The following is a 56,171-nucleotide window of genomic DNA, read 5'->3' as shown; positions in this document are numbered from 1 at the left end:
GGCCGACCGTCTGGCCGAGGCCTTTGCCGAGCTGATGCACCGCCGCGTGCGCACCGAGTTCTGGGGCTACGCGCCGGACGAGCAGCTCGACAACGAGGCGCTGATCGCCGAACAGTATGCCGGCATCCGCCCGGCACCAGGTTACCCGGCCTGCCCGGACCATACCGTCAAGCGCGAGCTGTTCCAGCTCTTGAACGCGCCGGCCATCGGCATGACGCTGACCGAAGGCTACGCCATGCTGCCCACCGCGGCGGTATCCGGCTTCTACTTCAGCCACCCGGATTCGCGCTACTTCGGTATCGGCAAGATCAGCCGCGACCAGGTGGAAAGCTACGCCCAGCGCCGCGGCGTCAGCATGGAACAGGCGGAGCGCGATCTGGCGGCCAACCTCGGCTACAACACCTGATCATGGCGCGCTACCCGGCCCAAGGTTGGCCGCGCCGGCTGCTGACGGCGGCACTGCTGTGGCTGGCGCTGCCGGCGCAGGCGCTGGAGTCGCCGCCGCTGCCGGTGCTGAAGGTGGCGCTGGGCGAAAACAAGCCGCCGTACATCATCGCCGACGGGGCGCGCGGCATCGAGTACGAGCTGGTCGGCAGCGTGCTGCGCGCCGCCGGCTACCAGCCCAGGATCGTGCTGCTGCCCAACCAGCGCGCGCAACAGGCGCTGGCCGACGGCCGCATCGACGCCGCCATCTCCAACAATGGTCCGTTCGTGTCCGAGCCCTACATCGCCTACCGCAATATGGCGATCACGCTGTGCCAGCGCCACCTGCAGCCCAAGCACATCACCGAGCTGGGGCAGTACCGGGTGGCGGCCTTCCACAACGCGCAGCGTTTTCTCGGCGCCGAATTTGCGGCGATGGCCAGGGCCAATGCCGAGTACGTCGAGTCGTCGCCGCAGCCGATACTGAACAACCTGCTGTTCACCGGCCGCACCGATGTCGTGATCTCCGACCTGTTCATCTTCCTGCACTTCTCGATGCAGCCGGACGTGCCGCTGAACAACCGCCAGGCGCTGTGCACCCACGCACTGTTCCCGCCGACGCAGTACGCGCTGTCGTTCCGCGATGCGCGCGCGCGCGACCGCTTCAACAAGGCGCTGCAGCAGCAGGCGCAGGCCGGGCTGTACCAGACGCTGGCGCAGCGCTACCGCCTGCCGGGGGCGGAGCAGCCGCTGTTCCGCCCATAGCCGCCCGGCAGCGGCACGTTGCGGCCAACCTTGCGTACCGGCTGAGCGCCACCCGTGGCGACAAGTGACTGTTTTTGTGGAATAATCGCCGGTTTTTCCGACCTGCCAGAGCCAGACCGATGTAGCACTGCGTCCCTTCCCAGGCTGTTCCGCACTTCTCTCCGGGCGTTTCCGCCCGCTTCCGTATCGAGCTTGGCGCCGTATGCGCTGCCGCCCTGTGCGGCCGTGCGCGCTGCGCGCGCGCTGTTTTTCTGGAGAACCGTTTTGAGCAATTCAGGCCCTGCGGCATTGAAAACCGAATTTTTTAGTGGTCTTACCGTGGCGCTGGCACTGGTGCCGGAGGCGATCGCCTTCGCGCTGATCGCCCACGTCAGCCCGCTGACCGGGCTGTATGCCGCCTTTTTCCTGTGCCTGATCACGGCGCTGTTCGGCGGCCGTCCGGGCATGATCTCCGGCGCCACCGGCGCGCTGGCGGTGGTGATGGTCAGCATCGTCACCCGGCACGGCGTCGAATACCTGTTCGCCAGCGTGGTGCTGATGGGGATATTCCAGCTGCTGTTCGGCGTGCTGAAACTGGGCAAATTCATCCGCATGGTGCCGCATCCGGTGATGCTGGGCTTCGTCAACGGCCTGGCGATCGTGATCTTCCTGGCACAGTTCGGTCATTTCAGGCTGGATGGCGCGTGGATGGACGGCCGGCAGCTGCTGACCATGGGCGGGCTGATCGCGCTGACCATGGCCATCATCTACCTGTTGCCCAGGCTGACGACGGCGATTCCGTCGGCACTGGCCGCGATCCTGATCGTGGCCGCGCTGGTGGCCGGTCTCGGCATCGACACCAAGACTGTCGGCGACATGGGCTCCATTGCCGGCGGCCTGCCGCAGTTCCACCTGCCGCAGGTGCCGCTGACGCTGGACACGCTCTACATCATCCTGCCGTATTCGCTGATTCTGGCCGCCATCGGCCTGATCGAATCGCTGCTGACGCTGAACCTGATCGACGACATTACCGACAGCCGCGGCCAGCCCAACCGCGAATCGCTGGCGCAAGGTGCGGCCAACGTGGTGGCCGGCTTTTTTGCCACCATGGGCGGCTGCGCCATGATCGGCCAGAGCATGATCAACATCAACAACGGCGCCCGTCAGCGTGCATCCGGCATCGTCGCCGCGCTGTTCCTGCTCGGCTTCATCCTGTTCCTGGCACCGTGGATCGAGATGATTCCGCTGGCGGCGCTGGTGGGGCTGATGTTCGTGGTGGCCGAGAAGACCTTCGAGTGGGGCAGCCTGCAGGCGCTGCGCAAGATCCCGCGCCAGGACGCGATCATCGTCGTCGGCGTGACGGTCATTACCGTGCTGACCGATCTGGCCATCGCCGTACTGGCTGGCGTGATGTTTGCCGCGCTGGTGTTCGCCTGGCAGCACGCCAAGACCATCCGTGTCACGACCCGCACCGACGCGCAGGGCTGGAAGGTGTACGAGCTGGAAGGCAGCCTGTTCTTCGCCTCTGCGGCCAACTTCAGCGAGCTGTTCGCGCCCAGGAGCGACCCGGAGCACGTGGTGATCGAGTTCCGCCGCGCGCGGGTGGTCGACCACTCCGCCATCGAGGCCATTGATGCGCTGGCCGCGCGCTACCAGCAGGAAGGCAAGACCTTGCACCTGCGCCACCTGAGCCCGGACTGCCTGGAGCTGCTGGACAAGGCCAAGGGCATGGTGGAGGTGAACCGCTTCGAAGACCCGCACTACCACATCGCCGACAACAAGCTGGGCTGAGCCGCGCCTTTCGAGTCCAGACCGCCACGCCCCACGTGGCGGTTTTTTTGCGGCCAACGTTGGCCGCGCCGTGTTGCCGCCTTGTAACGGGACGGATACAAAACCGCAGCATGGACAAGTTGCAGTAACGCTAGGCTACAAATCGTCAGGCCGCAGGGGCGGCGACAGCACAGCAAAGGACAGCAACATGAGTCTCTCCGGCATCGCGGCAGCGGGGTCCTCCGTGGTCTATGGTCTTGGCAATATGGGTAGCGGAGCGGTGAAGATCGCCTCCGGCATCGGCGACATCGGCTCCGGCACGCTGCAGGTGGTCCGTGGCGTGGCCAGCGGCATCGAGGAGGGCAGCGACGCGCTGTATGGCGGCTTTTCCGCCACCGGTGCGGTGCTGGCCGGCGGCCTGCAGGCGGTGGGCAGCATCATCGACGCGGTGGCCTGACGCCGGCTTACGCTCGCGCGCGCACGCGAGTTCAGGCGAAAACGACGGCGGCAGGCGGGTCTATCTCCGGATAAACACTGCTGCCGCAGCCGTTTTTAATGCCGTCTCGCCCGGTTTTAGAGAGCCGGGCGCGAAGCGCCGCTCAACGGTACAGCGCCGCCAGCGTGCGCGCCGCGGCGCAGGGGTCGGCCTGTCCGAACAGGCCGCCGATCACCGCGATGGCGTCGGCGCCGGCGGCGACCACCGTGCCGGCATTGGCGGCGGTGATGCCGCCGATGGCGACGCGCGGCACGCCCAGATCGGCGCTGTCGGCGAACAGCGACAGCGGCGCCGCCACGGCGCCGGGTTTGGTGGCGGACGGGTACACCGCGCCGAAGGCGACGTAGCTGGCGCCGGCGGCCACCGCCGCGTGCGCCAGCGCCAGGCTGTCGTAGCAGCTGGCGCCGACGATGGCGTCGGGGCCGAGCGCGGCGCGGGCGGCGGCGATGCCGGCATCGTTGCGGCCAACGTGCACGCCGTCGGCGCCGATGGCGCGTGCCAGCTCGACATCGTCATTGATGATGAACAGCGCGTTGCGGCTGCGTGCCAGGCTGGCCAGGATATTGGCCTGCCACAGCCGGCGCACGGTGTCGCTGCCCTTGTTGCGGTACTGCAGGATACGCGCGCCGCCGTCGAGCACGGCGCCGACCTGTTCGATCAGGCGCTCGCTGTCGTCGGTGTCCGGGGTGATGGCGTACAGGCCGTTAAACGTTTGCATCTTGTTCCTTGTCGCTATCGTCGTCGCCGGCGTCGTCGTTGGCCCAGAACAGGCGGTCGGGAATGTACTGCCCCATGCCGGGGCGGAAGCCGTGGCGCAGCGCCTGCCAGGTGTAGTCCTGCGCCTCCTTCACCGCCTCCGGCACCGCCAGCCCGCGCGCCACCAGCCCGGCGATGGCGGCGGCGAGGGTGCAGCCGGAACCATGGAAGCTGCCGTTGAGTCTGGGCCAGGTGTCGACGCGGATTTCGCCGCCCAGGTCGTAGAGCCGGTTTTCCACGTCGCGCGTCGGCTCGTGGGTGCCGGTGATGAACACGTAGTCGCAGCCCAGCCGCGTCAGGCGGCGGGCGCAGTCGGCCACCGACAGCTCTTCCTCGTCGTCGGCGTCGTTGGCCGCCAGCCGCCGTGCCTCGATGCTGTTGGGGGTCAGCACCGTCACCTGCGGCAGCAGCATGTCGCGCAGCACGTGGATCATGTCCTCGCGCGCGAGCTCGTCGCCGGCGCCGCTGGCCAGCACCGGGTCGTAGATCAGCGGGATGTCCGGGTAGTCGGCGACCAGTTCGGCGATGGCGACCACGTTGTCGATGCTGCCGATCATGCCGACCTTGAACGCGGCCACCGGCATGTCTTCCAGCACCGCGCGCGCCTGGTCGAGCACCCATTCGTCGTCGATGACCATGAAGCCCTGCACGCCGCGGGTGTCCTGCACCGTGATGGCGGTGATCACCGACAGCGGATGGCAGCCCATGCTGGCCAGGGTCAGGATGTCGGCCTGGATGCCGGCGCCGCCGGTGGGGTCGGCTCCCGCCAGCGTCAGCACGATGGGCGGGAGAATGATGTCTTGGCTCAAGGCTTAACCTCTCGGGTCTTACAGGATTTACAATACGATTTTAACCGAGCGAAGGTTTTATCATTATGCAAACCTGGATGTGTCTGATCTGCGGCTTCATCTACGACGAAGCGGCAGGCCGTCCGGAAGACGGCATCCCGCCCGGCACCAGGTGGGAAGACGTGCCGATGAACTGGACCTGCCCGGATTGCGGTGCCCGCAAGGACGATTTCGAGATGATGGCGTTCTGAGCGGCGCCACGGCAAGAGGAAACATGAAATGACTAACTGGCTGACCCGTACCGGATGTGTGCTGATGCTTTCCGCGGCTGTTGCCGGCTGTGTCAACACCACCGCCACCGGCGCCGTGGGCGCCAGCCGCAAGCAGCTGATGCTGCTGTCGCCGCAGGAAGTGGAGCAGGCCTCCGCGCAGTCCTACGTGCAGGAGGTGGGCAAGGCGCGCAGCGCCGGCAAGCTCAATACCGATGCCGCGTTGACCCGCCGCGTACGCGCGGTGTCGCAGCGCCTGATCGCGCAGGTGCCGGTGTTCCGCGCCGACGCGCGCAACTGGAAGTGGGAGGTGAATGTCACCCAGTCCGACGAGCTGAACGCCTACGCGATGGCCGGCGGCAAGATCATGGTCTACAGCGGCATCGTCAACCGCCTGCGCCTGAGCGACGACGAAATGGCGGCCATCATCGGCCACGAGATCTCGCACGCGCTGCGCGAACACTCGCGCGAAAGCATGAGCCAGGCCTACGCGCAGCAGATGGGCCTCGGCATCGTCGGCCAGCTGGCCGGCCTGTCGCAAGGCTCGATGGAACTGGCGGCGATCGCCGCCGACGTGGCACTGACCAAGCCCAACAGCCGCACCATGGAATCCGAGGCCGACGTCATCGGTCTGGAGCTGATGGCGCGCGCCGGCTACAACCCGAACGCGGCGGTGACGCTGTGGCAGAAGATGATGCAGGCCGGAGCCGGCAGCGGGCCGAGCTTCCTGTCCACCCACCCGTCCGGCCCGGCGCGCATCGACGAGCTGCAACGGCTGATCCCGCGCCTGATGCCGCTGTACGACGCCGCCCGCAAGGCGCGCTGACGCATGCCGCCGGCGCCCGGCATGGTGCAACATGGATCAAGGCAAGGTTGGCCGCAGCACGTATCATCGTGCGTTCCCGGCGGCACCAGGCCGGCCGTACACAATAACGGACCCTGAATGACCTATCTCTACATCAAGGCTTTTCACCTGTTTTTTGTCATTTCCTGGTTCGCCGGCCTGTTCTACCTGCCGCGGCTGTACGTCAACCTGGCACAGGCCGGGCCGGGCAAGGAATACGATCGCCTGCTGCTGATGGCCGGCAAGCTGTACCGCTTCATGACACCGCTGGCGGTGCTGGCGCTGGCGCTCGGTCTGGTGCTGTGGCTGGGCTACGGCGTCAGCGGCGGCTGGCTGCACGCCAAGCTGGTGCTGGTGACGGTGCTCGCCGGCTACCACGGCTACTGCTACCGGCTGCTGCAGGACTTCGTGCGGCAGCGCAACCGCCGCAGCCACGTCTGGTTCCGTTTCTTCAACGAATTACCGGTGCTGCTGCTGCTGGCAGTGCTGATCCTGGTGGTGGTGAAACCGTTTTGATCAAGCTCCTGCTCCCCCTCGCGCTGGCGGCGCTGCTCACCGGCTGCCGGCAAGACTGCGACGGCCACGTCTACATCCTGGCCCAGGGCCTGGCCGCCGGCGCCAGCGTGCCCGGCAAGATGGCACCGGCCGCCCTGCCGGCCGGCTTCCCGCACGGCCAGCTGTCGGCCGACGGCTCCTACGCCGGCCGCAAGGCCTACTGCAACGTCACCGCCGCGCGCAGCGACTATGTCGACAGCGCCCGCGCCGGCCGCATCGCCGTGCCCGGCGCCTGGTCGGTGTGGCAGACCGACGCGCGCTGGCCGGACGACGTGCACCCCTATCGCCCCGCGGACTGGCGCCTGAAAGCGCCGGCCCGCCTCGTCAAGGAAATGGAAAAACACAATGGCAGTGGAAATTGAACGCCGCTTCAGGGTAAACGGTGACGCCTGGCGCGGTCTGGCCGAAGGCGTGCGCTACCGTCAGGGCTATCTGTCGGTAGAAAAGGAACGCACCGTGCGCGTGCGCGTGGTCGGCGACCAGGCGTGGCTGACGCTCAAGGGCCAGATCAGCGACATCAGCCGCCACGAGTTCGAATACGCGATCCCGGTGGCGGAGGCGCAGACCATCATGGATGCGATGTGCCCGATGATGGTCGACAAGCTGCGCTACCGCATTAGCTTCGGCGGCTTCGTGTGGGAGGTGGACGAGTTCTTCGGCGCCAACGCCGGGCTGGTGCTGGCCGAGATCGAGCTGCCGTCGGAAGACACCGCCTTCGACAAGCCGGACTGGATAGGCGAGGAAGTGACCTTTGACGGGCGCTTTACCAATGCTTATCTGTCGAAAAACCCGTTCGGGTCGTGGTGAGCGGCTGAGGTTGCGGCCGAGGTTGGCCGCAGACCGGTATGAACAAGGGCAAGCCGGCTGGCTTGCCTTTTTTATGCATTATTGATAGTTTGTCCCGGATTTGCAGGCCGGGCAGAGCGTGGCGAGGCCCGGCATTTATCGGGCAATAGTACGGTATGGTGGGTGTCGGGCTTTGCAGGCCCGGCGCCAACCTGCAGGCTCAGGAGGAATTCAGTATGGCCGTCCCACAGACCAGGCAAGAACTGCTGCATGCCATCCGGACCACGTACCAGAAACTGGCGGCGGATCTTGCCGGTGTGCCTCCGCAGCGAGCCCAAGTCGCCACGCTGGAGGGGCATATGCAGGGTTCGCGAATGAGCGTGATCGATCTGGTGGCCTACCTGATCGGTTGGAACCTCCTGGTGCTGAAATGGCACGATGCCAAGTCACACGGACGGCCAGTCGATTTTCCCGAAACCGGGTACAAGTGGAACGAATTGGGACGCTTGGCACAGAAGTTCTATGCCGATCATCGGGATGAAAACTACCCACGCTTGCTCGAACGGCTTGAGCAGGTCCACGCTCGTATCGTCGAGCTGGTTGAAGGGGAGGACGATGCGTCGCTGTACGGGAAACCCTGGTACGAAAAATACACGTTGGGGCGCATGATCCAGTTCAATACATCCTCGCCCTATGCCAACGCACGGTCGCGCCTGCGCAAGTGGAAGAAGGAAAGCGGCATCAATTGACAGCGCTGCAGGGCGCGTTACCCGCAGGACGACGTACCACGATGGCGGCTTGCGGCCAACCTTGTTTGGGTCTGCTGAATCCGCGGCGCGGATGATGGTTTATCTTGCCGCTTGCCGCTTGCCGCTTGCCGCTTGCCGCTTGCCGCTTGCCGCTTGCCGCTTGCCGCGCGGCGGACGGGAAAGGGGGATACCGCATCCCCCTTTTCACATCGCTGAGCGAATCAGAGATTCGCACGCAGACCGTTCTTCCCGACGGCGCAAGAATTCCCGTGATAGCTGCCGCCATCCCGGCGCCGCCCATACGCTGCGCTCAAAAGAGGGCGGCTTGTTCCCGGGCTGGCGACAGTTGTCACGGCCGGCACCAACGGGAGCGGGTGCATCGATTGGGTGCCGGTTGGCGATTGAAGTGCCTTGCGGCCAACCTTTCCGTTTTTATTTTCGTGTCTTTCCGCGGGTTTCGTGGCCAAAAACGACTTTGCCTTGGTCCGTGTCTTTCCGTGTGCTTCTGTGGCAAAAACCAAAACCGCTTACCGCGACAAGGTTGGCCGCAAGCCATGTCGGCTTACGCTGCGCTAACCCGACCTGTTGCCACTTGCGGCCAACGTTGGCCGCACAAGCTGCGTCAACTCCCCTCCGACAGCTGCGCCAGCAGCTCCGCCTGGCGCTCGGCCACCAGCGCGTCGGTCAGCTCGTACAGGTCGCCGTCCATCGCCTGGTCCAGCTTGTACAGGGTGAGGTTGATGCGGTGGTCGGTGATGCGGCCCTGCGGGTAGTTGTAGGTGCGGATGCGCTCGGAGCGGTCGCCGGAGCCGATCAGGCTCTTGCGCTCGGCCGCTTCCTTCTGGTTCTTCTCGCGCAGCTGGATGTCGTAGATGCGCGCCGCCAGCACCTGCATGGCGCTGGCCTTGTTGGCGTGCTGCGAGCGGCCATCCTGGCATTCGGCGACGATGCCGGTGGGCAGGTGGGTGATGCGCACCGCGGAGTCGGTCTTGTTGATGTGCTGGCCGCCGGCGCCGCTGGCGCGATAGGTGTCGATGCGCAGGTCGGCGGGGTTGAGCACTACCTCGGCGATCTCGTCGGCCTCGGCCATCACCGCCACGGTGCAGGCGGAGGTGTGGATGCGGCCCTGGGTCTCGGTGGCCGGCACGCGCTGCACGCGGTGGCCGCCGGATTCGAATTTCAGCCTGGAATAGGCGCCCTGGCCGACCAGGCGCACGATGACTTCCTTATAGCCGCCGAGGTCGGATTCGCTGGCGGAGACGATCTCGGCCTGCCAGCGGTTGCGTTCGGCAAAGCGGGTGTACATGCGCAACAGGTCGGCGGCGAACAGCGCCGCCTCGTCGCCGCCGGTGCCGGCGCGGATTTCAAGAAAGATGTTCTTGTCGTCGTTGGGGTCTTTCGGCAGCAGCAGTTTCTGCAGCTCGACATCCAGCGCGGCGAGCCGGTTTTTGGCGTCGCCGATTTCTTCCTGCGCGAATTCCTTCATGTCCGGGTCGTCCAGCAGTTCGCTGGCGGTGGCGATGTCGGCTTCGCACTGGCGGTAGGCGTTGAACGCCTCGACCACCGGGGTCAGTTCGGCGTGTTCGCGGGTGAGCTTGCGGAAGGTGTCCATGTTGGCGGTGGCCTGTTCGGACATCAGCAGTTGCGTGACTTCTTCCAGCCGGTCGTCGAGCTGGGCCAGTTTCGCGGCAATCGAGGGTTTCATTACGACTCCGGGTGCAAACGATACAGGCTGGCGATCAGCGCCACCTGCGCGTCGTGCGCCGCGCCGCTGCCGGAAGACAGCGCCTGCGTCGGCGGATGCATCAGTTTGTTGGTCAGTTGTACCGACAGGACTTCCAGCACTTTTTCCGGCGCTGCGCCGCGGGCCAGCTGTTTCATGGCGGCCTCCAGCGCGTTGCGGCGGGTGCGTTCGGCTTCGTCGCGCAGCGCGCGGATCAGCGGCACGCTTTCGCGGCGCTTGAGCCAGTCGCTGAATTCGCCGACGCGGTGGGCGATGATGGTTTCGGCTTCTTCCGCCGCCTGGCTGCGCGCCTGCTGGCCGACTTCGACGATGCCGGCGATGTCGTCGACGGTGTAGAGGTAGACGTCGGACAGCTCGCCGACCTCGGCCTCGATGTCGCGCGGCACCGCCAGATCGAGCATGAAGATCGGGCGGTGGCGGCGTGCCTTGATGGCGCGCTCGACCATGCCCTTGCCGATGATGGGCAGCTGGCTGGCGGTGGAGCTGACCACCACGTCGTAGTGGTGCAGGTGATCGGGCAGCTCGGCGAGGGTGATGGCGTTGCCGCCGAATTGCGCCGCCAGCGCCTGGCCACGCTCCAGCGTGCGGTTGGCGACGGTGAGACAGGCCGGCTTGCGCGCGGCGTAGTGGGTGGCGACCAGCTCGATCATCTCGCCGGCGCCGATGAACAGCACCTTCAGCTCGCCGACCGAGGCGAAGATCTGCTCGGTGAGACGCACGCCGGCGGCGGCCATCGACACCGAGCTGGCGCCGACCGCGGTCTGGCTGCGCACGTCCTTGGCCACGGCAAAGGTTTTCTGGAACAGGCCGTTGAGCAGGCTGCCCAGCGTGCCGGCGCGCTCGGCGGTGCGCACCGCGTCCTTGATCTGGCCCAGGATCTGCGTTTCGCCCAGCACCATGGAGTCTAGCCCGGAGGCGACACGGAAGGCGTGGCGCGCCGCTTCGGCGGCGTCGAGCTGGTACAGGTAGGGACGCACTTCGTCCAGGCTCAGGCCGTGGTAGCTGGCCAGCCACGCCAGTGCCGCGTCCGGCTGCTGCGTGGCGCAGTACAGCTCGGTGCGGTTACAGGTAGAGACGATGGTCGCCTCGCGCGCGGCCTGCGAATCCACCAGCTGCGCCAGGGCGCCCGGCAGGGTTTCTGCAGGGAAGGCCAGCCGTTCGCGTATCGCCAGCGGGGCGGTGTGGTGGTTCAGTCCAAAGGCAACCAGGTGCATGAGTGCAAGGAAAAGCCGCAGTGGGAAACGGGCTATTCTAGCCCAAAACCGCCGTGGCGAGGGCACTGGCCCGCGCTGGCCGGTGGCGGCTTGACCTGCATCAGGCGAACAGGTGGCCGGCGTGGAAGCGCGGCTGCGCCTCGATGAAGCTGGCAATGGGGCAATGGTCGTGGCCGCAGCCTGCGTCGTTATCGGCACCGGTCCGGACTTGCCCGCGTCGATGCCGGTCATGTGCGCACCGAACGATCGCCGCAAGGCGGGTTCGTCCCTGCGGCGGGCTGCGCTATCATGGCGGCCAATACCGTCATTCATTCAGGAGCCAGCCATGGCGCTCAATCTCGCCGATATCCGCCTCGAATACAGCCGGCACGAACTCTCGCCCGACGACTGCCTGCCGGACGCCGTGGCCCAGTTCGAGCAGTGGCTGCACGAGGCCATCGCCGCCGAAGTCAACGAGCCGACCGCGATGCACGTCGCCAGTGTCGACGAGCACGGCCGGCCGTCGGCGCGCATCGTGCTGCTGAAAGGGGTGGAACACGGGCAACTGCTGTTCTATACCAATTACCTCAGCCGCAAGGGCCGCCAGCTGGACGCCAATCCCTATATCGCCATCACCTTCTTCTGGCCGGAGCTGGAACGGCAGGTGCGCATCGAGGGCCGCGTGGCGCGGGTGGCGGGCGAGGTGTCCGACGCCTACTTCGCCAGCCGGCCCTACACCAGCCGCATCGGCGCCTGGGCCAGCGAGCAGAGCAGCGTGATCGACAGCAAGGCGGTGCTGGTCAGCCGCGCCGCCGGCTTCGGCCTCAAGCACCCACTGTCGGTGCCGCGCCCGCTGCACTGGGGTGGCTACGCGGTGGTGCCGGACCGCGTCGAATTCTGGCAGGGCCGCCCCAGCCGCCTGCACGACCGCGTGCTGTACACCCTGCAAGCCGACGGCAGCTGGCTGCGCCAGCGCCTCGCCCCCTAACCCGATATTGGCCGCCTGCGGCCAACCTTGAAGACAGCCATGATCAATAACGACATCCTGCGCAGCGTGCGCTTCATCATTGATTGCCCCGACAACCGCATGCTGGCCATCCTGCGCCACGTCGAGCCGCTGGCCGACGACGACTTCGCGCCGCTGCTGAAGAAGGACGACGACCCGGCCTTCCGCCAGTGCAGCGACGAGCTGCTCGGCGCCTTTCTCGATGGCCTGATCATCGAACGCCGCGGCCGCCGCGACGGCGCACCGGCCCCGGCGCCGCTCCTGCGCCTCAACAACAACGAGATCCTGAAGAAGCTGCGCATCGCCTTCGAACTGACCCAGGAAGACATCGAGGCGCTGATGGCGCGCAGCGGCTTCAAGGTGTCCGGCAGCGAGATCGGCGCGCTGTTCCGCAAGGCCGACCACAAGCACTTCCGCCCCTGCGGCGACCAGTTCCTGCGCTACCTGCTGAAGGGGCTGGCGCTGCGCGAACGGCCGGACAGCCCGGCCGGCAACAACTGAGTGGGTGCTGACACGGGGCGGGCGAGATGAGTGAATTCCAGATTGCGCTGTCGGTGCTGGCCACGGTAGTGCTGTTCCTGTACGGGCTGCAGAGTTTCAGCCAGGAGGTGCAGCATCAGGGCCGCGAGCGGCTGCGGGACGCGCTGGCGCGCCTGACCGGCAACCGCTACAGCGGCTTCCTGCTCGGCGCGGTGTTTACCGCGCTGGTGCAGTCGAGCAGCGCGGTGTCGTCACTGGCGGTATCGCTGGTCAATGCCGGCGCGCTGTCCTTCTCCGGCAGCCTGGCCGTGCTGCTGGGCGCCAATGTCGGCACCACCGCCACCGCCTGGCTGGTGAGCTTCAAGCTCACCGGCATCGGCCCCTTCTTCATCGTGCTGGGGGCGCTGCTCAGCGTGCTGCCCGGCCCGCTGCGGGTGGCCGGCAAGAGCATTTTCTATTTCGGCCTGATCTTCTTCGCGCTGGACCTGATCTCGCTGGCGCTGGTGCCGGTGAAGAACGACCCGCGCCTGCTGATGCTGCTGGCGGCGGTGGACACGCCGCTGGCCGGGGTGCTGGTCGGCCTGCTGGTCACCGCGCTGGTACAGTCCAGCAGCGTGGTCACCGGGCTGGTGGTGCTGCTGGTGGCGCAGGGCAGCATGGACGTGCATACCGCCATCGCCATCATCGTCGGCGCCAACGCCGGCTCCACCGGCACTGCGCTGCTGGCCAGCCTGCCGCTGTCGAGCACTGCCAAACACACCGCGCTGGCCAACCTGCTGTTCAATCTCGGCGGCGTGCTGCTGTACCTGCCGCTGTTCTCCGGCGCGCTGCTGCGGCTGGCGCTGGACCCGGCGATGACGGTGGCGCTGGCGCACCTGATCTTCAACTGCAGCATCGCGCTGCTGTTCCTGCCGCTGCTGGGGCCGATCGCGCGCCTGCCCGCCCGCCTCGCGCGCTAGCTGCCGCGTGCGCGGCGCACGGTGACGCTCTCGCCGCCTATGCCCCAGTTGTCGGTATCGATCTCGTCGATCACCACCACGGTAGTGGCCGGGTTCTTGCCCAGCACGTCGCGCAGCAGGTCTGTCACCCCGGCGATCAGTTCTGCCTTCTGCTCCTGCGTCGCACCCTCGCGGGTAATCTTGATATTCACGTACGGCATGGTTTTTCCTCGGTAAGGGTTGGCCGCAAGCCGCGATTACGGCTGGCAACGGTGCAGGCGGCCCGTGCAGCAACGGTGCCGCCTGCGGCATCGCAGCGTAGCACAAGCGGGAAGGGTGAGGCGGGCGGCCATGACCGGTGCATACCTCCCATTGATGAGAATGATTATCAATAAACGTTGATTTATGTCAAACTGTAACAATGCCCTCTGCGTTAGCATCACGGCATACGCTGCAAGTTGCCATGATTACGGCATGATAAGAACAGCGGCCGCACTGACAAGCAGACTCACCTATCAATCCGTACTCCAGAACCCGCCATGTCCCGTACATCATCTCCAGGCTTGTCCCTGGCCCAAAAGCTCAGCCTGTTGCTGAGCATCGCCCTTTTCGTGGTTCTCGGCATCGCCGGGATCGTCATCAGCAGCTGGCTGGGCGAGCGCATGGAACAGCGCTCGGTCGCCGCCATGAGCCAGGTCAACCGGCAGGTGGTAGACACCATCGATGCCTACGCCAGTGTGCTGGAAAACCATGCCCGCACCAGCGCGGTGCAACTGGCGGCCAATCTGCCGCAGCCGCTGCGCAGCGACAGCAGCGCCCCGGCCAGCGTCGGCGGCGTCAGCACTCCGGCGCTGTACGGCGGCGAGCAGCTGCTCAACGGCAACGATGCCATCGTCGACCGCTTCAGCACCGCCACCGGCGGCGTGGCGACGCTGTTCGTGCGCGAGGGCGACGACTTCGTGCGCATCGCCTCGTCGCTGAAAAAGGAGGACGGCACCCGCGCCGTCGCCACCCGCCTCGACCACGACCACCCCGCCTACGCGCTGCTGCGCGGCGGCCAGCCGTATACCGGCAGTGCCAGCCTGTTCGGCCGCGACTACATGACCCACTACCTGCCGCTGAAGGATGCCGGCGGCGCGGTGGTCGGCGTCATGTTTACCGGCATCGACTACAGCGACGGACTGCGGGCACTGAAGCAGAAGATCCTGTCGCTGAAGATCGGCGACAGCGGCTACGTGTACGTGGTGGACGCCAGACAGCGCCCCGGCGAGCTGCTGATCCACCCCAATGCGGAAGGCAAGAGCCTGCTGGACAAGACCGATGCCGATGGCAAACCCTTCATCAAGACCATGCTGGCACAGAAAAACGGGCAGAGCAGCTACCTGTGGCTGGACCCGGGCGCCAGCGAGCCGCGCCGCAAGCTGGCCACCTTCCTCACCTATGAGCGCTGGGGCTGGCTGGTGGCCACCGGCGCCTACCAGGACGAGCTGGTACGCGAGCCGCACGAGATGCAGCTGAAGATGCTGCTGGGCACGCTGCTGGTGACGCTGCTGCTGGTGGTGCTGGTGTTCCTTGCCATGCGCTACTGGGTCAGCCGCCCGCTGGCGCAACTGGTGGACGTCTCGCGCCGCGTCGCCTCCGGCGACCTGACCGTGGCCATCGACAGCCGCCGCCGCGACGAGATCGGCGAGGTGCTGGCCGCCAGCAACCACATGTGCCAGGCGCTGCGCCAGCTGATCGGCGATGTGAACCAGAGCGTGGACAGCCTGGCGCACAACGCGCACAACCTGGCGGCGCTGTCCGATGACGTGTCCGGCAGCTCGCGCGAGCAGAGCGCGGCGGTATCGGCGATGGCTGCCAGCATCGAGGAAATGACGCACAGCATCAACCAGGTCAGCCAGCACGCCGGCAGCGCGCGCGAGCTGGCCGTGCAATCGGACGAAGTATCAAGAAGCGGCGAGATCACCGTCGGCCACACCGTGGATACCATGCGTGAAATCGCGGCGGCCTCGTCCGCCACGGCCGGCACCGTCACCCGGCTGGGCGATCGCTCGGAACAGATCAGCCGCGTGGTCACCGTGATCCGCGACATCGCCGACCAGACCAACCTGCTGGCGCTGAATGCCGCGATCGAGGCGGCGCGCGCCGGCGAGATGGGGCGCGGCTTTGCCGTGGTGGCCGACGAGGTGCGCAAGCTGGCCGAGCGCACCACGCAATCGACGCTGGAAATCACGGCCACCGTAGGCCACATCCAGAACGAAGCGCGCGATGCGGTGGACAGCATGAGCGGCAGCGTGCTGCAGGTCGAAGCCGGCGTGAAATCCGCCAGCGAGGCCGGTGTCAGCCTGCAGAGCATCCGTGACGGCGCGAGGCAGGTGGAACAGGCGGTGGTCGGGATTTCCGACGCGCTGCGTGAACAGAGTACTGCCAGCCTCGACATCGCCCATAACGTGGAGCGGGTGGCGCAGCAGGCCGACCAGAACCATCATAAGGCGCATGATGCCTCGCTGGCCGCCTGCGAGATGACGGCGATGGCGCAGCAGTTGCGGCAGTCGGTGGCGCGCTTCCGCGTGTAAGGGCCGGTTCACGCCCTGCCGCGCGCAGGCCCCGGTAGCAAAAAGGCGTTACCGCAGTGGTAACGTCTTTTTCGTTGCGGCCAACGTTGGCCGCAGCAGTCGCCGGACAGGCTCACTTCATGCCCAGCCGCTCCAGCCGGTAGCGCAGCGAGCGGAAGCTGACGCCCAGCAGCCGCGCCGCCTGGGTGCGGTTGCCGTCGCTGGCCTGCAGCGCCTTGTCGATGGCGGCGCGCTCGACACGGTCGAGGTAGTCCTGCAGCGTCTCGCCGCCGTCCTGCGGCTGCGCGCCGGGGGCGGCCGCCTCCGCGCCGCTGGCGCCCAGCTGCAGGTCGCCGGCGCGGATGCAGCCGTCGCTGGCCAGCGCCACCGCCCGCTCCAGGATGTTCTCCAGCTCGCGGAAGTTGCCGGGATAGTGGTAGGCCAGCAGCGCCTGCAGCGCGGCGGCGTCCAGCTGCGGCTGTTCGCTGCCGGCGCTGAAACGCTGCAGCAGGCGGGCGACGAACTGCGGCAGGTCGTCGCGCAGCTCGCGCAGCGACGGCATCGCCAGCCCGATCACGTTCAGGCGGTAGTACAGGTCCTGGCGGAAGCGGCCCTGTTCCACCAGCTGTACCAGGTCGCGGTGGGTGGCGCTGAGCAGGCGCACGTCGACCGCCTCCTCCTGCGCCGCGCCCAGCCGGCGCACCTTTTTTTCCTGGATCGCGCGCAAGAGCTTGACCTGCATCGCCAGCGGCAGGTCGGCGACCTCGTCGAGGAACAGCGTGCCGCCGTGGGCGAGCTGGAAGAAGCCGTCGCGGTTGGCGTCGGCGCCGGTGAAGGCGCCCTTGCGGTAGCCGAAGAACTCGCTTTCCATCAGCGCTTCCGGGATCGCGCCGCAGTTCACCGCGACAAAAGGTTGGCCGCAACGTGCGCTCTGCTCGTGGATCTGCCGCGCCGCCTGCTCCTTGCCGGTGCCGGACTCGCCGCTGATGTGCACCGCCGCTTGCGTGCGCGCCAGCTTGTCTATCATCGCGCGCACGTCGCAGATCGCCGCCGCGCCGCCCAAGAGGCGCGACTCGCTGCCGGCGGCGGCGGCGGCGGCCGGTTCGCGCACCGCCAGCGCCGACTTCACCAGCGCGCGCAGCGCGGCCAGGCTCAGCGGCTTGGCCAGGTAGTCGAAGGCGCCGGCCTTCATCGCCGCCACCGCGTTCTCGGTGCTGCCGTAGGCGGTGATCACCGCCACCGGGATGTCCAGCTGCTGTTGCTGGATGTACTGCACCACCTGCAGCCCTTCGCCGTCCGGCAGCCGCATGTCGGTGAGCACCAGGTCGCAGCGCTCGCGCGCCAGCAGGCGGCAGGCATCGGCAACGTTGGCCGCCGCCAGCACCTGCAGCCCCATCTTGAGCAGGGTCAGCTGCAGCAGCTCGCGCAGGTCCGGCTCGTCGTCAACGATCAGTACGCAGGAGGAGGTCGGGGTCATGGCTTTCCGGGAAGGTCAGTTGAAAGCAGCCGCCGGGCGGCTGGTAGGACAGCTGCGCGCCGTTGGCCTGTGCCAGCTCGCGCGCGATGTACAGGCCGAGGCCGGTGCCGCTGCTTTCGGTGGTGAAGAAGGGCTCGAACAGGCGTCCCTGTGCCGTTTCAGACAGGCCGGGGCCGTCGTCCAGCACAGTCAGCCGCTCTGCGATGGCCACCAGCTGCACCGCGCCCGGCTGCGCGCTGCCGTGGCGGCAGGCATTGGCCAGCAGATTGGTGAGGATGCGCTGCAGGTGGCTGCGGTCGAAGCGCACCGTCACCGTCGCCTCCACCTGCCAGCCGAGGCGGCCGTGGTATTCCGGGTGCGCCAGCAGGAAGCTCGCGATCAGCTCGTCGACAAAGGGCGACAGCGGGAACACCTCGCCGTGCACGCGGTCGCGGCGGCCCAGCTGCAGCACCTCGGCCACCAGATGCTCAATGCGCGCGCAGTTGTCGCCCACCATGGCGCTCAGCCGCTGCGTCAGCGGCGTCGCCGCCTCTTCGCCCAGCAGCTCGGCGGCGTGGCTGATTGCCGCCAGCGGGTTGCGGATCTCGTGCGCGATATTGGCGGTCAGCCGCCCCAGCGCCGCCAGCTTCAGCTGCTGCGCCTCGGCGGCCAGCTGGTCTGCCGGGCGCAGGAACACCACCAGCAGCAGGCTGTCGTCCTCCGCCAGCGGCACCATGCGCCCGATCAGCTGCCGGCCGCCCAGATCCAGATCGACGGCCTGCTCCTGCAGCGGCAGGCCCTGCCGCTGCCAGCACCGGATCAGCGGCTGCAGCGCCGGTGGCGACTGGTCGCGCTGCAGCTCGCCGAACAGGCGGCTGGCGGGGGTGTTGAACTGGCGCAGCACGCCCTGTGCGTCCAGCACCAGCACCGCCTCGCGCAGCGCCTGCAGCGCCAGCGCGTTGACGCGGTTGAGGCTGGCCAGCTGGCTGCCGCGCCGCGCCGCCAGCAACTCCGACTGCCGCGCCTTGCGCGACAGCAGCCACATGGTGGCGCTGGTGACGAAGCCGGCGATCGCCAGCAGCGCCGCCTGCAGCAGCTGGTTGCTGTCCAGCCCGTCGTGCCAGGCGTTCAGCGCGACGCTGGCGAACAGGCTGAAGGTGGCCAGCGCGGCGTAGAACAGCGCCAGCCGGCCGCTGACCAGCATGCCGGCCACGGCCAGGAAGGGCAGCAGCAGCATGCCGAAGCCGCTTTTCACGCCGCCGTAGAGATGGGTAAAGCTGCTGATCAGCACGATGTCGGCGGCCAGCGTCGCCGTCAGCAGCCACGACAGCGGCAGCGCCAGGCGACCGACCAGCGCGCCGGCCACCACCAGCGCGCCGTAGGCCAGCGCCCACTGCCCCAGCGCGGCGCGATCCAGCGCCTGTTCCGGCAACACCCACTGCGTCATCAGCAGCAGCACCGCCACCAGCGCGATGCGGAACAGGTTGAAAAAGCGCAGCGCCTTGCGGGTCGACAGCAGCGCGGCGGGCGGCGGCGTCATTGCGTCAGTCCGGCTGGCGGATGGCGCCGACCGTCCACTTCTTCGGCAGCAGCTTGCCCTTGCTGCCGCGCTTGCCGTCGAATTCGGCCAGCGCCAGTTTCTCGTCCGCGCTCTTGCCGCGCACCGAGACCGTGGACAACAGCGCCTTGTCACCGGCCACCAGGCCGATGGCGGTCAGCGCCTCGCCCGCCGCCAGCGACATCAGCATCAGGCCGCGGCCCTTGGCCAGCTCCTTCAGCTCGCCGGCCGGGAACGCCAGCGCCCGGCCGCCATCGCTGGCGGCCACCAGGCGCAGGCCGTCAAGGTTGGCCGCAATGCGTACCGGCGCGAGCACCGTCTCGCCGGCGTCCAGCGTCAGGAACGCCTTGCCGGCCTTCACGCGGCCGCTCATGTCGCCAAGCTTGGCGATGAAGCCGTAGCCGCCGCTGCCGGCCACCACGTAGCGGGTGGCGTCCGGCGCCGACAACAGCTGCGCCGGCTTGGCGCCGTCCTGCAGCTCGACCAGGGACGCCACCGGCACGCCGTCGCCGCGCCCGGTCGGCACGTCGGCGGGGTCGATGGTGTAGGCGCGGCCGCGGCTGTCGAGCACGATCAGCGACCACACCGTGCGCGTCTCCACCACGGTGTGCAGGCCGTCGCCGTCCTTGAACGAGAGCGCCGACAGGTCGACGTTGTGGCCGACGCGGGCGCGGATCCAGCCCTTCTGCGACAGGATCACCGTCACCGGCTCGTCGGCGGTGGTCTGCGTCAGCACCGCGCGCTCGGCGACCTTGATCTCGCTGCGGCGCGTGTCGCCGTACTTCACCGCATCGCTGCGGATTTCCTCGGCCATCTTGCCGCGCAGCGCACCCTCGTTATCCAGCAGGTGGCGCAGGCCATCGCGCTCCTTGCGCAAGTCGGCCAGCTCCTTCTCCAGCTTGAAGCCTTCCAGCCGCGCCAGCTGGCGCAGGCGGATTTCCAGGATGTCCTCGGCCTGCGCCTCGGATAAACCAAAGGCCTTGATCAGGTCCGGCTTCGGCTCGTCCGACTCGCGGATCACGCGGATCACTTCATCGATATGGATGAAGGCGATCATGCGCCCTTCCAGGATGTGGATGCGCTTGTCGACCTGGCCGAGGCGGTAGTTGAGGCGGCGGGTGATGGTGTGTTGGCGGAAGGACAGCCACTCGGCGAGGATGGCTTTCAGCCCCTTCTGCGCCGGGCGGCCGTCGAGGCCGATCATCACCAGGTTCATCGAGGCGTTGCCTTCCAGGCTGGTCTGCGCCAGCAGGATGTTGATGAATTCATGAGGGTCCTGGCGGCTGGATTTCGGCTCGAACACCAGCCGCACCGGCTGTTCGCTGTCGGATTCGTCGCGCACGCGGTCGAGCAGCGACAGCATCAGGCTCTTCAGGTTCTGCTGTTCCTGGGTCAGCGCCTTCTTGCCGGATTTCAGCTTCGGGTTGGTGGCTTCCTCGATCTCGGCCAGCACCTTCTGCGCGCTGGAGCCGGGCGGCAGCTGGCTGACGATGATGCGCCACTGGCCGCGCGCCAGTTTTTCCACTTCCCACTTGGCGCGCACGCGCACGCTGCCGCGGCCAACCTCGTAGGCGGCGAGGATGTCGTCGTGGGCGGTGATGATCTGGCCGCCACCGGGGAAGTCCGGCCCCGGCACGTGGGCCATCAGCTCGGCGGTGGTGAGATCCGGATCGGCCAGCAGCGCCAGCGCGGCGGAGGCGACTTCCTTCAGGTTGTGCGGCGGGATCTCGGTGGCCATGCCCACCGCGATGCCGGAGGCGCCGTTGAGCAGCATCATCGGCAGGCGCGCCGGCAGCAGCGCCGGCTCCTCGAAGGCGCCGTCGTAGTTGGGCACGAAGTCCACGGTGCCCATGTCGATCTCGCCCAGCAGCAGCTCGGCGATCGGCGTCAGCCGCGCCTCGGTGTAACGCATCGCCGCGGCGCCGTCGCCGTCGCGCGAGCCGAAGTTGCCCTGGCCGTCGATCAACGGGTAGCGCAGGGTGAAGTCCTGCGCCATGCGCACCAGCGCCTCGTAGGCGGAGCTGTCGCCGTGCGGATGGTATTTACCGAGGATTTCGCCGACCACGCGCGCCGATTTCACCGGCTTGGCGCCGTGCACCAGGCCCATGTCGCGCATCGCATACAGGATGCGGCGCTGCACCGGCTTCTGGCCGTCGGCCACCTCCGGCAGCGCGCGGCCCTTGACCACGCTCATCGCGTATTCGAGATAGGCGCGCTCGGCGTACAGGTCGAGCGCCAGCTGGCCGTCGTCGTCGACCAGATCGGCCGCCGGCGGCGCGGGCGGGGCAGGGGGCACGCTGGCGTCGGGCAGCGTGCCGGCAAACAGATCGTCGTGATTCATAAGGGTCCGTACGGCGTGCGGTCAGCACATCGTGCTATGGTGTGGGTCACAAAACTGGCAATGGGGCAAATTGTACTATGGCAAGTCAGGTGAGGTGGCACTGCCACGGTTTTGATGATTTCGGCGTGCGGCAGCTGTACGAGGTGCTGCAGCTGCGCGATCAGGTGTTCGTGGTGGAGCAGCAGTCGATCTACGGCGATCTGGACGGTCTCGACCAGCGCTGCCGGCATCTCAGCGGCCGCGACGGCAGCGAGCGGCTGCTGGCCTACGCCCGGCTGCTGGCGCCGGGCGTCAGGTATCCGGACGCGGTGGCCATCGGCCGGGTGGTGGTCGCGCCCGATCGCCGCGGCGGCGGGCTGGGGCGGCTGCTGATGCTGCAGGCGATCCACCACTGCGAACAGCTGTATCCGGGGTGCGCCATCATGCTGTCGGCGCAGGCCCCGCTACAGCGTTTTTACGAGGGGCTGGGCTTTGTGGTGCGGTCCGATCCCTATGACGACGGCGGCATGCTGCATGTCGACATGTACCGTCACAACGCCAGGGCCTGAACATGAACCATGCCTACCTGATCCTGTACGTGGCAGACCAGCCGCGAGCCGCCGCATTCTACCGCGCCGCCCTGGCCTGCGACCCGCGCCTTGATGTACCCGGCATGACCGAGTTCATGCTGCCCGGCGGCGCGGTGCTGGGGCTGATGCCCGAAGCCGGTATCCGCCGCTTGCTGGGCGAGGCGCTGCCCGATCCGGCGCAAGCCGCCGGGATACCGCGCGCCGAGCTGTACCTGCCGGTCGCCGATCCCGCCGCCTGCCATGCCCGTGCGCTGGCTGCCGGCGCACGCGAACTGTCGCCGCCGGCAGTGCGTGGCTGGGGCCATGTCGCCGGCTACCTGCTCGACCCGGACGGCCATGTGCTGGCATTCGCATGTCCGGCATGAGATGCGGCCAACCTTGGTGCGGCTACAGCCGCCGAGGCATGCCCTCGCCGCAGACATCGTGCCAGGCCATGAACACGGTGACGAACATCACCGGCAGCCACAGCAGCAGGCCAAGGCCGAACGGCAGCAGCGCCAGTCCGAACAGCACCGCCAGGATCAGGCCGCAGTACAGCATCGCGCCCCAGTTCGCCATGCCGGCGCGTGCGCTGTAGCGCATCGCCGGCAGCGGCTCACCCTCGCGCAGCACGATTTCCGCCGGCGCGAACCAGTAGCTCAACGATGCGACGAACAGGCCGCCGCCCATCAGCAGCGTCAGCAGCAGCATCAGCACCGGTGAGCGCGCGAACGCCTGCTGCGTCTGCAGCGTGTCGCCGAACAGCAGCAACAGCAGCACCGCCATCATCATCAGCAACAGCACCAGCAGGCCGAAGTAGGCGATGCCCAGCATCACCAGCCGCTGCCAGTGCGGCTTCAGCATCAGGAACAGGTCCAGCGGCCGCAGCTGCTCGCCGCGCATCGCCTTGGCCGCGGCCAGCACGAAGCCGCCGGCGAACACCGGCACCGACACCATGCTCAGGAACTGGCCGACCACCGGCAGCGCCGCCACGGTGAGCTGGATCATGCCGTACATCGCGGCAAACAGCAGCCAGGTCAGCGGCTGCTCGCGCACCAGGAAAAAGGCCTGCTGGATCCAGACGCCCCCCTGGCGAAACGGCACCTTGTGCGGCACCGGAATGGATAGAGACTCCACGGCTGACAACTCCCCTGTTGTTGATGTGATGGCCGCCCGCCAGTGCACGGTGGCGGCATAAGCCCCGGCAAATGACTCACCATTGGCATGGTTATACCCGCTGGCACCGCCTTTCTGCCGAAAATCCTGCCCCTTGCCCCGCCGCAGCCTGCGGCCAACCTTGCCTGAAAAGACCGAACTCAGCGATAATTCCATGATTTCGCAACGGTTACCCCGTCGGCAAAAGCGATGGCGTCACTGTTGTTCCGGTTCCCTACAAATTGAGGTTCTTCCCGCATGGTCTCCCGCACCGAGCTTGCCAATGCCGTACGCTTCCTGTCGATGGACGCGGTGGAAAAGGCCAAATCCGGTCACCCCGGCGCCCCGATGGGCATGGCGGATATCGCCGAAGTACTGTGGCGCGATTATCTGAAGCATAGCCCTGCCAATCCGGACTGGTCCAACCGCGACCGCTTCGTGCTCTCCAACGGCCACGGCTCCATGCTGCTGTACAGCCTGCTGCATCTCACCGGCTACGACCTTTCGATCGACGACCTCAAGAACTTCCGCCAGCTGCACAGCAAGACGCCGGGCCACCCGGAATACGGCTACGCACCGGGCGTGGAGACCACCACCGGCCCGCTGGGCCAGGGCATCAGCAACGCGGTGGGCATGGCGCTGGCCGAGAAGATCCTCGCCGCCGAATTCAACCGCGACGGCTTCCCGATCGTCGATCACTACACCTACGCCTTCCTCGGCGACGGCTGCATGATGGAAGGCATCAGCCACGAAGCCTGCGCGCTGGCCGGCACCTGGGGCCTGGGCAAACTGATTGCGTTCTACGACGACAACGGTATTTCCATCGACGGCGATGTCGAAGGCTGGTTCACCGACGACACCCCGGCCCGCTTCGAAGCCTACGGCTGGCAGGTGATCCGCCACGTCGACGGCCACGACGCCGAAGAACTGCAGATCGCCATCGCCACCGCGAAGAAGGAAACCGCGCGGCCAACCCTGATCTGCTGCAAGACCGTGATCGGCAAGGGCGCACCGAACAAGGAAGGCGGCCACGACGTGCACGGCGCGCCGCTGGGCAGCGCCGAAATCACTGCCGCGCGCGCCAACCTGAAGTGGGCATACGAGCCGTTCGTGATCCCGCAGGACATCTACGACGCGTGGAACTACCGCGCCAAGGGCAGCGAGCTGGAAGCCGGCTGGAACCAGCTGTTCGCCGACTACGCCGCCGCGCATCCGGAACTGGCCGCCGAGTACACCCGCCGCATGGCCGGCGAGCTGCCGGCCGGCTGGGACGCGCACGTCGCCGCCAAGATCGCCGCCGTGGGCGACAAGGGTGAGACCATCGCCACCCGCAAGGCCTCGCAGAACGCCATCGCCGCGCTGGCCGAGGTATTGCCGGAACTGGTGGGCGGCTCCGCCGACCTGACACCGTCCAACCTGACCAACTGGCCGGGTTCCGTTGCCGTGACCGCCGAAGCCGGCGGCAACTACATCCACTACGGCGTGCGCGAGTTCGGCATGGCCGCGATCATGAACGGCCTGGCTCTGCATGGCGGCGTGAAGCCGTTCGGCGCCACCTTCCTGATGTTCAGCGAATACGCGCGCAATGCGCTGCGCATGGCCGCGCTGATGAAGATCAACCCGGTGTTCGTGTTCACCCACGATTCCATCGGCCTGGGCGAAGACGGCCCGACCCACCAGCCGGTGGAGCAGATCGCCACCCTGCGCCTGATCCCGAACATGGCGGTATGGCGCCCGTGCGACACCGTGGAATCCATGGTGGCCTGGGCCGAGGCGCTGGCCGCCAAGGACCACCCGTCCTGCCTGATCTTCAGCCGCCAGAACCTGCCCTTCGTCAGCCGTGACGCCGCGCAGATCGCCGGCGTGAAGAAGGGCGGCTACGTGCTGCGCGATGCGGCCGACGCCAAGGCGGTACTGATCGCCACCGGCTCGGAAGTGGAGCTGGCGCTGAAGGCGCAGGAAGCGCTGGCCGCCGACGGCATCGCGGTGCGCGTGGTGTCCATGCCGTGCACCAACGCCTTCGACAAGCAGGACAAGGCCTACCAGGCCAGCGTGCTGCCGGCAGGCGTGCCGCGCGTGGCCATCGAGGCCGGTGTCACCGACATCTGGCGCAAGTACGTGGGCCTGGAAGGCGACGTGGTCGGCATCGACCACTTCGGCGAATCCGCCCCGGCCGGCGTGCTGTTCAAGGAATTCGGCTTCACCGTGGACAACGTGGTCGCCAAGACCAAGGGCGTGCTCCGCGCATAACACACAGGCCGCCCCGCCTCGCGCGGGGCGGCCGCTTCGTTTCTGTGCCACCAGACCGGCTATAGCCGGCAGACACGGGCACATTCCGGTTTCAGACATTTTTCTTGGGAGAGAAAACATGACCATCCGTATCGCGATCAACGGCTACGGCCGCATCGGCCGCCAGGCACTGCGCTCCATCTACGAATACAAGCTGGGCAATGATTTCCAGATCGTGGCGGTGAACGCCTCCGGCGATCTGGCCACCAACGCGCACCTGACCAAGTTCGACACCGTGCACGGCCGTTTCGACGCCGAAGTGAGCCACGACGAGACCAACCTGATCGTCAACGGCGACGTGATCCCGTTCTTCTCCACCCGCAACCCGGCCGAACTGCCGTGGGACAAGCTGCAGGTGGATCTGGTGCTGGAGTGCACCGGCTCGTTCACCACCAAGGAAAAGTGCCAGGCGCACATCAATGCCGGCGCCAAGAAGGTGCTGATCTCGGCCCCGGGCGGCGACGACGTGGACGCCACCATCGTGTACGGCGTCAACCATGACGTGCTGACCGCCGACATGACCGTGGTGTCCAACGCGTCCTGCACCACCAACTGCCTGGCCCCGGTGGCCAAGGCGCTGAACGACGCCATCGGCATCAAGAAGGGGCTGATGACCACCATTCACGCCTTCACCAACGACCAGGTGCTGACCGACGTGCGTCACAAGGACCTGCGCCGCGCCCGTTCCGCCACCGACAACCTGATCCCGACCAAGACCGGCGCCGCCAAGGCGGTGGGTCTGGTGCTGCCGGAGCTGAAGGGCCGTCTGGACGGCTTCTCGGTACGCGTGCCGACCATCAACGTGTCGCTGGTCGACCTGACCTTCACCGCCATGCGCGACACCACCAAGGACGAGATCAACGAGATCATCCTGAAGGCGTCCAAAGGCAGCATGAAGGGCACCCTGGGTTACAACACCCTGCCGCTGGTCTCCAGCGACTTCAACCACAGCACCGAAGGCTCCATCTTCGACGCCACCCTGACCAAGGTCACCGGCGGCAACATGGTGAAGGTGCTGGCCTGGTACGACAACGAGTGGGGCTTCTGCCAGCAGATGCTGAAGACCGCGCGCGCGATGTTTGCAGCAAAATAAAGCCAGACCATGCCGCCGGCCGCAAGGTTGGCCGCATGCCTGGTAGGGTGGGCCGGACACGTCCGGCCCACACCGTTGTTTGAACGGCAATGCGACGATCTGCCTGCGGGCAGATCATCGCATTCCGGGCGATGGTGGGCCGAACCGCCCACCCTACCTAGCTGAGGAGATGAAATTGCAATTCAAGAAACTGACCGATCTGGACCTGGCCGGCAAGCGCGTCCTGATCCGCGTCGACATGAACGTGCCGGTGAAGAACGGTGTGATCGGTGACGACACCCGCATCCGCGCCAGCCTGCCGTCCATCAAGCACTGCCTGCAGGCCGGTGCCAGCGTGATCCTGATGACCCACCTCGGCCGCCCGACCGAAGGCGAGCCGAAGCCGGAAGACAGCCTGGCGCCGGTGGCCGCGCGCCTGTCCGAGCTGCTGTGCCAGCGCGTCACCGTGTCCGACAGCTGGCAGGCCGGCCTGCCGTTGGCCGCAGGTGACGTGGTGATGCTGGAAAACGTGCGCCTGAACAAGGGCGAGAAAAAGAACAACGCCGAACTGGGCCAGGCTTACGCCAGCCTGTGCGACGTGTTCGTCAACGACGCCTTCGGCACCGCACACCGCGCCGAAGCGTCCACCCACGCCGTGGCGCAGTTCGCGCCGGTCGCCTGCGCCGGCATCCTGCTCGCCGCTGAGCTGGACGCACTGGGCAAGGCGCTGCTGGCGCCGGCGCGCCCGCTGGTGGCCATCGTCGCCGGCTCCAAGGTATCGACCAAGCTGACCATCCTCGAGGCGCTGGCCGACAAGGTGGACCAGCTGATCGTCGGCGGCGGCATCGCCAACACCTTCCTGCTGGCCGAAGGCAAGACCATCGGCAAATCGCTGGCCGAGGCCGACCTGGTGGACGACGCCCGCCGCGTGATCGCCAAGATCCGCACCCGCGGCGGCAATGTGCCGCTGCCCAGCGACGTGGTATGCGCCAGCGAGTTCTCCGACACCGCCACCGCCACGCTGAAGAACGTGGCGGAGGTGACGGCCGACGACATGATCCTGGACATCGGCCCGGACTCGGCCAAGGTGCTGGCCGACATCGTCGCCAAGGCCGGCACCGTGGTGTGGAACGGCCCGGTCGGCGTGTTCGAGATCGAGCAGTTCAGCCACGGCACCCAGGCACTGGGCGAGGCCATCGCCAAGTCGGCGGCGTTCTCCATCGCCGGCGGTGGCGACACCCTGGCGGCGATCGCCAAGTACGGCCTGACCGAGCAGATCAGCTACATCTCCACCGGCGGCGGTGCCTTCCTCGAGTTCCTGGAAGGCAAGAAACTGCCGGCGGTGGCGATTCTGGCCGAGCGCGCCTGAGCGTAACGCTGTCACCGCGCGGCCAACGTTGGCCGCACGGCAATGCTGTAACTTGCCGGGTACAGGCTTCGCGCCTAGACTCGGCAACACCCCCATTACAGATGCAAGGAGCAGCGCCCATGGCCTTCGATACCTGGCTGATCTTCGTGGTGACGGTGTTTTTCGTGTCCGCCACCCCCGGCCCCAACATGCTGCTGGCGATGAGCCACGGCATCCGCTTCGGCCTGCGCGGCGCGCTGCCGACCATGGCCGGCCTGCTGCTGGCGCTGGGCCTGATCATGGGCGGTTCTGCCGCCGGCCTCGGCGCGCTGCTGGCCGCCTCCGAGCTGTTGTTTTCCATCGTCAAGTACGCCGGCGCCGGCTATCTGGTGTGGCTGGGCTACCAGGCCTGGCGCGCACCGGTCAGCGAGCGCATGGGCAGCGACGGTGACGACGACGGCGCGGCCGCCGTCAGCAACTGGCAGCGCTTTCGCACCGGCTTCCTGGTGGCGATGAGCAATCCGAAGGCCTTCGTATTCTTTGCCGCGCTGTTCCCGCAGTTCATGCGCGCCGATGCACCGCAAATGCCGCAACTGGTGGTGCTGGCCGGCACCTTCTACGTGATCGAGAGCAGCTGGCAGGTGGTGTACGCCTTCGGCGGCGCCAGGCTCAAGCACTGGATCACCAGCCCGCTGCGCCAGCGCCTGATGAACCGCTTCGCCGGCGGCTCGTTCATGGCTGCCGGCGTGGCGCTGAGCACCGTCAGCCGCGCCTGAACCACCGGCCGTTGCGGCCAACCTTTTTCCGCGCCGGCCACGGCGGGCGCGACAAGCATTCAACTACTGGAGACTCACCCCATGGCACTCGTTTCGATGCGTCAGCTGCTGGACCACGCAGCAGAATTCAGCTACGGCCTGCCGGCCTTCAACGTCAACAATCTGGAACAGATGCGCGCCATCATGGAAGCCGCCGACAAGGTCGACGCCCCGGTGATCGTGCAGGCCTCGGCCGGTGCGCGCAAATACGCCGGCGCGCCGTTCCTGCGCCACCTGATCCTGGCGGCGGTGGAAGAATTCCCGCATATCCCGGTGGTGATGCACCAGGACCATGGCACCAGCCCGGACGTGTGCCAGCGCTCGATCCAGCTGGGTTTCAGCTCGGTGATGATGGACGGCTCGCTGAAGTCCGACGGCAAGACCCCGGCCGACTACGACTACAACGTCGACGTCACCCGCACCGTGGTCAACTTCGCCCACGCCTGCGGCGTGTCGGTGGAAGGCGAGATCGGCTGCCTGGGTAGCCTGGAAACCGGCATGGCCGGCGAGGAAGACGGCGTCGGCGCCGAAGGCGTGCTCGACCACAGCCAGCTGCTGACCGATCCGGAAGAAGCCGCCCAGTTCGTCAAGGACACCGGCGTGGACGCGCTGGCCATCGCCATCGGCACCAGCCACGGCGCCTACAAGTTCAGCAAGAAGCCGACCGGCGACGTGCTGCGCATCGACCGCATCAAGGAAATCCACGCCCGCATCCCCAACACCCACCTGGTGATGCACGGCTCCTCCAGCGTACCGCAGGAATGGCTGCAGATCATCAACGAGTTCGGTGGCGAGCTGGGCGAGACCTACGGCGTGCCGGTGGAAGAGATCGTGGAAGGCATCAAGCACGGCGTGCGCAAGGTCAACATCGACACCGACCTGCGCCTGGCCTCCACCGGCGCCATCCGCCGCTTCCTGGCGCAGAACCCGAAGGAATTCGACCCGCGCAAATACCTGAAGGTGTCCACCGACGCGATGCGCGACATCGTGCTGGCCCGTTACGAAGCCTTCGGCGCCGCCGGCATGGCCAGCAAGATCAAGCCGGTAAGCCTGGACGCCATGGCCAACCTGTACCTGAAAGGCCAGCTGGCGCAGATCGTGAAGTAAGCACGGCCCGCCCCATGCCAAACGCCACTTTGCGGAGTGGCGTTTTTTGTTGCCTGCGGCCAACGTTGGCCGCAGCGGGCATCCCCGGCGGGCAGTGCTGCTGCACCGGTTTTGCATTCGGCATGGCCAGCCGCTAGCATGAGCGCATGCCGGCATGGTGCCCAAGGAGAGCGAAATGGCAATGGATGTGATCGACTACCAGATCTTCGGTGATGACATGCAGTACGTGGAGGTGGAGCTGGACCCCGGTGAGGCCGCGGTCGGCGAGGCCGGCGCGCTGTACTACATGGAAGACGATGTCAGCATGGACACCGTGTTCGGCGACGGCTCGGCGGCGCAGAGCGGGCTGCTGGGCAAGCTGCTGGGTGCCGGCAAGCGGCTGATCACCGGCGAATCGCTGTTCACCACCGTCTACCTCAACCAGGGCCAGCGCAAGCGCCGCGTCGCCTTTGCCGCCAGCTACCCCGGCAAGATCGTGCCGGTGCACCTTCTGGAGCTGGGCGGCACGCTGTACGCGCAGAAGGACAGCTTCCTCGCCGCCGCCAAGGGCGTCAGCCTCAGCCTCGCGTTCCAGAAGAAGATCGGCACCGGCCTGTTCGGCGGCGAGGGCTTCATCATGCAGAAGCTGGACGGCGACGGCTACGTGTTCCTGCACGCCGGTGGCACGCTGACCAGCCGCCAGCTGCAGCCGGGCGAGGTGCTGCGTGTCGATACCGGCTGCGTGGTCGCCTACCAGCCGACGGTGGATTTCGATATCGAGTACGTCGGCAAGCTGAAGTCGGCGCTGTTCGGCGGTGAAGGACTGTTCTTTGCCAAACTGACCGGCCCCGGCCACGTGTGGCTGCAGTCGCTGCCGCTGTCGCGCCTGGCCGACCGCATCGTCGCCGCCAGCCCCAAGGCCGGCGGCGGCAGCAGCGAGCAGGGTTCGCTGCTGGGCGGCCTCGGTAACATCCTCGACGGCAAGGATTAGGGGCTGTTAACGCTTGTTTTGCCCGGCGCATCGCTTTGTCAAACGGCCCTGGCAGGGAATAACCCTGCCAGGGCCATTTTTGTGCGCGGCATCCGGGCAAAGCCGGCTGCGGCGATGACACAAGCGCTGACGGGTCCTAACCGGCCAGCGCCGCCAGCAACTTGTCCGGCTGCCGGTGCTCGCTCAGTGCCAGGCGAATGCGGTTGAACGCGGTGCTGGCCAGCTGTGGGTGCTTGGCAAACGGCACCAGGCCGTCGTGCGGCCAGCCGGCGGCCTGCAGTACCTGCTTGCGGAAGGCACTGCCGGCGACGCCGCCGCCGCCCATCTGCATCAGTTGTTGCTCGATCAGGGCATGCGGGAACGGGGTGCGGCGCAGGGTGCTGAAATGGTCCGGGTGTACGGCTTCGTCAAAGGTCATGTTTACTCCTTCTTTGTCATTGTCATCGCATTGAACACGTGATGGCCGTTGCCGGCAAGTCCTGTTTGCAGCGGCCGTTGCGGCCAACCTTGCGGCTCGTAGTCCACTGCTTACGCACCGATGCCGCGTGGCGCCCAATTTTTGTTTTTCACGCAACAATTCCCTGTTTTTTGCATGAAAGCTTGTGTTTGTTTGCGTTGTTGCCGGTTGTCATGAACTGCGACGACTACAAATCGGCGACAATGACGGACCCGGTAGTCCCCCTCTGTCCATCCCTGTTGTCGAGGTTTGTCATGTCGCTGCAAGCACCGTCCTATATTCAGCATTCCGAACTCATCGCCTGGGTTGCCCGCGTGGCCGCCCTGACCAAGCCGGCCGCCGTACACTGGGTGGACGGTTCGGCCGAAGAAAACGAGCAGTTGCTGGCGCAAATGGTCAAGGCCGGTACCCTGACCCGCCTCAACCCGGCCAAGCGCCCCAATTCCTACGCCGCCTTCTCCGATCCGTCCGACGTGGCGCGGGTGGAAGACCGCACCTATGTCTGCAGCGCGCACAAGGCCGACGCCGGTCCCAACAATAACTGGATGGCGCCGGACGAGATGCGCGGCACGCTGAACGGCCTGTTCGACGGCTGCATGGCCGGCCGCACCCTGTACGTGATCCCGTTCAGCATGGGCCCGCTCGGCAGCCCGATCGCCCACATCGGCATCGAGATCACCGATTCGCCGTACGTAGTGGCGTCGATGCGCATCATGACCCGCATGGGCCGCGCGGTGTACGAGGTGCTGGGCAAGGACGGCGATTTCGTGCCCTGCGTGCACTCGGTGGGCGCGCCGCTGGCCGCCGGAGCGGCCGACAAGCCGTGGCCGTGCAACCCGGACACCAAGTACATCGTGCACTTCCCGGAATCGCGCGAGATCTGGTCCTACGGCTCCGGCTACGGCGGCAACGCGCTGCTGGGCAAGAAGTGCTTCGCGCTGCGCATCGCCTCCACCATGGGCCGCGACCAGGGCTGGCTGGCCGAGCACATGCTGATCCTCGGCGTGGAAAGCCCGCAGGGCGAGAAATCCTACGTCGCGGCGGCCTTCCCCAGCGCCTGCGGCAAGACCAACTTCGCGATGCTGATCCCGCCCAAGAGCTACCACGGCTGGAAAGTGACCACCGTCGGCGACGACATCGCCTGGATCAAGCCGGGTGCCGACGGCAAGCTGTACGCGATCAACCCGGAAAACGGCTACTTCGGCGTGGCGCCGGGCACCTCGGTAAAATCCAACCCCAACGCGATGGCGATGCTGCACGAGAACGTGATCTTCACCAACGTGGCGCTGACCGACGACGGCGACGTGTGGTGGGAAGGCATGAGCAAGGAGCTGCCTGCGCACCTCACCGACTGGCAGGGCCAGGACTGGACGCCGGCCATCGCCAAGGAAACCGGGCGCAAGGCGGCGCACCCGAACGCGCGCTTCACCGTGTCGGCCCAGCAGTGCCCGTCGCTGGACGCGGCGTGGAACGACCCGGCCGGGGTGCCGATCTCGGCCTTCATCTTCGGCGGCCGTCGCTCTTCCACCGTGCCGCTGGTGTTCCAGGCCGCCGGCTGGGCCGAGGGCGTGTACATGGCGGCGACCATGGGCTCGGAAACCACCGCCGCCGCCTTTGGCGCGCAGGGCGTCACCCGCCGCGACCCGTTCGCGATGCTGCCGTTCTGCGGTTACCACATGGGCGACTACTTCCAGCACTGGCTGGACATCGGCCAGCGCGTCAGCCAGGCACCGGGCATCTTCTGCGTCAACTGGTTCCGCACCGACAAGGACGGCAACTTCCTGTGGCCGGGCTTCGGCGACAATATGCGCGTGCTGGAGTGGATCGTCGGCCGCGTGCAGGGCCGCGCCGAGGCGGTGTCCGGCCCGCTGGGCTGGGTGCCGGAACACGGCCACCTGAACTGGGACGGCCTGGACGAGGTCACCGCCGAGCGCTTTGCCGCGCTGATGGCGCTGGACCACAGCACCTGGCAGCACGAGCTGGCGGCGCACGACGAGTGGTTCGCCAAGCTGGCCGACCGCCTGCCGCCGGCCCTGGCGGCGCAGCGTACCCGCCTCAGCGCGGCGCTGATCGCCTGACCAGCGGTTTTTGCTGCACAAAACGGCTGCCCGCGGGCAGCCGTTTTTGTTTGCGGCCAACCCTGGCCGGCTGCGCTACAGTGCGATAAAGATGTTGCGCATTGATACGCTTGACGCTATTGTCATTGTCCGATTTTATAACCTGTACTGGCATAAGCTTGCTGTTATGTCGGGAAAAGGAGTGTTCTTTATGCTGTCATGGTTCGAAAGCCGGGTGAATCCCTACCCGGATACCCCGCCCGCGCAACCGCCGCAAGGCTTCTTCCCCTTCATCTGGGCGGCCACCGCCGGCACGCGGCCGCTGATCCTGGCGATGACCACGCTCACCGCCTGTATCGGCGCCTTCGAGGCGCTGCTGTTCTCCATGCTTGGCTCGGTGGTGGACTGGCTGGGCAAGGTGCCGCCGGCGCTGCTGTGGCAGGAGCAGAAGCACAACCTGCTGCTCTTGGCCGGCATCCTGCTGGCCAGCCCGCTGCTGATCGCCTTGCAGGCGATGTGCAAATACCAGGGCCTGGCCGGCAACTTTCCGATGCGCCTGCGCTGGATCTACCACCGCCACCTGCTCGGCCAGAGCATGAGCTTCTACCAGGACGAATTCGCCGGCCGCGTGTCGGCCAAGGTGATGCAGACCGCGCTGGCGGTGCGCGACACGGTGATGATCGTCACCGACATCCTGGTGTTCGTGGTGATCTACTTCGTCACCATGATCGCGGTGGTCGGCAGCTTCGATACCGCGCTGCTGTGGCCGTTCATCGGCTGGCTGCTGCTGTACGTGGCGACGCTGGCCTACTTCGTGCCGCGGCTGGGCCGTGCCGCCAGCGCGCAGGCCGACGCGCGCAGCCTGATGACCGGGCGCATCACCGACGCCTATACCAATATCGCCACCGTCAAGCTGTTCTCGCACGGCCAGCGCGAGGCCGGCTTCGCCCGCGGCGCGATGCAGGAATTCCTGGCCACCGCCTACCGCCAGATGCGGCTGGTCAGCGGCTTCGAGATCGTCAATCACCTGCTGAGCATGCTGCTGATCGCCAGCACCGCCGGCGCCACGCTGTGGCTGTGGACGCGCGGCGTGGTCGGCGTCGGCGCGGTGGCGGCGGCCACCGCGATGGCGCTGCGCCTGAACGGCATCTCGCACTGGATCATGTGGGAGATGTCCAGCCTGTTCGAGCACATCGGCACGGTGCAGGACGGCATCAACACGCTGTCGCGCGCGGTGGCGATCAAGGACGCGCCGCAGGCGCAGCCGCTCAAGGTTGGCCGCGGCGAGGTGCGCTTCGAGCAGGTCAGCTTCGGCTACGGCGGCACGCGCCCGGTGATCGACGAGCTGACACTGACCATCCGCCCCGGCGAGAAGATCGGCCTCGTCGGCCGCAGCGGTGCCGGCAAGTCCACCATCGTCAACCTGCTGCTGCGCTTCTACGACGTGGAAAGCGGCCGCATCCTGATCGACGGCCAGGACGTCAGCCAGGTGGCGCAGGACAGCCTGCGCGCGCAGGTGGGGATGGTGACGCAGGACACCTCGCTGCTGCACCGCTCGGTGCGCGACAACCTGCTGTACGGCCGTAGCGACGCCAGCGACGCGCAGATGATCGCCGCCGCCGAGCGCGCCGAGGCGCATGAATTCATCCAGACGCTGACCGATCCGAAAGGGCGCAGCGGCTACGACGCCCACGTCGGCGAGCGCGGCGTGAAGCTGTCCGGCGGCCAGCGCCAGCGCATCGCCATCGCGCGGGTGATGCTGAAGGACGCGCCGATCCTGCTGCTGGACGAGGCCACCAGCGCGCTGGATTCCGAGGTGGAAGCGGCGATCCAGCGCAGCCTGTACCGGCTGATGGAAGGCAAGACCGTGGTAGCCATCGCGCACCGGCTGTCGACCATCGCGGCGATGGACAGACTGATCGTGCTGGACAAGGGCCGCATCGTGGAGGAAGGCAGCCACGATACACTGCTGGCCAGAGGCGGCCTGTACGCGCGGCTGTGGGCGCATCAGAGCGGCGGCTTCCTCGGCGAGGAGGCGGAGGACGACGAGACGGTGCTCAGCCTGGGTTGAGCGCGGCACAGACGGCAACGGCGGGGTTTCCCCGCCGTTCTGCATGCCGCGGCCTACAGCGCCTGGCCGTTGATCTGCTTCGCCAGCTCGATTGCCTTCAGCGTGGCGGCGACATCGCCCTGCACCCCTGCCTTGGCATACCAGCGGATCGCGCTTTCCAGGTCGCGGCGCACGCCGTGGCCGAACTCGTACATGCTGGCGATCAGGTATTGCGCGCCGGCGTCGCCCTGCTCCGCGGCCTTTTCATACCAGTAGGCGGCGCGGGCGTAGTCCTGCGGCGCGCCGCGGCCGAGGAAGAACTGGGTGCCGAGGTCGATCTGCGCCACGATCAGGCCGTGGTTGGCCGCACGGTCGAACCAGTAGGTGGCGCGCGTCAGCGACTTGGGCACCGCGTCGCCGTTCTCGTACAGGATGCCCAGTGCGTGCTCGGCCTGCGGCAGCTGCTGCTCGGCGGCCCTGTGCAGCCAGTACAGCGCCTTGGGCTTGCTGCTGGCGACGGCCTCGCCATGCCAGTACAGCATCGCCAGATTGAAGGCGGCGACCCGGTCGCCGGCGCCGGCTGCCTCCTCGAACAGCTGGCGCGCATGGGCCAGCTTGCCGTCGCGGTAATCCTGCCAGCCGGGTACCGGCGGCGGCTCGGCGGCCAGTGCGGGCGTCGCGCCCAGTATCAGGCACAGCAGCAAAGACAGATGTCGCATGGCGTTCCCCTTCCGTCCGGAGCGGGTGCGCTTACAAGCCCCGGCGCCGGTAAATGGCGTCCGGCCCGTGCGGCTGCCGGTCTTCGCCATACTGGAAACCGTACGGCGCGAACGGCTCGTCGCCGACCACGCGCCGGCCGCTGCCGGAGGTACCGCACCTGGCAGCTCCGGCTTTATCCTGATTTCATGCTAGACCATGGCCGGTACAATGGCCGCTTTCGCGGCCGGCGACATTCAATTCAGCAGATCTTGTTCCAGTTGGCGATCGCTTCCTTGCGGTTGTCGGCCTGCGAGCCGATCGCCGAGCAGGTGCCCTGGCCTGCATAGCGCGAGCACTGCACCCAGAAACGGCGTGAGCCGGCTTTGACTACCTCGGCGGGGGCGCCGCACTTGTAGCAGGGTTTGGGGGTGACGGGCGTGATGTCGCTCATGTTCGGCTCGCTGGATAAGGGAAAGGGATGGCGATGATAGCGCAAAGCCTGCGGCCAACGTTGCCGGTGCCGGCATCATGGCGCCGCCATGCAGGCATGCCCCTGTCGTATGGCGGCAGGGGCGCTGGCGGCAGCGCTGAGGGCTTACTGCCTGATCGGGTCGATGGCGATTTCGACGCGGCGGTTCCTGGCGCGGCCTTCGGCGGTGCCGTTGTCAGCTACCGGCTGGCTGGCGGCGTAACCGACGCTGCGGATGCGCGCGCTAGCGACGCCACGCTGCTGCAGCACGCTGGCCACGGCGGCGGCACGGCGCTCGGACAGGCTCTGGTTCAGCGCCTGGCTGCCGGTGCTGTCGGTGTGGCCGGCCACCACCATGGTGGTGTCGGCGTACTGTGCCAGCACGCCGGCCACGTCACCCAGCGTCTTCACCGCGCCGCTGCCCAGCGTGGCGCTGCCGGTGGCGAAGGTGATGTTTTCCGGCATCACCAGCTTGATCTGGTCGCCGACGCGCTGCACCTGCACCTGGCTGTTGGCCAGTTTTTCGCGCAGCAGTTTTTCCTGGTAGTCCATATAGGCGCCGACACCGGCACCCAGCGCGCCGCAGGCCAGCGCCGAGTTGCGGGCGCCTTTGCCGCCGTGGGTCAGCGCGCCGACGATGCCGCAGGCCGCGGCGGCGCCGAGGCCGTAGGTGGCGGTCTTGCTCATTTCACTCTGGCCGGTCTGCGGATTGACGGCACAACCGGCGACGGCGACGGCGAGGCTGGCGATGGCCAGCGATTTGATGGAAAGCTTCACGGTAGTTCCTTTGCAAGCAAGGGTTTCAACAGGTAGGCGCCCGATGCGTGCCGGGCGCTGTTTATGATCCGGGTTGGCGGGAGGGCCGGCATGTGGCCCTGCGGCCAACCTTGGTTTTAGCACGTCGGGCTGACAATTGCCGCGACGTGACTCGTGTGCATACGGGCGTTTTACCACGCTCGCCGGGCGGTCGCAGCAAAAAATGCGGCGCGCCAGACTGGCGCGCCGCATTTTGACAGCGATGGCCGGGCCGGGTTCAGTGCAGGCCGAGCATGCTTTTCGCCACCGCCTCGGCGATGCGGATGCCGTCGACGCCGGCCGACAGGATGCCGCCGGCGTAACCGGCGCCTTCACCGGCCGGATACAGGCCGCGCACGTTCAGGCTCTGCAGGTCGTCGCCGCGGGTGATGCGCAGCGGCGAGCTGGTGCGCGTCTCCAGCCCGGTCAGCACCGCGTCGTGCATCGTGTAGCCGCGGATCTGGCGGTCGAAGGCCGGCAGCGCCTCGCGCATCGCCTCCACCGCGTACGGCGGCAGGATGCTGGCGAGATCGCTCATCTTCACGCCCGGCTTGTACGACGGCTCGACCTCGCCCAGCTGCGTGGACGGTTTGCCGGCGAGGAAGTCGCCGACCAGCTGCGCCGGCGCCTCGTAGTTCTCGCCGCCGAGCTTGAACGCCAGCTCTTCCAGCTGCCGCTGCAGCGCGATGCCGGCCAGCGGGCCGTCGCCCGGGTAGTCTTCCGGCGTGATGCTGACCACCAGCGCCGAGTTGGCGTTGCGCTCGTTGCGCGAGTACTGGCTCATGCCGTTGGTGACCAGCCGCCCCGGTTCGGAGGCGGCGGCGACCACGGTGCCGCCCGGGCACATGCAGAAGCTGTACACCGCGCGGCCGTTCTTGGCGTGGTGCACCAGCTTGTAGTCGGCGGCGCCCAGGATAGGGTGGCCGGCGTGCTTGCCGTGACGCGCCTTGTCGATCAGCGACTGCGGGTGCTCGATGCGGCAGCCGATGGAGAACGGCTTGGCCTCCATGTACACGCCGCGCGCGTGCAGCATCTCGAAGGTGTCGCGCGCGCTGTGACCCAGCGCCATCACCACGTGGTCGGACAGCAGCTGTTCGCCGTTTTCCAGCACCACGCCGCGCAGCTGGCGCGTATCGCCGTCACCCTCCAGCAGCAGGTCGGTGACCTTGTGCTCGAAGCGGATCTCGCCGCCCAGCTCGATGATGGTGGCGCGCATCTTCTCCACCATGGTCACCAGCTTGAAGGTGCCGATGTGCGGCTTGGCGACGTAGACGATCTCTTCCGGCGCGCCGGCCTTGACGAACTCGTCGATGACCTTGCGGCCGAGGTAGCGCGGGTCCTTGATCTGGCTGTACAGCTTGCCGTCGGAGAAGGTGCCGGCACCGCCCTCGCCGTACTGCACGTTGGATTCCGGGTTCAGCACGTTCTTGCGCCACAGGCCCCAGGTGTCCTTGGTGCGCTGGCGCACTTCCTTGCCGCGTTCCAGCACGATGGGCCTGAAGCCCATCTGCGCCAGGATCAGCGCGGCGAAGATGCCGCAGGGGCCGAAACCGACCACCAGCGGCCGGCACGGCAGCGTCGCCGGCGCCTGGCCGACGTAGTAGTAGTTCATGTCCGGCGTGGCGCCGACGTGCGGGTCGCCCTTGAACTTCTTCAGCAGCGCGTCCTCGCCGGCGACGTCCAGGTCGACGATGTAGATCAGCTGCTGCGAGGAGCGGCGCGCGTCGTAGCTGCGCTTGAAAACGGTGAGCGCGCGGATGGCGCTGTCGGGCACGGCCAGGCGGGCACAGACGGCCTCGCGCAGCGCGGAGTCATGGTGGTCAAGCGGCAGCTTGATTTCGGCGAGTCGCAACATAATCGGGCTTTCATGGGCGGCGGGTAGTGCCGCAAATCGTTGTCAAATCAACAGGGTGCGTATTGTAGGCGAGCGGATGGGCGATGTCAGCAGGGCCAGGGTTGGCCGCAAGGCTTGCGGCCAAGCTTTGGCGGGAACTGTGCGTCTCCGAAAACGGATAACGACATAGTCGTTTAAAGCCATGCACAATCAATATTGTGCCGAGCAAATTCAGCCCGGCTTACCCCATCCCATTACACACAATTCATTAAGCATCAAGCCCGCGTGCGAACCGGAGCCCAGCAGCGAAGTCCATCACCCGTTGTAGCCCCTGCCAGATGGTCTTCACGCCCGGTTCGCCATCACTCTTGCGCCCGAGGAAGCCGCCAAGTTGAGCAACCAGCCGGATCGCCTCATTCAGCCCAGGCGCCGTCACCGGCGGCTTCTTCTTGTTGAGAATGAAGGCCGCCTGCCACTCATCATGCTCGAACAACAGTGCCGCGCTCAGGTCCGGGCAAGTACGGCCCAGCCGCATCAGCCGAGCTATCCGCCAAGCCACCACCATATACAGCGCCAAGGCACGCTCCAGCCGTTCCATGGTCGCCAGTTGCAGCGCTTCCACCCGGCAACCATTTTTCAGCACATGAAAGAACAGCTCGATTTCCCAGCGTGCCCGATACCAATCGATCAGTTCGGTCACCGCTTCCAGATCCGCCGCAGGGCGATTGCTGAGCAGCCGCCACTCCACTGCTTTGACGCCCGCCGGCGCATCCACCTCACGCGCAACGATGCAGGTCACCGCGACGGTACCTCCGTCCCCATCCGGCAGTTCCACGCGTTGCGTCCACAACTGCTGGCGAATCTCGCGTGCCGGCTGCCCCGGTCGGGCGCCCATGGTGAACCGGATTCCACCCAGTGGTTCCGAGTTCGTCACCGCATCCCACAACTTGCCGCCATCCGGCAAGCTGCGGTTATGTTGCGACCGTACCAGCCAATCGGCCGGATGGCCCAAGTCGCGTGCCGCCACCATCAATGCCAGGATGTCCGACTCGCGATCGGCGACATAAACAAGGCGTGTGTCGGGCAGCGCGTTGGCCTGTTCGGCCACGCGCTGATAGCCCTCAATCCAGCGAACACTTTCCTTGATACCGGCACGCTTGCCCGAGGCATCCTTCGATTCACGCGCCCACATATGCGCGTCGAGCACCCCGAGAGGCTCACGAACCGGCGTAACCGCATAGGTCGGATGCAGATACATGCCGCGCTGCGCCTCGTACGAGAGCGGCCCCAGACCATTGATGGCCTGCCCGTTGAAATCCAGCTCGGTCGTATCCTGAATACACAGCACGACCGGGTGGGGGCGCATCCGGTCGACCGAGCGTTGCCAATGCGGCGCCATGATCGCATCCCAGCCCATCTCGTCCTGGGCAAAGAAGCGATACGCTGCGGCCGTTTCGGCCCAGCCGCCACAAGCACCAGGGATGCTGGCTTCTGGATTGGCGGCCAACTGCTCGGCCAGCAGGACGGCGCGTTTGTTCAGGCGTTTGTCGCCCAGATCGAGGTTCGTGAACTCCTGTTCAGCCCAGCTCATCCTGTCATCCAAAATCGGTGGGGCGTAGATAATACGCCATGCCAACGGACTTGTGTGTAATCAGATGGGCTTACCCTGCTTTGACCCTTGAAATGAATTCGGAGACATTAAGTAATTTTTCTTGCTGGTTCATGGTATAGGTCGATTGCACGCTTTCCGGGACGATTAACTGAAGATCGTGCATTGCCATTTCTTCGGTCTGAGCCACGCTTATCGCAGCTTCCAAGGTAATCAAATGCTTCTTCGGTATTCTGGCTGCTTCGCTCAGAACCTGCCTCCAGCGATCCTTGCATGTTGTCTTGGCACCAAGCATCAACAACTTTTCTTGCGGAAAGTCAGGGTCGTGGTAGGCCTTGAACGATGGGAAAATGAAGTCCGGTTTGGCATTGTTTTCCGTTACATTCCCCTTGCCTCTTCCCTGCTGAAAAGAGAGTTGATGCAGCTTGAACATATGATCGAGATGCCCTTCAAAAGCATGCCCGACACGTGATTTTCTGCGGTTTTGTACGCTTAATGAGTAGCTGATGAATTCATCCACATCATCACCGTTTACACCAAAACCGTTGCGTAGCCGCTGCTGCACCAGGTGTCGCTCATACAGGCGGAAGAGTTTTTCTTCATGATCCATCCAGGCCATCAAGGCATTGTCCGGATTTGTTAATGCATCAACATCACTGGCAATCGTATTTCTGGCAAATTCCGAAAAAGCAGCAGTTGCCGGAAATTGTGTTCCGCCAAAGGTAACAAGCAGTTTCTCAAGCCACGAGTTATCGGCATTGCCACTTTTCTGCAGCTCAATACCCAGACTCTCAAGCATCAATCTTAATGGCAGCAATAAACTGCCGGCATCCAGCTTGCCCGGTTTAAANTCCAAAATCGGTGGGGCGTAGATAATACGCCATGCCAACGGACTTGTGTGTAATCAGATGGGGTTAGCGGGCAAGCGACCGGCCATGAGCGCATCATTTGCCGTCAAGAGGCAGGATGCGCCAACGGCCCGATCCGCCGAATCGGCCAGGTAGGACAGCTCACCCCGCCATGCCCAGCACCCCGCCCGCGACACCACTGCCGACCACGACCAGCCACGGCGGCAGTTTCCAGAACACCAGGCCGACCAGCGCCACAAGCGCCAAGCCGAAGTCCTGCGGTGCGTGAATCGCGCTCGTCCATACCGGCTGATAGAGGGCGGCCAGCAGCAGGCCAACCACGGCAGCATTGATGCCGGACAGCGCCGCTTGCATGCGGGTGTGGCGGCGCAGACGCCCCCAGAACGGCAAGGCTCCCACGACCAGCAGGAAGGACGGCGCAAAGATCGCCAGCAGGCAGACCAAGCCGCCGAGCCAGCCCGTGGGTGCCTGGTTCATCGATGCGCCAAGGAATGCCGCAAAGGTGAACAGCGGGCCGGGGACGGCCTGCGCGGCGCCATAGCCGGCCAGAAAGGCGTCGTTGTTGACCCAGCCGGAAGGCACCACTTCGGCTTGCAGCAGCGGCAACACCACATGTCCGCCACCGAAAACCAGCGAACCGGCCCGGTAGAAGGCATCCACCACAGCCAGCGTCTGGCTCGGGAATACCGTACTCAACAAGGGCAGGCCCGTCAGCAAGGCAAGGAACAGCGTCAGCCAGAACAGGCCAATGCGACGCCGGATGGCAATCGGCAACGGCTCATGCGCTCCCCCCGGCTGGGGCTTGAACAGCAAGAGCCCCATCACCGCGGCAATGGCGATAACGCCCACCTGCCCCCAGACGGACGGCACCAGCAGCACGAAGCAGGCCGCCGCCGCCATGAGGGTGATGCGCGGCGCATCCGGACAGAGATTGCGCGCCATTCCCCATACGGCCTGCGCGACCACCGCTACGGCCACCACCTTCAAGCCGTGCAGCACGCCAGCCGGCATCGCATCACCATAGCTGGCGATGCCCAGTGCAAACAGGATCAGGGCAAGCGCCGACGGCAGCGTGAAGCCCGCCCACGCGGCCAGGGCCCCGGCATAGCCGGATCGAGACAAGCCGAGCGCGATGCCGACCTGACTGCTGGCCGGCCCCGGCAGAAACTGGCACAGGGAGACCAGATCCGCGTAGCTGCGCTCGGTCAGCCACTGCCGCCGCATCACGAACTCATCGCGAAAGTAAGCGAGGTGGGCAAGCGGCCCGCCGAAGGAGCTCAGGCCCAGCCGGAGAAAGATCAGGAAAACAGCCCAGGGGCTGCGGTCGTTGCAGGAGGTATCGATCATGCTTGCATCTTGGTCTGTCAGTGTGACGGAGCATGATGATAGTACCTGCCATCGCCTGCTGAAAGCGGCAACAAGCCGCCGGCAGCAAAACGCCCCGCGCGGGGCGGGGCGGGGCGACAAACGCGGCATCAAGCGGCAACGGTTCAAGCCGGTGGCGCGGCCTCCTCCGGCTCCGCCGCCCGTTCCCGCGGCGGAATGAAGAACGCCTTCGGCCCGCGCAGGAAGCGCTTCAACACCGCCGGCAGCAGCGGCAAGGCGTCGCTGCCGCGCAGCTTGCGCGAGCGCAGCGCCACCCACAGCGCCAGGCTGAAGCTGACCAGCAGGTTGGTCATGCCGATCAGCGCCACCCCGGCCACCGACCACAGCACCGTCGCAAGCGGCAGCGCGTAGTCGTAGCTGACCGCGGCGTAGGACAGATAGGCCGACGAGAAGGTGATGTGGCGGATGTCCAGTGGCAGGCCAAGCAGAAAGCCGATGGTGCCGGTGACGCCAAGGAACATGCCGAAGTAGAAGTTGCCGGCCAGGCCGCCGAGGTTGTGCTCGACGTAGTGGGCAAAGCGGCGGGTGCGCGCCTCGCCCAGCAACCGGTTCAGCCACGGCACCGCGGCCAGCCGTTGCGGGATCTGGCGGTAGATCGCCTTGTTGTCGTAGTAGCCGGCGATCAGGCCGGACAGGAATAGGTAGACGCCGGCAATGGCGGCGTGGAACAGCGCCAGGCTGGACAGCGGATGCAGGTCGTGCAGCAGGTACGCCGCCTTGCCCTCGTCGATCACCGGCGTGCCGGCCAGCCACAGCCAGGCCTCGGCGATGGCCCACGCCACCGGGATCGCCAGCAGCACGTTGCCGAGAATGGCCACGAACTGGGTGCGCATCACTTTCACCACCAGCTCGGCCAGCCCCGCCATGTCGGCCTTGCCGCCGGCCTCGTGGATGGCGGCGGCGATGCGCGCCGCCGTCATCGCCGGCTGCTTGGTGGCGATGGTGAAGTGCAGCACGTGCACCAGCATGAAGCCCAGCGAGTAGTTGAGGCCAAAGGCCAGCGCCTCCCAGATCAGCGGCAGGTGCAGCGTGGCGATCAGCAGCTTGAACAGCGCCATGAAGCCGACGATGACGCCGGCGCCCATTGCCGCCTTGCCCATCGCCAGCCACTGGCTGCGGTTTTCCGCGATGTAGTGCTCGCCGTGGCGGCCGGCGTGTTCGGTGACCTGTCGCGCCAGCAGCTCGGTATTGCTGGCGAACACGTCGCGCAGGCTGTACTTGCGGTTGTCCGCGCGCACCAGCTCGGCCAGCAGGCGAAACAGCGTGGCGTCGCGCGCCGGGCTGCGTTCCGGGTCCAGCAGCGCCAGCAGCGTGCGCAGGCGCTGGATGTGCTGGCGCAGGCGGGTGACGTGGTAGCTCAGGCTTACCGACACGCCACGGTTGGCCGCCGCCTTGCGCAGGCGGGCGATCACGTCCTCGCACTGCTCCAGCAGCACCAGCATCTGGCGGTCATCCTCGTCGGGGCAGGTCTCGTCCACCATCGCCGCGCGCGCCGAGGCAACATAGCGCTGCGCCTCGGCGGACAGGTGCAGGAACGGCGACTCGAAGCGTTCGATGTCGGGATAGGTCTTCACCAGCTCCGGCTCCAGCCCGATGGCGGTGATGCGCGCAGTCAGCACCTGTACCGCTTCCAAGAGCTGCAGCCGCGTCGGGTTGGCGACCATCTGCCGCTCCTCGTCCCAGGCCAGCGCCTGCCACAGCTCCTGCCACACTTCCTGCGACAGCGCGGCCACCCAGCGGTAGTCCTCGCGCTGGCAGAAGATCACGCCGAACTGGTCGGCCAGATGACCGGGCGAGCGCGCCGGCGGCAGCAGGCGCTCGCCGATGCGACGGCGCAGCGCCTGGGAAAAGGTCTCGTTGGACAGCGTGCCGGTGTCGGTATACAGCTGCACCTGGCGGGTGGAACCGAGCAGGTCGATCAGCGCCTGGCGCAGGCCGGCGCGGTAGCTGGCGTGGCGCGCCAGCAGATAGGTCAGCGCACGCAGATTGCTGGTGGCCTGCACGAAGTCGCCGGCGTCGTCGGGGCGGACCTGCGCCACCAGCCGTGCCAGATACGGCACCGGCGGGGTATCACTTTGGCGGTTGGCCAGTTGGGAAAGTATTTGATCCATTCAGTCATCCGTTGGACAGTTTGCGTCACGTTTGACACGTTGCGATGGGAGCGTGCCGCGGCGGGCAATGGCGGCACGAACAGCAGGGTATAACAGCATCTGACCGCGCGTCGCGCCAGAAAATTCCGTCAGGATAGCGGACGGCCAGCCAACGGCACCGACCAAAATCAAGATTTTTACCTTTTAATCAATTACATAGCGTGGCGCAACATTTTTTGCAATGCAACACCAATCGCTACCCGCCTCCATCAGGCTCAAGCCAGCGCCTCAGCCAGTGCGGCGGTGGCGTGCGCCAGCTCGGCGACCACCGCGTCGGCAAAGGCGCCGGTCAGCGGCGTCGACGGGCGGAACTCCGGCAGCACCAGGCTCACGCGGAACGGCACCGACACCGCGAAGCGGCGCAGCTGCACCCCCTGCCCGGCCAGCGACAAGGCGGTCAGCGGGTTGACGATGGCCACCCCCAGCCCGGCCGCCACCATCGCGCACACCGCCACCGCGCTGTGCGTCTCCAGCAGCATCTGCCGCGCCACACCGGCATCGGCAAACACGCGGTCCAGCTGCACGCGGTAGGGGTCGTCCGGCGACAGGCTGACGAAGGCCTGGCCGGCAAAATCCTGCGGCGCCAGCACCGTGCGCGCCAGCAGCGGGTGCCCGTCCGGCAGCACGCACACCTCGTCGGCCAGCCATTGCGCCTGCAGCCGGGTGCCCGGCGGCGCGGCCTCGTGCTCGGTGAGACCCAGATCATAGCGCTGCGCCGACAGCCATTCCTCCAGCAGCGGCGACTCCTGCGGCGTGATGGCGATGCCGACGCCGTGGTGGCCGGCGGCAAAGCGGCGGCACACCGCCGGCAGCAACGCGTGGGCGAACGCCGGCAGGCACAGCAGCGACAACTGCCCGCGATCCTGGCGCCCAAGGTTGGCCGCAACGCCGGCGATGCGCTCCAGCCCGATATAGGAGCGCTGTACCTCGTCGAACAGTGCCAGCGCCGGCGCCGTCGGCTGCAGCCGGCCACGCTGGCGCTCGAACAGCGCAAAGCCCAGCAGCTGCTCCAGCCGCGCCAGCTCGCGGCTGACCGTCGGCTGCGAGGTGTACAGCAGGCTGGCGGCGCCGGTGACGCTACCGCTGGTCATCACCGCGCGGAACACTTCGATGTGACGATGGCTGATGCTCACGACGCACTCCATATCAAAAATGAATTACCAGCCAAAATATTAGCATTTTACTGAATCACCCACCAAGGGCATGATGCCGGCTACGGCGGAGCACGCCACGCGGCACAGACCGCAATCGCGCTCCCTTGCGGCCAACCCTGGCGCAAGCGCAACAGGCCGCAAAACGCCGACGAGACAGAAGGCACCCTCAGCCTGGCGGGACGCACCTGCAGTTTGCCACCGCTAGGCACCCGATACCGCCGCCCCGCACCGCACGAACCGGCTCCCAATCGCCAAGGATCAACAGAGATGCAGACCCCCGACACCGCCCGCCTCGCCGCCCTCGCCCAGCACTACGGCACCCCGCTGTGGGTGTACGACGCCGACACCATCCGCCAGCGCATCGCCGCGCTGCGCCGGTTCGACACCATCCGTTTTGCGCAGAAGGCGTGCAGCAACACCCACATCCTGCGCCTGATGCGCGAACAAGGGGTGAAGGTGGACGCGGTGTCGCGCGGCGAGATCCTGCGCGCGCTGGCCGCCGGCTATGACGCCGCCGGCGAGCCGTCCGGCATCGTGTTCACCGCCGACCTGGTCGACCGCGACACGCTGGCGACGGTGACCGAGCACGGCATCCCGGTCAACGCCGGCTCCATCGACATGCTGCACCAGCTGGGCGAGGCCTCGCCCGGCCACCGCGTGTGGCTGCGCATCAACCCCGGCTTTGGCCACGGCCACAGCAACAAGACCAATACCGGCGGCGAACACAGCAAGCACGGCATCTGGCACAGCGACCTGCCGGCGGCGCTGGACGTGATCCGCCAGCACGGCCTGCAGCTGGTCGGCCTGCACATGCACATCGGCTCCGGCGTCGACTACAGCCACCTGCAGCAGGTGTGCGGCACCATGGTCGAGCTGGTGCAACAGGTGAAGGCCCACGGCCACAACCTGCACGCCATCTCCGCCGGCGGTGGCCTGTCGATCCCCTACCGCGACGGCGACGCCAGCATCGACACCGACCATTACTTCACGCTGTGGGACCAGGCACGGCAGGACGCCGCCGCCGTGATCGGCCATCCGCTGGCGCTGGAGATCGAACCGGGCCGCTATCTGGTGGCCGAATCCGGCAACCTGCTGGCCGAGGTGCGCGCCGCCAAGGACGCCGGCAACAACCACTTCGTGCTGGTCGACGCCGGCTTCAACGAGCTGATGCGCCCGTCGATGTACGGCAGCTACCACCACATCACCGTGGTGCCGCAGGACGGCGTGCAGAAGCCGGAAAAGGACACCGTGGTCGGCGGCCCGCTGTGCGAATCCGGCGACGTGTTCACCCAGGGCGACGGCGGCGTGGTGCTGCCGCGCCGCCTGCCGGCAGCCAGCGTAGGCGACCTGCTGGTGTTCCACGACACCGGCGCCTACGGCGCGTCGATGTCCAGCAACTACAACACCCGGCCGCTGATCGCCGAGGTGCTGGTGGACGGCGAGTCCGACCGCCTGATCCGCCGCCGCCAGACGGTGGAGGAACTGCTGGCGCTGGAGCAGCTGTAAGCCCCGCACCAGACAGAAAGGTTGGCCGCATTGCCTGCGGCCAACCTTTTTTTTGCCGGCCCGGTAGCCTATTTGAGATAGGAGCGCAGGATGGCAACCAGCTGGTCAATCTCGGCATTACGGGCCTCGGTACTGATATCGGCAGCGCCGATATGTTCACGGATATGATCCTCCAGCACGCCGGCCATCAGGCCGTTGACGGCACCGCGGATGGCGGCAATTTGCTGCAGCACGGCGCTGCAATCGGCGCAGTTCTCCAGCGCCCGTTCCAGCGCCTCGGCCTGGCCCTTGATGCGGCGCACGCGGCCGAGCAGCGGCTTGTTGTTGCGGAGCAGATGGGACATGCACGATCCTTTTTGTACTGGGGGGTAGTATGTTCATGGCCGTCAATATACTATGGGGCAGTATAAATCAGCCTGCGGAATGCCAACATGCCACACTTGCCCCACCCACGCCAGCATCACCATGTTTTTGACGAAGGCAATCCGCTGGCAGAGCGCAATACCCGCTGGGCAGTATTGCTGACTGCCGGCATGATGGTCGCCGAGATCATTGGCGGCTGGTGGTTCAATTCGATGGCGCTGCTGGCAGACGGCTGGCACATGAGCTCCCATGCGCTGGCCCTGGGGTTGTCGGTACTGGCCTACGCCGCCGCACGGCGCTACGCGCATGACACACGTTTCAGCTTCGGCACCTGGAAAATCGAAATCCTCGGCGGCTTCAGCAGCGCCCTGCTGCTGCTGGCGGTGGCGGCGCTGATGTTGTTCCAGTCGCTGGAACGCCTGCTGTCGCCACTGCCCATCCACTATGACCAGGCCATCGCAATCGCCCTTCTCGGCCTGCTGGTCAACCTGCTGTGTGCATGGCTGCTGAACGACAGTCATCATCATGGCGCGGCGCATCACCATGGCCATCACCACCACGATCACAGCCACCGCCACGGTCATGATCATGATCACGCAATACATGCCGATCTCAACTTGCGCTCAGCCTATTTGCACGTACTGGCCGATGCCGCCACTTCGGTACTGGCCATCATCGCACTGTTTGCCGGCAAGCTGTGGGGGGCGGCATGGCTGGACCCGCTAATGGGTGTGGCTGGCGCAGTACTGGTGGCGATATGGGCCAAGGGGCTGCTGCAACAAACCGGGCGCATCCTGCTGGATGCGGAAATGGATACACCACTGGCGGCACGGGTGCGTGCGCTGCTCGAAGCAGGGCCGTGGCCGCTCAGCATCACGGACCTGCATTTGTGGCAGGTGGGCAAGGGCCGCTACGCCTGCATCGTGGCACTGGATTGCGAGGGCAAGGCAACGGCCGATGATTTTCGCCGTCTGCTGACCGGCTGCCCGCAACTGGCACATGTCACGGTAGAGGTCAATCCGCCGCAGCGTCACAGCCGCTTCCGGCGCGTGGCCGCGACTGCCCGGTCGCTGCGCTAGGCGCGGACGGGATGGCTGGTGCTCGGACCAGCCAGGGTTGGCCGCAAGGCATGGTGCCATGCGGCCAACCTTTTCGACCTCAGCCGGCCAGCTGGCTTGCCACCTGCTGCAGCGTGGCGTCGTCCAGTGCCGGCACCGCCAGCGGCTGCACCGCCTGCGTGTAGTGCTTGCCCTGCGAGCGCAGGTACAGCGGGTCGTAGTGACTGGTCAGCAGCTCGCCGACCAGGGTGTCGAAATCGCCGCCGCGCGCCATCGCCGCCCACGCGTCCAGCTGTGCCTTGCCGTGCACATTGCGCAGGAAGCCGAGCTGGGTCACCAGCCGCTCCGGCTCGCGCAGGTAAAAATCGTAGTCGCGCTTGAGGAAACCCACCCGCGCCGCCAGCGGCACCTCCAGCTGCAGGCACTCGCTGTCGTGCATGCGGCTGTACAGCGCGTCCGGCAGCGACACGAAGCCGATCTTCTTGCTTTCCGCCTCCACGAACACCGGCCGCGTCGGGTCGAAAGCCTGCAGCGCGCTATCGAGCAGACTGTCGAAGCGCTTTTGCGACGGCTGCGCCACGTCCGGCAGCCGCCCCAGCACCGAGCCGCGGTGGGCGGCGAGGCCTTCCAGATCCAGCACCTGCGCGCCCTGTGCCGCCAGCGCCGCCAGCAGCCGGCTCTTGCCGCTGCCGGTGGGGCCGCTGATCACGCGGAAGCGGAACTGCTGCGGCAGGGTGGCGAGGTCTTCCAGCACCCGGTGGCGATAGGCCTTGTAGCCGCCTTGCAGCTGGTGCGCCGCCCAGCCGATCTGCGCCAGGATGATCGCCATCGAGCCGGAGCGCTGCCCGCCGCGCCAGCAGTACACCAGCGGGCGCCACGACTTGGGGTGGCGCGCGAACTGTTCGTCGAGGTGGCGCGCGATATTGCGCGCGGCGATGGCGGCGCCGACCTTGCGCGCCTCGAACGGCGACACCTGCTTGTACAGGGTGCCGACGCGCACGCGCTCCTCGTCGCTCATCACCGGGCAGTTGATGGCGCCGGGGATGTGGTCTTCGGCAAATTCCGCCGGGGTGCGCACGTCGATGATCTCGTCAAATTGGTGGCGCTGTGCTACGGTCGCGAGCTTGAAAAACATAGATAGGAAGGCGTGGGCCATGACAGGAATCAGATTGACGCAATTGTCGCACGGTGGCGGATGTGGCTGCAAAATTGCACCGTCGGTATTGCAGGCGATCCTGGCAGGCAACCGCGACAAGCTGCCGTACCCGGACCTGCTGGTCGGCGCCGAAACCAGCGACGACGCGGCGGTGTACCGCCTCAACGACAGCCAGGCGCTGGTGGCGACCACCGACTTCTTCCTGCCGATTGTCGATGACGCGCGCGACTTCGGCCGCATCGCCGCCACCAACGCCATCTCCGACATCTACGCGATGGGCGCCACGCCGATCATGGCGCTGGCCATCGTCGGCATGCCGGTGAACACGCTGCCGGTGGAAACCATCCGCGACATCCTGCAGGGCGGCGAATCGGTGTGCCGCGAGGCGGGCATCCCGATCGCCGGCGGCCACTCCATCGACGCGCCGGAGCCGATCTACGGCCTGGTGGTGATGGGGCTGATGCATCCCGAGCAAATCAAGCGCAATTGCGATGCAAAAGACGGCGACGTGCTGATCCTCGGCAAGGGGCTGGGCGTCGGCATCCTGGCGCAGGCGATGAAGAAGGGCGAGCTGGACGACGCCGGCTATCAGGCGCTGATCGCCTCCACCACGCAGCTGAACAAGGTCGGCAGCCAGCTGGCAGCGATGGACCAGGTGCACGCGCTGACCGACGTCACCGGCTTCGGCCTGCTCGGCCACCTGCTGGAAATCTGCCGCGGCTCGCAACTGGCGGCGCATCTGGACATGGCGAAGGTGCCGGTGATCCGCGAGGCGCAGGCGTGGGCGGAGAAGGGCTACGGCCCCGGCGCCATCGAGCGCAACCTGGCCAGCTTCGGCGAGGACGTGCACACCGCCGACAGCGTGGCCGACTGGCAGCTGCGGGTGCTGGCCGATGCGCAGACCAGCGGCGGCCTGCTGGTGGCGGTGGCGCCGGAGGCGGCCGACAGCGTGCTGGCGCAGTTCCACGCCGCCGGCTTCGGCTACGCCAGCATCATCGGCAACCTGCAGCAGGGCGAGGCGAAGATCCACGTGCGCTGAGCCATTGCCATACGACAAGAAGGCTGCCCGTACCGGACAGCCTTCTTCAATGAGAACCTGCTCACGACCTGAGCGACGTGAACACGCTCTGGCGACGGGTAATGATCAATCGCGGAAATTATTGAACTGCAACGGAAAATCGGTAATTTCCTTGCGCAGCAGCGCCATCACCGCCTGCAGGTCGTCGCGCTTGGCACCGCTCACGCGCACGGCCTCACCCTGAATGCTGGCCTGCACCTTGAGCTTGGCGTCCTTGATCAGCTTGACGATCTTCTTTGCCAGCTCGGTCTCGATGCCTTCCTTGACGGTGACGGTCTGAGTGGCCTTGTTGCCGCCGACCTGCTTCACGTCGCCGTACTCCAGGCAACGCACGTCAATGCCACGCTTGGCCAGCTTGCCCAGCAGGATGTCCATGATCTGCTGGATCTGGAATTCGGCGTCACCGTGCAGGGTAATCACTTTTTCCTTCAGCTCCAGGCTGGCGCTGGTGCCCTTGAAATCGTAGCGGGTCGCCACTTCCTTGCTGGTCTGGTCGACCGCGTTGCGAACTTCAACGGTATCCACTTCGGAAACGGTATCAAATGACGGCATCACATCTTCCTTATCAAAATTGCCGCATATTCTAGCGCCGCGCCCGGCAATTGTCAGCGCAGCAACGCCAGCAGCCGCTCGCCCTGGTACAGGCCGCAGCCCAGCAGCGCACCATTGCCCAGCACCGTCGCCCAGAACCAGCGGCGAAAGGCCGGCTTGGTCGACTTGTGGCGGAACCAGTATTGCGCCAGCATCGCGCCCGGCCAGCCGCCCAGCAGCGCCAGCCAGTGCAGCGTGCGCTCCTGCGTGCGCCAGCGATTGCGCAGTGCCGCCGCCTTGTCGCGGTGGTAGACCAGCACCGTCAGCACGCTGATCACCGCGTACAGCATCAGCACGTCGCGCGGCAGCAGGCCGCGCACGTACAGCGCACACAGCACGATCACGAACAGCACCGCCAGCCACGGCCGCGGCGTGTTGTCCGGCAGCGCCCGCGCCGTCACCGCTTGCTGTGGCACCCCGGCGAACGCGGCCCAGCTGGCGCGTGGCTTGCCCTTGTCGTCCCGCGCGCGCAAGAAATACACCGCGTCGCCCACCGCCGGCCGGCGCGGCGTGGCAGCAAAGGCACTGACGTGCACAAACAGCGCCGCACCCTGCTCCGGCTGGATGAAGCCGAAACCGCGCTCGTCCTGCCAGCGGCTGATGACGCCCTTTTCCTGTCGCGCGCCGCCGCTCATTTCATCACCAGGAATTCAACCAGGATGTTCTTGAACACGAAGCCCATCACGCCGAAGCCCAGCACCACGAACAGCGCGATCATGCCGGTCTTGCCGGCGCCGGATTTCTTGCCCAGATCCCAGATGATGAAGCCCATGAAAATGATCAGCCCGCTGAGCAGGATGCCCATCGACCAGTTGGTGAATTCTTCCTCGCTCATGCTGCCCCCTGCATACGGATCGGTAAGGTTGGCCGCAGATTATAAAAGCGGCAATAAAAAACCGCACCCCAGGAGGTGCGGTCTGACAAGCTGGATCAGTCCGGCTTACTTGTTCAGGCGGCCGGCGATGCGCATGCGCAGCGCGTTCAGCTTGATGAAGCCGCCGGCGTCGGCCTGGTTGTAGGCGCCGCCGTCGTCGTCGAAGGTCGCGATGTTCATGTCAAACAGTGAGTCGGTCTTCGAGTCGCGGCTGACCACGATCACGTTGCCCTTGTACAGCTTCAGGCGCACCCAGCCGTTGACGCTCTGCTGGGTGTAGTCGATCAGGGTCTGCAGCGCCTTGCGCTCCGGCGCCCACCAGTAGCCGTTGTAGATCATGCTGGCGTAGCGCGGCATCAGGTCGTCCTTCAGGTGCGCCACTTCACGGTCCAGGGTGATGGACTCGATGGCGCGGTGCGCCTTCAGGATGATGGTGCCGCCCGGGGTTTCGTAGCAGCCGCGCGACTTCATGCCCACGTAGCGGTTTTCCACCAGATCAAGACGGCCGATGCCGTGCTTGCCGCCCAGCTCGTTCAGCTTGGCCAGCACTTCGTGGGCCTTCAGGCGCACGCCGTTCAGCGCCACGATGTCGCCCTTCTCGAATTCCACATCCAGATATTCCGGCGCATCCGGTGCCGCTTCCGGCGACACGCTCCAGCGCCACATGGCTTCCTCGGCCTCGGCGGACGGGTTCTCCAGGTGGCGGCCTTCGAAGGAGATGTGCAGCAGGTTGGCGTCCATCGAGTACGGCGCGCCGCCGCCCTTGTGCTTGGCTTCTACCGGGATGCCGTTCTTCTCGGCGTAGGCCAGCAGTTTTTCGCGGGACAGCAGGTCCCACTCGCGCCACGGCGCGATCACTTTCACGTCCGGCTTCAGGCCGTAGTAGCCCAGCTCGAAACGCACTTGGTCGTTACCCTTGCCGGTCGCGCCGTGCGATACCGCGTCGGCGCCGGTCAGGTTGGCGATCTCGATCTGGCGCTTGGCGATCAGCGGACGGGCGATGGAGGTACCCAGCAGGTACTCGCCTTCATACACGGTGTTGGCACGGAACATCGGGAACACGAAGTCGCGCACGAATTCTTCGCGCAGGTCGTCGATAAAGATGTTTTCCGGCTTGATGCCGAACTGCAGCGCCTTCTGGCGTGCCGGTTCCAGTTCTTCGCCCTGGCCCAGGTCGGCGGTAAAGGTCACCACTTCGCACTGGTAGGTGTCTTGCAGCCACTTCAGGATCACCGAAGTATCGAGGCCGCCGGAATAGGCAAGTACGACTTTATTGATATCAGACATCGTTTTCTCTTTCAGATACGCTTGGGTTGCCGCCGGATCAGTCGTCAATACGACCCAGCATCAAGTATTCAATCAGGGCTTTTTGTGCGTGCATGCGGTTTTCTGCCTCGTCCCATACTACGCTTTGCGGGCCGTCAATGACAGCGGCAGCCACCTCTTCGCCGCGGTGTGCCGGCAGGCAGTGCATGAACAGCGCGTCAGGGTTGGCCGCAGCCATCAGCTCGCTGGTGACCATGAAACCGTCGAAGGCCTGGCGGCGCGCCTCGGCCTCGCCCTCGTAACCCATGCTGGTGAACACGTCGGTGGTCACCAGGTCGGCGCCGCGCGCGGCGGTCATCGGGTCGTTCGATGCGGCGAAGCAGTCCGCGCCGTAGTCCTGGCCGTCCAGCACCGTCAGCTCGTAACCGACCGGGGTCGCGATCTGCAACTTGAAGCCCAGCAGCTTGGCCGCCTGCAGCCAGGTGCGGCTCATATTGTTGCCATCGCCGATCCAGGCCACGGTTTTGCCGCGGATGTCACCACGGTGTTCAATATAGGTCAGGATATCGGCCAGAATCTGGCACGGATGGTATTCGTTGGTCAGGCCGTTGATCACCGGCACGCGCGAGTTGGCGGCCAGCGTCTCCACCATGTTCTGCTCGAAGGTGCGGATCATGATGATGTCGCTCATACGCGACAGCACGCGCGCGGTGTCTTCCACCGGCTCGCCGCGACCGATCTGCGAGCTCTTGCCGTCCAGGAACATGGCGTGGCCGCCCAGCTGCGACATGCCGGCCTCGAACGACACGCGGGTGCGCGTGGAATTCTTCTCGAAAATCATGGTCATGACCTTGCCCGGCAGCGGACGGTACAGCTCGCCAGAGACATGTCGTCGCTTCAGAACCTGCGCTCGGTGGAAGATGTGCTGGCACTCTTCGGCTGTCAGGTCGCTGAATTGTAAAAAATGTCTGGTTTTGGTCATGTTGAATTCCGGAAAAAATGAATGCCACGGCAGCGTGAAAACGTGGCGTTTTCATGCGCAGTGGCACATTACTACACGCAAACTGGCGTTGCCTGGCTCGGATTGTCGCAATATCTGCCCATGTCTATTTCATGTTTTACAGAATTGCGACATGGTTATATGTATCCGAAATCCAATCTGGTGACAAGCCTGTGTGGCATTTGCGCGCCAGCGCCCGCACGCAATTTTTCAAAAAAACCGATATGAATCAGCCGGCTAGGAAATTTCCGGTGTTTAGCATAATCAACAGCAGCGCGCTGGCGCTCATTCCCGCGCCGCCGCACTGGTCTGCCCCGGCAACGCCGCCAGTTCCACCAGTGTCAGCACCCGTACCCGGTACTCGCCGCCCTCCTCGTCCAGACCGTGCATTTCGATGTGCTTCTGCGTTTTCAGCAACCGCGCCAGGTAGGCGATGATGCCGTCGTCGATCACCTGACCCGGCACCAGCACCGGGATGCCCGGCGGGTAGGGCACGATCTGGTCGCAACAGACACGGCCGCTCAGTTGCGGATTGGCGCGCCCCTCGTCGTCGAACAGCGGCAGGCGCTCGCCCGTCTCGTAGAAGGCATCGCGCGGCAGGCAGGCCAAGCGGGTGAAGCCGGGGATTTCCGGCATCCGCCCCAGTCGCCGTGGCGGGCGCTGCTCCTTGGCCAGCCGCAGCAGCGCATCGAACAGCCGCGACACCTTGCTGCGCGTGGTGCCCACCGTCAGCAACAGGGTGATGGTATTGAAGGTGGACTTCTCGAACTGGATATTGAAGCGCTCGAACAGCGCGCGCTGCAACTCGTCGGCACTGTAGCCGGCTTGCGAGATGTCCAGCGTCAGCTTGGTCGGATCGAGGCGGACGCCGTCGTCGCGCACGCTGTCCGGCAGCAGGTCGTCCAGCTCCAGCACGCGGAAGGCGCCGGTGGCGTTGATCTTCTGCCGCAATTCCTGCGCCAGCTTCAGCGCGCGGTCGAGCAGGCGGAAGCCCT

The 56,171-nt window shown here is 66.3% G+C and carries 54 protein-coding genes (2 of these 54 cut by a window edge); 27 read left to right on the top strand and 27 right to left on the bottom strand.

What is annotated here, in order from left to right; all coding sequences use genetic code 11:
• The 4 genes from metH to IE083_RS00510 all read left to right on the top strand — a co-directional run.
• A protein-coding gene (gene metH, locus IE083_RS00525) for a methionine synthase (protein ID WP_189351687.1) crosses the window boundary here: on the top strand, positions 1-406 show its end. 3,329 nt of this gene lie to the left of the window's left edge; 406 of the gene's 3,735 nt are visible here — the last part of the coding sequence; its start codon lies off the left edge, out of view; the stop codon is at positions 404-406.
• Between the two features lie 2 nt (positions 407-408).
• A complete protein-coding gene (locus tag IE083_RS00520; protein ID WP_189351686.1) occupies positions 409-1,188 on the top strand; it encodes a substrate-binding periplasmic protein in 780 nt (259 codons plus the stop codon).
• 288 nt (positions 1,189-1,476) lie between these two features.
• Entirely contained in the window at positions 1,477-2,958 is a 1,482-nt protein-coding gene (locus IE083_RS00515; RefSeq protein WP_229799518.1) for a SulP family inorganic anion transporter, read from the top strand.
• A 187-nt stretch (positions 2,959-3,145) separates the two neighbouring features.
• A complete protein-coding gene (locus IE083_RS00510) occupies positions 3,146-3,394 on the top strand; it encodes a hypothetical protein (protein ID WP_189351684.1) in 249 nt (82 codons plus the stop codon).
• 142 nt (positions 3,395-3,536) lie between these two features.
• On the opposite strand, the gene thiE is transcribed toward IE083_RS00510, so the two are convergent.
• Positions 3,537-4,151: a thiamine phosphate synthase gene (thiE, locus tag IE083_RS00505; protein ID WP_189351683.1), complete on the bottom strand. Its 615-nt coding sequence runs from the start codon at positions 4,149-4,151 to the stop codon at positions 3,537-3,539.
• Positions 4,138-4,998: a bifunctional hydroxymethylpyrimidine kinase/phosphomethylpyrimidine kinase gene (thiD, locus tag IE083_RS00500; RefSeq protein WP_229799517.1), complete on the bottom strand. Its 861-nt coding sequence runs from the start codon at positions 4,996-4,998 to the stop codon at positions 4,138-4,140. Before thiD ends, thiE begins: the two co-directional genes overlap by 14 nt.
• A 77-nt stretch (positions 4,999-5,075) precedes the next feature.
• Between thiD and IE083_RS00495 the strand changes: the two genes are divergently transcribed.
• The 6 genes from IE083_RS00495 to IE083_RS00470 all read left to right on the top strand — a co-directional run bounded on the left by IE083_RS00495 (position 5,076) and on the right by IE083_RS00470 (position 8,180).
• Complete coding sequence (locus tag IE083_RS00495) at positions 5,076-5,228, top strand: rubredoxin (RefSeq protein ID WP_444545821.1); 153 nt, start codon at positions 5,076-5,078, stop codon at positions 5,226-5,228.
• A 28-nt stretch (positions 5,229-5,256) separates the two neighbouring features.
• Complete coding sequence (locus tag IE083_RS00490; protein WP_189351681.1) at positions 5,257-6,072, top strand: M48 family metallopeptidase; 816 nt, start codon at positions 5,257-5,259, stop codon at positions 6,070-6,072.
• A 117-nt stretch (positions 6,073-6,189) separates the two neighbouring features.
• On the top strand, positions 6,190-6,606 hold the full coding sequence (locus tag IE083_RS00485) for a CopD family protein (protein WP_189351680.1): 417 nt from the start codon (positions 6,190-6,192) through the stop codon (positions 6,604-6,606).
• Complete coding sequence (locus IE083_RS00480) at positions 6,603-7,007, top strand: DVU_2496 family lipoprotein (protein ID WP_189351679.1); 405 nt, start codon at positions 6,603-6,605, stop codon at positions 7,005-7,007. Before IE083_RS00485 ends, IE083_RS00480 begins: the two co-directional genes overlap by 4 nt.
• Positions 6,991-7,452, top strand: coding sequence for a CYTH domain-containing protein (locus IE083_RS00475; protein WP_189351678.1), 462 nt, complete (start codon positions 6,991-6,993; stop codon positions 7,450-7,452). Before IE083_RS00480 ends, IE083_RS00475 begins: the two co-directional genes overlap by 17 nt.
• Before the next feature lie 215 nt (positions 7,453-7,667).
• Complete coding sequence (locus IE083_RS00470) at positions 7,668-8,180, top strand: ClbS/DfsB family four-helix bundle protein (protein ID WP_189351677.1); 513 nt, start codon at positions 7,668-7,670, stop codon at positions 8,178-8,180.
• Positions 8,181-8,802: 622 nt separating this feature from the next.
• Here IE083_RS00470 and prfA read toward each other — a convergent pair.
• Together prfA and hemA are read right to left on the bottom strand one after the other, a co-directional pair.
• The gene (gene prfA / locus IE083_RS00465) at positions 8,803-9,885 is read right to left on the bottom strand and encodes a peptide chain release factor 1 (RefSeq protein ID WP_189351676.1); all 1,083 of its coding nucleotides are present in this window, start codon (positions 9,883-9,885) and stop codon (positions 8,803-8,805) included.
• Positions 9,885-11,138 (bottom strand): glutamyl-tRNA reductase, encoded by a 1,254-nt coding sequence (hemA, locus tag IE083_RS00460; protein WP_189351675.1) that lies wholly within the window; start codon positions 11,136-11,138, stop codon positions 9,885-9,887. The genes prfA and hemA overlap by 1 nt, the downstream gene beginning before the upstream one ends.
• A 325-nt stretch (positions 11,139-11,463) precedes the next feature.
• Here hemA and pdxH point away from each other — a divergent pair, with 325 nt between their 5' ends.
• Genes pdxH through IE083_RS00445 form a run of 3 tightly spaced genes read left to right on the top strand, consistent with a single transcriptional unit; the run spans position 11,464 to position 13,562 of the window.
• Complete coding sequence (pdxH, locus tag IE083_RS00455; protein ID WP_189351674.1) at positions 11,464-12,105, top strand: pyridoxamine 5'-phosphate oxidase; 642 nt, start codon at positions 11,464-11,466, stop codon at positions 12,103-12,105.
• A 39-nt stretch (positions 12,106-12,144) separates the two neighbouring features.
• Entirely contained in the window at positions 12,145-12,624 is a 480-nt protein-coding gene (locus IE083_RS00450) for a YehS family protein (protein WP_189351673.1), read from the top strand.
• 26 nt (positions 12,625-12,650) lie between these two features.
• Complete coding sequence (locus IE083_RS00445) at positions 12,651-13,562, top strand: Na/Pi cotransporter family protein (RefSeq protein WP_189351672.1); 912 nt, start codon at positions 12,651-12,653, stop codon at positions 13,560-13,562.
• On the opposite strand, the gene IE083_RS00440 is transcribed toward IE083_RS00445, so the two are convergent.
• Positions 13,559-13,762 (bottom strand): tautomerase family protein, encoded by a 204-nt coding sequence (locus IE083_RS00440; RefSeq protein WP_189351671.1) that lies wholly within the window; start codon positions 13,760-13,762, stop codon positions 13,559-13,561. The two genes, IE083_RS00445 and IE083_RS00440, sit on opposite strands and share 4 nt — an antisense overlap.
• A gap of 342 nt (positions 13,763-14,104) precedes the next feature.
• Here IE083_RS00440 and IE083_RS00435 point away from each other — a divergent pair, with 342 nt between their 5' ends.
• Positions 14,105-16,117, top strand: a complete 2,013-nt coding sequence (locus IE083_RS00435; RefSeq protein ID WP_189351670.1) for a methyl-accepting chemotaxis protein — start codon at positions 14,105-14,107, stop codon at positions 16,115-16,117.
• Between the two features lie 112 nt (positions 16,118-16,229).
• Here IE083_RS00435 and IE083_RS00430 read toward each other — a convergent pair whose 3' ends face one another.
• The 3 genes from IE083_RS00430 to parC are packed head-to-tail and all read right to left on the bottom strand — an operon-like array spanning position 16,230 to position 21,451.
• The gene (locus IE083_RS00430) at positions 16,230-17,573 is read right to left on the bottom strand and encodes a sigma-54-dependent transcriptional regulator (protein ID WP_189351669.1); all 1,344 of its coding nucleotides are present in this window, start codon (positions 17,571-17,573) and stop codon (positions 16,230-16,232) included.
• Positions 17,539-19,092: a sensor histidine kinase gene (locus IE083_RS00425; RefSeq protein WP_189351668.1), complete on the bottom strand. Its 1,554-nt coding sequence runs from the start codon at positions 19,090-19,092 to the stop codon at positions 17,539-17,541. The genes IE083_RS00430 and IE083_RS00425 overlap by 35 nt, the downstream gene beginning before the upstream one ends.
• Positions 19,093-19,096: 4 nt before the next feature.
• Positions 19,097-21,451, bottom strand: a complete 2,355-nt coding sequence (gene parC, locus IE083_RS00420; RefSeq protein WP_189351667.1) for a DNA topoisomerase IV subunit A — start codon at positions 21,449-21,451, stop codon at positions 19,097-19,099.
• A gap of 89 nt (positions 21,452-21,540) precedes the next feature.
• Here parC and IE083_RS00415 point away from each other — a divergent pair, with 89 nt between their 5' ends.
• Positions 21,541-21,999, top strand: a complete 459-nt coding sequence (locus IE083_RS00415; protein ID WP_229799516.1) for a GNAT family N-acetyltransferase — start codon at positions 21,541-21,543, stop codon at positions 21,997-21,999.
• Between the two features lie 2 nt (positions 22,000-22,001).
• Complete coding sequence (locus IE083_RS00410; protein ID WP_189351665.1) at positions 22,002-22,385, top strand: VOC family protein; 384 nt, start codon at positions 22,002-22,004, stop codon at positions 22,383-22,385.
• A gap of 22 nt (positions 22,386-22,407) precedes the next feature.
• Here the strand turns inward: IE083_RS00410 and IE083_RS00405 are convergent, their stop codons facing one another.
• Entirely contained in the window at positions 22,408-23,136 is a 729-nt protein-coding gene (locus IE083_RS00405) for a BPSS1780 family membrane protein (RefSeq protein ID WP_189351664.1), read from the bottom strand.
• A 276-nt stretch (positions 23,137-23,412) separates the two neighbouring features.
• On the opposite strand from IE083_RS00405, the gene tkt reads away from it, so the two are divergent.
• From tkt to IE083_RS00375, 6 genes are all read left to right on the top strand, one after another.
• Positions 23,413-25,404 carry a transketolase gene (gene tkt / locus IE083_RS00400; RefSeq protein WP_189351663.1) on the top strand — a complete coding sequence of 664 codons (1,992 nt, stop codon included), beginning with the start codon at positions 23,413-23,415 and terminating at the stop codon, positions 25,402-25,404.
• 118 nt (positions 25,405-25,522) lie between these two features.
• Positions 25,523-26,536 carry a type I glyceraldehyde-3-phosphate dehydrogenase gene (gene gap / locus IE083_RS00395; protein ID WP_189351662.1) on the top strand — a complete coding sequence of 338 codons (1,014 nt, stop codon included), beginning with the start codon at positions 25,523-25,525 and terminating at the stop codon, positions 26,534-26,536.
• 175 nt (positions 26,537-26,711) lie between these two features.
• The gene (locus IE083_RS00390; RefSeq protein ID WP_189351661.1) at positions 26,712-27,884 is read left to right on the top strand and encodes a phosphoglycerate kinase; all 1,173 of its coding nucleotides are present in this window, start codon (positions 26,712-26,714) and stop codon (positions 27,882-27,884) included.
• A 119-nt stretch (positions 27,885-28,003) separates the two neighbouring features.
• A complete protein-coding gene (locus IE083_RS00385; RefSeq protein ID WP_189351660.1) occupies positions 28,004-28,639 on the top strand; it encodes a LysE family translocator in 636 nt (211 codons plus the stop codon).
• An 81-nt stretch (positions 28,640-28,720) separates the two neighbouring features.
• Positions 28,721-29,785: a class II fructose-bisphosphate aldolase gene (gene fba / locus IE083_RS00380; protein WP_189351659.1), complete on the top strand. Its 1,065-nt coding sequence runs from the start codon at positions 28,721-28,723 to the stop codon at positions 29,783-29,785.
• Between the two features lie 175 nt (positions 29,786-29,960).
• Complete coding sequence (locus IE083_RS00375; RefSeq protein ID WP_189351658.1) at positions 29,961-30,755, top strand: TIGR00266 family protein; 795 nt, start codon at positions 29,961-29,963, stop codon at positions 30,753-30,755.
• Between the two features lie 136 nt (positions 30,756-30,891).
• Here IE083_RS00375 and IE083_RS00370 read toward each other — a convergent pair whose 3' ends face one another.
• Positions 30,892-31,173, bottom strand: a complete 282-nt coding sequence (locus IE083_RS00370; protein ID WP_189351657.1) for a hypothetical protein — start codon at positions 31,171-31,173, stop codon at positions 30,892-30,894.
• Positions 31,174-31,466: 293 nt separating this feature from the next.
• On the opposite strand from IE083_RS00370, the gene IE083_RS00365 reads away from it, so the two are divergent.
• Together IE083_RS00365 and IE083_RS00360 are read left to right on the top strand one after the other, a co-directional pair.
• Positions 31,467-33,290, top strand: coding sequence for a phosphoenolpyruvate carboxykinase (GTP) (locus IE083_RS00365; protein ID WP_189351656.1), 1,824 nt, complete (start codon positions 31,467-31,469; stop codon positions 33,288-33,290).
• A 190-nt stretch (positions 33,291-33,480) separates the two neighbouring features.
• Positions 33,481-35,340 carry an ABC transporter ATP-binding protein gene (locus IE083_RS00360; protein ID WP_189351655.1) on the top strand — a complete coding sequence of 620 codons (1,860 nt, stop codon included), beginning with the start codon at positions 33,481-33,483 and terminating at the stop codon, positions 35,338-35,340.
• A gap of 53 nt (positions 35,341-35,393) precedes the next feature.
• Here IE083_RS00360 and IE083_RS00355 read toward each other — a convergent pair whose 3' ends face one another.
• The 9 genes from IE083_RS00355 to IE083_RS00315 form a co-directional block, all read right to left on the bottom strand.
• Positions 35,394-36,038 (bottom strand): tetratricopeptide repeat protein, encoded by a 645-nt coding sequence (locus IE083_RS00355; protein ID WP_189351654.1) that lies wholly within the window; start codon positions 36,036-36,038, stop codon positions 35,394-35,396.
• Between the two features lie 239 nt (positions 36,039-36,277).
• Positions 36,278-36,469 carry a Lar family restriction alleviation protein gene (locus tag IE083_RS00350; protein WP_189351653.1) on the bottom strand — a complete coding sequence of 64 codons (192 nt, stop codon included), beginning with the start codon at positions 36,467-36,469 and terminating at the stop codon, positions 36,278-36,280.
• A 144-nt stretch (positions 36,470-36,613) separates the two neighbouring features.
• Complete coding sequence (locus IE083_RS00345) at positions 36,614-37,264, bottom strand: YiaD family glycine zipper/OmpA-like lipoprotein (protein WP_229799515.1); 651 nt, start codon at positions 37,262-37,264, stop codon at positions 36,614-36,616.
• A gap of 256 nt (positions 37,265-37,520) precedes the next feature.
• Positions 37,521-39,137, bottom strand: coding sequence for an NAD(P)/FAD-dependent oxidoreductase (locus IE083_RS00340; protein WP_189351652.1), 1,617 nt, complete (start codon positions 39,135-39,137; stop codon positions 37,521-37,523).
• A gap of 247 nt (positions 39,138-39,384) precedes the next feature.
• On the bottom strand, positions 39,385-40,707 hold the full coding sequence (locus tag IE083_RS00335; RefSeq protein WP_189351651.1) for an IS4 family transposase: 1,323 nt from the start codon (positions 40,705-40,707) through the stop codon (positions 39,385-39,387).
• A 70-nt stretch (positions 40,708-40,777) separates the two neighbouring features.
• Complete coding sequence (locus tag IE083_RS00330; RefSeq protein WP_444545822.1) at positions 40,778-41,335, bottom strand: type II restriction endonuclease; 558 nt, start codon at positions 41,333-41,335, stop codon at positions 40,778-40,780.
• A 400-nt stretch (positions 41,336-41,735) separates the two neighbouring features.
• A complete protein-coding gene (chrA, locus tag IE083_RS00325; RefSeq protein WP_189351650.1) occupies positions 41,736-42,941 on the bottom strand; it encodes a chromate efflux transporter in 1,206 nt (401 codons plus the stop codon).
• 143 nt (positions 42,942-43,084) lie between these two features.
• Entirely contained in the window at positions 43,085-45,091 is a 2,007-nt protein-coding gene (locus IE083_RS00320) for a site-specific recombinase (RefSeq protein ID WP_189351649.1), read from the bottom strand.
• 254 nt (positions 45,092-45,345) lie between these two features.
• Positions 45,346-46,263 (bottom strand): LysR family transcriptional regulator, encoded by a 918-nt coding sequence (locus IE083_RS00315; RefSeq protein WP_047967555.1) that lies wholly within the window; start codon positions 46,261-46,263, stop codon positions 45,346-45,348.
• Positions 46,264-46,551: 288 nt separating this feature from the next.
• Here IE083_RS00315 and lysA point away from each other — a divergent pair, with 288 nt between their 5' ends.
• Positions 46,552-47,790, top strand: coding sequence for a diaminopimelate decarboxylase (gene lysA, locus IE083_RS00310; protein ID WP_189351648.1), 1,239 nt, complete (start codon positions 46,552-46,554; stop codon positions 47,788-47,790).
• Positions 47,791-47,858: 68 nt separating this feature from the next.
• Here lysA and IE083_RS00305 read toward each other — a convergent pair whose 3' ends face one another.
• The gene (locus IE083_RS00305; RefSeq protein ID WP_189351647.1) at positions 47,859-48,134 is read right to left on the bottom strand and encodes a metal/formaldehyde-sensitive transcriptional repressor; all 276 of its coding nucleotides are present in this window, start codon (positions 48,132-48,134) and stop codon (positions 47,859-47,861) included.
• A gap of 87 nt (positions 48,135-48,221) precedes the next feature.
• On the opposite strand from IE083_RS00305, the gene dmeF reads away from it, so the two are divergent.
• Positions 48,222-49,232 (top strand): CDF family Co(II)/Ni(II) efflux transporter DmeF, encoded by a 1,011-nt coding sequence (dmeF, locus tag IE083_RS00300; protein WP_189351646.1) that lies wholly within the window; start codon positions 48,222-48,224, stop codon positions 49,230-49,232.
• 79 nt (positions 49,233-49,311) lie between these two features.
• On the opposite strand, the gene mnmH is transcribed toward dmeF, so the two are convergent.
• The gene (mnmH, locus tag IE083_RS00295) at positions 49,312-50,346 is read right to left on the bottom strand and encodes a tRNA 2-selenouridine(34) synthase MnmH (RefSeq protein ID WP_189351645.1); all 1,035 of its coding nucleotides are present in this window, start codon (positions 50,344-50,346) and stop codon (positions 49,312-49,314) included.
• 19 nt (positions 50,347-50,365) lie between these two features.
• Between mnmH and selD the strand changes: the two genes are divergently transcribed.
• Positions 50,366-51,406: a selenide, water dikinase SelD gene (selD, locus tag IE083_RS00290; RefSeq protein ID WP_189351644.1), complete on the top strand. Its 1,041-nt coding sequence runs from the start codon at positions 50,366-50,368 to the stop codon at positions 51,404-51,406.
• A 105-nt stretch (positions 51,407-51,511) separates the two neighbouring features.
• On the opposite strand, the gene IE083_RS00285 is transcribed toward selD, so the two are convergent.
• From IE083_RS00285 to IE083_RS00260, 6 genes are all read right to left on the bottom strand, one after another.
• Positions 51,512-51,997 carry a YajQ family cyclic di-GMP-binding protein gene (locus IE083_RS00285; protein WP_189351643.1) on the bottom strand — a complete coding sequence of 162 codons (486 nt, stop codon included), beginning with the start codon at positions 51,995-51,997 and terminating at the stop codon, positions 51,512-51,514.
• Positions 51,998-52,050: 53 nt separating this feature from the next.
• Complete coding sequence (locus tag IE083_RS00280; protein ID WP_189351642.1) at positions 52,051-52,671, bottom strand: DUF1294 domain-containing protein; 621 nt, start codon at positions 52,669-52,671, stop codon at positions 52,051-52,053.
• The gene (locus tag IE083_RS00275; protein WP_189351641.1) at positions 52,668-52,871 is read right to left on the bottom strand and encodes a DUF2788 domain-containing protein; all 204 of its coding nucleotides are present in this window, start codon (positions 52,869-52,871) and stop codon (positions 52,668-52,670) included. Before IE083_RS00275 ends, IE083_RS00280 begins: the two co-directional genes overlap by 4 nt.
• Before the next feature lie 105 nt (positions 52,872-52,976).
• Complete coding sequence (locus IE083_RS00270; RefSeq protein WP_189351640.1) at positions 52,977-54,197, bottom strand: argininosuccinate synthase; 1,221 nt, start codon at positions 54,195-54,197, stop codon at positions 52,977-52,979.
• Between the two features lie 37 nt (positions 54,198-54,234).
• Positions 54,235-55,158, bottom strand: coding sequence for an ornithine carbamoyltransferase (gene argF, locus IE083_RS00265; RefSeq protein WP_189351639.1), 924 nt, complete (start codon positions 55,156-55,158; stop codon positions 54,235-54,237).
• 303 nt (positions 55,159-55,461) lie between these two features.
• Positions 55,462-56,171, bottom strand: the final stretch of a protein-coding gene (locus IE083_RS00260) for an aminotransferase class I/II-fold pyridoxal phosphate-dependent enzyme (RefSeq protein WP_189351638.1). It continues 1,258 nt past the right edge of the window; the window shows 710 of its 1,968 coding nt (coding positions 1,259-1,968); its start codon lies off the right edge, out of view; its stop codon occupies positions 55,462-55,464.

This window comes from Vogesella fluminis (genome assembly GCF_014652335.1).
Lineage (GTDB): Bacteria > Pseudomonadota > Gammaproteobacteria > Burkholderiales > Chromobacteriaceae > Vogesella > Vogesella fluminis.
This window is presented reverse-complemented; position numbering and strand designations above follow the sequence as displayed.

What these genes read in the sequence shown, in the direction of transcription:
- IE083_RS00520 (WP_189351686.1), top strand. Translation starts at nt 409, where the DNA reads ATGGCGCGCTACCCGGCCCAAGGTTGGCCGCGCCGGCTGCTGACGGCG.
- IE083_RS00510 (WP_189351684.1), top strand. Translation starts at nt 3,146, where the DNA reads ATGAGTCTCTCCGGCATCGCGGCAGCGGGGTCCTCCGTGGTCTATGGT.
- thiE (WP_189351683.1), bottom strand. Translation starts at nt 4,151, where the DNA reads ATGCAAACGTTTAACGGCCTGTACGCCATCACCCCGGACACCGACGAC.
- IE083_RS00495 (WP_444545821.1), top strand. Translation starts at nt 5,076, where the DNA reads ATGTGTCTGATCTGCGGCTTCATCTACGACGAAGCGGCAGGCCGTCCG.
- IE083_RS00490 (WP_189351681.1), top strand. Translation starts at nt 5,257, where the DNA reads ATGACTAACTGGCTGACCCGTACCGGATGTGTGCTGATGCTTTCCGCG.
- IE083_RS00485 (WP_189351680.1), top strand. Translation starts at nt 6,190, where the DNA reads ATGACCTATCTCTACATCAAGGCTTTTCACCTGTTTTTTGTCATTTCC.
- IE083_RS00475 (WP_189351678.1), top strand. Translation starts at nt 6,991, where the DNA reads ATGGCAGTGGAAATTGAACGCCGCTTCAGGGTAAACGGTGACGCCTGG.
- IE083_RS00470 (WP_189351677.1), top strand. Translation starts at nt 7,668, where the DNA reads ATGGCCGTCCCACAGACCAGGCAAGAACTGCTGCATGCCATCCGGACC.
- prfA (WP_189351676.1), bottom strand. Translation starts at nt 9,885, where the DNA reads ATGAAACCCTCGATTGCCGCGAAACTGGCCCAGCTCGACGACCGGCTG.
- hemA (WP_189351675.1), bottom strand. Translation starts at nt 11,138, where the DNA reads ATGCACCTGGTTGCCTTTGGACTGAACCACCACACCGCCCCGCTGGCG.
- pdxH (WP_189351674.1), top strand. Translation starts at nt 11,464, where the DNA reads ATGGCGCTCAATCTCGCCGATATCCGCCTCGAATACAGCCGGCACGAA.
- IE083_RS00450 (WP_189351673.1), top strand. Translation starts at nt 12,145, where the DNA reads ATGATCAATAACGACATCCTGCGCAGCGTGCGCTTCATCATTGATTGC.
- IE083_RS00445 (WP_189351672.1), top strand. Translation starts at nt 12,651, where the DNA reads ATGAGTGAATTCCAGATTGCGCTGTCGGTGCTGGCCACGGTAGTGCTG.
- IE083_RS00440 (WP_189351671.1), bottom strand. Translation starts at nt 13,762, where the DNA reads ATGCCGTACGTGAATATCAAGATTACCCGCGAGGGTGCGACGCAGGAG.
- IE083_RS00430 (WP_189351669.1), bottom strand. Translation starts at nt 17,573, where the DNA reads ATGACCCCGACCTCCTCCTGCGTACTGATCGTTGACGACGAGCCGGAC.
- IE083_RS00425 (WP_189351668.1), bottom strand. Translation starts at nt 19,092, where the DNA reads ATGACGCCGCCGCCCGCCGCGCTGCTGTCGACCCGCAAGGCGCTGCGC.
- parC (WP_189351667.1), bottom strand. Translation starts at nt 21,451, where the DNA reads ATGAATCACGACGATCTGTTTGCCGGCACGCTGCCCGACGCCAGCGTG.
- IE083_RS00410 (WP_189351665.1), top strand. Translation starts at nt 22,002, where the DNA reads ATGAACCATGCCTACCTGATCCTGTACGTGGCAGACCAGCCGCGAGCC.
- tkt (WP_189351663.1), top strand. Translation starts at nt 23,413, where the DNA reads ATGGTCTCCCGCACCGAGCTTGCCAATGCCGTACGCTTCCTGTCGATG.
- gap (WP_189351662.1), top strand. Translation starts at nt 25,523, where the DNA reads ATGACCATCCGTATCGCGATCAACGGCTACGGCCGCATCGGCCGCCAG.
- IE083_RS00385 (WP_189351660.1), top strand. Translation starts at nt 28,004, where the DNA reads ATGGCCTTCGATACCTGGCTGATCTTCGTGGTGACGGTGTTTTTCGTG.
- fba (WP_189351659.1), top strand. Translation starts at nt 28,721, where the DNA reads ATGGCACTCGTTTCGATGCGTCAGCTGCTGGACCACGCAGCAGAATTC.
- IE083_RS00375 (WP_189351658.1), top strand. Translation starts at nt 29,961, where the DNA reads ATGGCAATGGATGTGATCGACTACCAGATCTTCGGTGATGACATGCAG.
- IE083_RS00370 (WP_189351657.1), bottom strand. Translation starts at nt 31,173, where the DNA reads ATGACCTTTGACGAAGCCGTACACCCGGACCATTTCAGCACCCTGCGC.
- IE083_RS00365 (WP_189351656.1), top strand. Translation starts at nt 31,467, where the DNA reads ATGTCGCTGCAAGCACCGTCCTATATTCAGCATTCCGAACTCATCGCC.
- IE083_RS00360 (WP_189351655.1), top strand. Translation starts at nt 33,481, where the DNA reads ATGCTGTCATGGTTCGAAAGCCGGGTGAATCCCTACCCGGATACCCCG.
- IE083_RS00355 (WP_189351654.1), bottom strand. Translation starts at nt 36,038, where the DNA reads ATGCGACATCTGTCTTTGCTGCTGTGCCTGATACTGGGCGCGACGCCC.
- IE083_RS00350 (WP_189351653.1), bottom strand. Translation starts at nt 36,469, where the DNA reads ATGAGCGACATCACGCCCGTCACCCCCAAACCCTGCTACAAGTGCGGC.
- IE083_RS00340 (WP_189351652.1), bottom strand. Translation starts at nt 39,137, where the DNA reads ATGTTGCGACTCGCCGAAATCAAGCTGCCGCTTGACCACCATGACTCC.
- IE083_RS00335 (WP_189351651.1), bottom strand. Translation starts at nt 40,707, where the DNA reads ATGAGCTGGGCTGAACAGGAGTTCACGAACCTCGATCTGGGCGACAAA.
- IE083_RS00330 (WP_444545822.1), bottom strand. Translation starts at nt 41,335, where the DNA reads ATGGATCATGAAGAAAAACTCTTCCGCCTGTATGAGCGACACCTGGTG.
- chrA (WP_189351650.1), bottom strand. Translation starts at nt 42,941, where the DNA reads ATGATCGATACCTCCTGCAACGACCGCAGCCCCTGGGCTGTTTTCCTG.
- IE083_RS00320 (WP_189351649.1), bottom strand. Translation starts at nt 45,091, where the DNA reads ATGGATCAAATACTTTCCCAACTGGCCAACCGCCAAAGTGATACCCCG.
- lysA (WP_189351648.1), top strand. Translation starts at nt 46,552, where the DNA reads ATGCAGACCCCCGACACCGCCCGCCTCGCCGCCCTCGCCCAGCACTAC.
- IE083_RS00305 (WP_189351647.1), bottom strand. Translation starts at nt 48,134, where the DNA reads ATGTCCCATCTGCTCCGCAACAACAAGCCGCTGCTCGGCCGCGTGCGC.
- dmeF (WP_189351646.1), top strand. Translation starts at nt 48,222, where the DNA reads ATGCCACACTTGCCCCACCCACGCCAGCATCACCATGTTTTTGACGAA.
- mnmH (WP_189351645.1), bottom strand. Translation starts at nt 50,346, where the DNA reads ATGTTTTTCAAGCTCGCGACCGTAGCACAGCGCCACCAATTTGACGAG.
- selD (WP_189351644.1), top strand. Translation starts at nt 50,366, where the DNA reads ATGACAGGAATCAGATTGACGCAATTGTCGCACGGTGGCGGATGTGGC.
- IE083_RS00285 (WP_189351643.1), bottom strand. Translation starts at nt 51,997, where the DNA reads ATGCCGTCATTTGATACCGTTTCCGAAGTGGATACCGTTGAAGTTCGC.
- IE083_RS00280 (WP_189351642.1), bottom strand. Translation starts at nt 52,671, where the DNA reads ATGAGCGGCGGCGCGCGACAGGAAAAGGGCGTCATCAGCCGCTGGCAG.
- IE083_RS00275 (WP_189351641.1), bottom strand. Translation starts at nt 52,871, where the DNA reads ATGAGCGAGGAAGAATTCACCAACTGGTCGATGGGCATCCTGCTCAGC.
- IE083_RS00270 (WP_189351640.1), bottom strand. Translation starts at nt 54,197, where the DNA reads ATGTCTGATATCAATAAAGTCGTACTTGCCTATTCCGGCGGCCTCGAT.
- argF (WP_189351639.1), bottom strand. Translation starts at nt 55,158, where the DNA reads ATGACCAAAACCAGACATTTTTTACAATTCAGCGACCTGACAGCCGAA.